Raw genomic sequence first — 57,104 nt, 5'->3', positions numbered from 1 at the left:
GTTACGTAATGGCGGTGATCAGCATGCGCCAGTTGGTCGCCGAGGGCTTGCCAAAAGCGGAGCGGGACAACCTGGTGATGCAGATCGTCGACACCTCCGACCTGCAAAAGCGCGTGCTCTTCGAGTCCGGCAATGCCGTGGCCAACAGTGACCTTGCTGGCGCGCGTCGCCTGACCCTGGGCGATCATGTGTACGCCCTGAGCCTGCGCCCGAGCAAGGTGTTCGAGCAGGCCAACTATTCCTCGCTGTCCACGATCCTGACCATGGGTAGCCTACTCAGCCTGCTGCTCAGCGCCTTGCTCTATGTGCTGGTGAGCCAGCGCCAGCGTGCGTTGAAACTGGTGGAGCAACGCACTGTGCAGTTGCGCTTGCGTGAGCAGGAGCTACGTGGTGCCCATGGCCAGTTGCGCAGCGTACTCAACGCCGCTACCCAAGTGGCGATCATTGCCACTGACCTGCGCGGTGTGATCAACACCTTCAACGCCGGTGCCGAGCAGATGCTGGGGTACGAGGCCGACCAGGTGGTGGGCAAGCTGACCCTGGAAAGCCTGCACTTGGCGTTGGAGCTGGAGGCACGTTCCGCGAGCCTGAGCGTGACCTTGGGCAAGCGTATCCCGGCGAGCCAGGCGATGCTGGTGGAAAGCCCCGACAACCTGCACGAAGCCCGGGAGTGGACCTTGGTCCGCCAGGATGGCAGTCAGTTGATTGTGAACATGTTGGCCACCGTATTGCTGGATGACCATGGTCTGTGGATCGGTCACCTCGCGATTTACCTGGACGTCACCGAGCAGAAACGCGCTTACGAGGCCCTGGCGGCGCGGGACCGCCTGCTCAAGAAACTCAGTGCCCACGTACCCGGGGGGATCTTCCAATTCACCCTGGAACCCCAGGATAACTGGCGCTTTATCTACGCCAGCGACGGCATGCGCGATATCTATGAAATCGAGGTCAGCGCGTTGCAGCGGGACGCGACGAAGGTCTTCGAGCGAATCCACCCGCTGGACGCGGAACGGGTGCGGGCCTCGATTCGCCTGTCGGCATTGCAGTTGAGCCACTGGCGCGAAGAGTACCGGGTGCAGTTGCCGCAACGGGGGTTGCGCTGGATTCGCGGCGAGGCCACCCCGGAAGAGTTACCGGGGGGCGGTACGCTGTGGCATGGCTATGTGTCGGACATTTCGGACTTGAAGCGGGTTGAAGAGGAGCTGCGCGCGCTGTCCATCACAGATTCCCTGACCGGGATTCACAACCGTCGCTATTTCCAGGACCGCCTCAGGACCGAGATGGCGAGACTCAACCGGACCAGTGGGGCGCTGTCGGTGATCATGCTCGATATCGATCATTTCAAGCGTATCAACGACCAGCACGGGCATGCGGTTGGCGACGGGGTGTTGCAGGAGTTATGCAGGCGCATCAGTCAGCGTCTGCGCCGCACCGACGTGTTCTGCCGCCTGGGGGGCGAGGAATTCATGGTGCTGTGCCCCAATACCGATGGCGAGCAGGCTTATGGCCTGGCCATGGAGTTGTGGCAATCCCTGCGTAACCTGCCGATGGAGCCTGTGGGCATCGTCACCGCCAGCTTTGGTGTGGCCAGCTGGCGGGTGGATGAAGGCATTGATGGCCTGTTGTTGCGTGCCGACTCGGCGGTGTACGTGGCCAAGCAGGCGGGCAGGGACCGGGTGGAGGCCGAGAGGGCGCGGGCCTGATGCTCGCTCCTATAGGACGGGAGCCGCCGCCGCCAGTTTTGGCTGGCGGTACAGATCCAGCAGCACCTGGTCCAGCACCGACGACGCGCCCCACGGCTTCGGATCGTTGAGGATCGCCACCACCGCCCAGGTGTTGCCGTTGTTGTCGCGGCTGAACCCGGCAATGGCGCGCACGGTATTCAAGGTACCGGTCTTGACGTGGGCTTCGCCGCGCATGGCGGTGGTCTTCAGGCGTTTGCGCATGGTGCCGTCGGTGCCGGCGATCGGCATCGAGCTGATGTATTCCGCAGCGTAGGGGCTTTTCCAGGCGGCTTGCAGCATGGCGGCCATTTCGCGGGCGCTGACCCGTTCGGCACGGGACAGGCCCGAACCGTTCTCCATCACCAGGTGTGGCGCGGTGATGCCTTTCTTCGCCAGCCACTGGCGCACCACACGTTGCGCGGCCTTGGCATCGTCGCCGTCGGCATCGTTGCGGAACTGCGCGCCCAGGCTCAGGAACAATTGCTGGGCCATGGTGTTGTTACTGTATTTATTGATGTCGCGGATGATTTCCGCCAGGTCCGGCGAAAAGGCGCGGGCCAGTACCTTGGCATCCTTGGGCACCGGTGCCTGGATATCGCGGCCCTGGATGCTGCCGCCCAGTTCCTGCCAGATCGCCCGTACCGCGCCAGCGGTGTAGGTGGCGTGGTCCAGCAACGACAGATAAGTCTGCGAGCTGCAGCCATCGGCCAATTGGCCGCTGACGGTGACCGTCATACTGCCATCGGCGCCTGTGACCGGGTTGTAGCGTACGTCGCCGGTGCACTGCTTGGCGTTGGAGGCCTTGACCTGGTTGTCGATGCGGATGCTGGCAATCGGCGGCTCGACCGAGACGAGCACGCGCCCCGAATCGTTACGGGTCACAAAGCGCAGGGCCTTGAGGTTGACCAGCAGGGCGTCGGGCTTGACCAGGAACGGTTTGTTCTCGTCGTTGCCGTCATCATTGAATTCCGGCAACTGCGGTTGGTTGAAGAAACTGCGGTCCAGCACCAGGTCACCGGTGACTTGCTGCACGCCATTGGCCCGCAGGTCGCGCATCAGCAGCCAGAGTTTTTCCATGTTCAGCTTGGGGTCGCCGCCGCCCTTGAGGTACAGGTTGCCGTGCAACACGCCACCGCTGAGGGTGCCGTCGGTGTAGAACTCGGTTTTCCACTGGTGGTTGGGGCCGAGCATTTCCAGGGCCGCATAGGTGGTGACCAGTTTCATGGTGGAAGCCGGGTTTACCGAGACGTCGGCGTTGAATACCGTGGGGGTGCCGGGGCCGTTCAGCGGGATCATCACCAGGGACAGCGCAGTGTTTTGCAGCTTGGCTTTGGCGAGTGCCTGCTGGACGTTCGGGGGCAGGGTGTTATTGATCGGGGCTGCGGAGGTGGAAAAGGCCAGTGGCAGGAGAAAACTGGCGAGTAGCAATGGACGCAAAGATTTGATCATAAGAAGTAAAACCCTACTGCTGAGGAGGGTGAAAAAGGCGAGGGGTAGATAGGAAAATTCCCTCAATGGTCATGAAAGTGTCGGCATTATGCCCCAAGGTGAAGGCACTTGTAGCTGAACGATAGCTGGTAATTGGCGTTTTTTTAACAGCAAACGGCCGCCTGTCCCAGAGAGTCGGGCAATCGTCGTCTTAAACTGCTAAAGTGCCGCCCGTTATTACTTATGAGGATTGTTCCAATGGCGACTAACCGTTCCCAGCGTCTGCGCAAAAAACTGTGCGTTGATGAATTTCAAGAGCTGGGTTTCGAACTGAACCTGGACTTCAAAGAAGGCCTGAGTGAAGAAGCTATCGACGCTTTCCTCGAAGCATTCATCAAAGAAGCCATGGAAGCCAACGGCCTGGGCTATGTCGGCGGCGATGACTACGGTCTGGTTTGCCTGCAGAAGCGTGGCTCGGTCTCCGAAGAGCAGCGCGCTGCCGTCGAAGCCTGGCTGAAAACCCGTTCCGAGCTGACCAAGGCTGAAGTCAGCCCGCTGCTGGACGTGTGGTATCCGGAAAAGCCGATCAACGCGGCTAAGTGATACTGAAAAAAACGGCGACCTGAGGGTCGCCGTTTTTTTATGCCTTGCGCCAGTTCAGAATCAGCAGCGTCAACACCCCCGCCACAATCCCCCAGAACGCCGAGCCGATGGAAAACAACGTCAAGCCTGACGCGGTGACCATAAAGGTGATCAGCGCCGCTTCCCGTTCCTTCGGCTCATTCATGGCGATACTCAAGCCATTGATGATCGAGCCAAACAAGGCCAAGGCCGCAATCGACAGCACCAGTTCCTTGGGCAAGGCTGCGAACAGTGCCGCCAGTGTTGCGCCGAACACCCCGGCTATCCCGTAGAACACCCCGCACCATACGGCGGCGGTGTAGCGTTTATTACGGTCTTCATGGGCATGGGGGCCGGTGCAGATCGCTGCGCTGATCGCCGCCAGGTTGATGCCGTGGGAGCCAAAGGGCGCCAGCACCAGCGAGGCCAGGCCGGTGGCGGTGATCAGCGGCGAGGCCGGCACGTTATAGCCATCGGCCCGCAGTACGGCGACGCCGGGCATGTTCTGCGAGGTCATCGCCACCACGAACAACGGAATCCCGATGCTGATGGTTGCCGCCAACGAGAAGTGCGGTGTCGTCCACACCGGCGTCGCCACTTCCAGGTGGAAACCGCTGAAGTCCAGCAAGCCCATCAGCCCCGACAGCAGGGTACCGATCATCAGGGCGGCCAGTACCGCGTAGCGTGGCGACAGACGCTTGATGATCAGGTAGGTGAAAAACATCCCCAGTACCAGGCCGGTGCGATGCTGCGCGGCGACGAAAATTTCGCTGCCGATCTTGAACAGGATCCCCGCCAGCAACGCGGCCGCCAACGATGCCGGGATGCGCTTGACCAGTTTTTCAAAGCTGCCGGTGAGCCCGCAGAGCGTCACCAGCACCGCGCAGGTGATGTAGGCGCCGATGGCCTCGCCGTAACTCACACCGCCCAGGCTGGTGATCAACAGCGCCGCGCCGGGGGTGGACCAGGCAATGGTGATCGGCGTGCGATAGCGCAGGGACAGGCCGATGCTGCAGACCGCCATGCCGATGGAAATCGCCCAGATCCACGAAGAAATCTGCGCCGTGGTCAAGCCGGCCGCCTGGCCGGCCTGGAACATCAGCACCAGGGAGCTGGTATAGCCGGTCATCATGGCGATAAAGCCGGCGACGACGGCGGAGGCAGAAGTGTCGGCCAGCGGGCGCAAGGGCGCTTGGGTGGCGTCGGTCATGGAGAGGTGTTCCTTTTACCTGGGTGTTTGCCGGTGACGGCGCAGATTCAAGCCTAAACTCAAACGTAACGACTCATTGCAATACAGACGGCACCGCAAACAGCCGTACAGTGTGTTGGCGCAGTGGGTTGTGTACAATGTGCGCTGTTTTTAGGTGATACTTGCCAGCGACCCCGTGTTGCCGTATTACCTTAAAGTTGCCGTATTACCGTTAATTCGCCGCCGTTCTCCCTACCCGAGTGCCCATGAACGAACAGTTGCAACCTCTCAAGAAACAACCGCGAGCCGGCAAGGTCGGTCGCAGCGGAACCCAGGACGATATCGTCTACGCGCATATCTTCGAGGCGATCCTCGAGCAGCGCCTGGCACCCGGTACCAAATTGAGCGAAGAGGCACTGGGCGAAATCTTCGGCGTCAGCCGCACCATTATTCGCCGCGCGCTGTCGCGCCTGGCCCATGAAGGCGTGGTGTTGCTGCGGCCCAATCGTGGCGCGGTGGTGGCGAGCCCAAGCGTGGAAGAAGCACGCCAGGTGTTCCTGGCCCGGCGCCTGGTAGAGCGAGCGATCACCGAGCTGGCGGTGCAGCACGCCACCGCCGAGCAACTGGCCGAACTGCGCCAGATGGTCAACGACGAGCGCGACAGCTTCTCCCGCGGCGATCGCGGGGCGGGCATCCGCCTCTCCGGCGAGTTCCACCTCAAGCTGGCCGAAGCCGCGAAAAACGCGCCGCTGATCAGCTTCCAGCGCAGCCTGGTGTCCCAGACCTCGTTGATCATCGCCCAGTACGAAAGCGGCAACCGCTCGCACTGCTCCTACGATGAGCACACGCAACTGATCGACGCTATCGAAGCGAGGGACGCGGCGCTGGCGGTGAATTTGATGATGCATCACATGGATCACATCGACAGCAAGCTCAACCTCGACGAGGAAAGTGCGTCGGATGATTTGCATGCGGTGTTCTCGCATCTGTTGCAGACCAAGAAGCCGGGGCGTTCTTCGGTCAAGCTGTAAACCCGATTAAAAAATGTGGGAGGGGGCTTGCTCCCGATGGCAGAGTGTCAGTCACTGAATTAAGTGCCTGATCCACCGCTATCGGGAGCAAGCCCCCTCCCACATTTGTTTTGTGTCGTGGCGCAGATCAGCGTTGGTGCACGAGTTGGCCGGCCGCATACGTCTGCAACACCGTCCGATCATCCCCCAGGGTCATCAACACGAACAACGTCTCGGCAATGTTATTGGCTTGCTTCAAGCGATAGCTCAGCAGCGGCGTGGCGTTGTAGTCCAGCACCAGGAAGTCGGCATCGGTGCCCGGCTGCAGCGTGCCGATCTTGTCTTCCAGGCGCAGCGCCCGCGCACCACCCAGGGTAGCCAGGTACAGTGACTTGAAGGGGCTCAACCGCGCGCCCTGCAGTTGCATGACCTTGTAGGCTTCGTTCAAGGTTTGCAGCAGCGAGAAACTGGTGCCGCCACCCACATCGGTGCCCAGGCCGACATTCAGCTTGTGTTTCTCGGCCATCGGCAGGTTGAACAGGCCGCTGCCGAGGAAGAGGTTCGAGGTCGGACAGAACGCCACCGCCGACCCCGTCTCAGCCAACCGTGCGCACTCGTCATCACACAGGTGCACGCCGTGGGCAAACACCGAGCGCTCGCCCAGCAGCTGGTAGTGGTCGTACACATCCAGATAGCCGCTGCGCTCCGGAAACAGCGCCTTCACCCACTCGACTTCCTGCTTGTTCTCACTGATGTGCGTCTGCATGTACAGGTCCGGGTACTCGCCCAGCAGTTGCCCGGCGAGCGCCAATTGTTCCGGCGTGCTGGTCGGCGCAAAACGCGGGGTGACCGCGTAGTGCAGGCGGCCCTTGCCGTGCCAGCGTTCGATCAGCGCCTTGCTTTGCTGGTAGCCGGATTCGGCGGTGTCGGTAAGGTAGTCCGGAGCGTTGCGGTCCATCAGCACCTTGCCGGCGATCATGCGCAGGTCGAGTTTTTCCGCCGCCTCAAAGAATGCGTTCACCGACTGCGGATGCACACTGCCGAACACCAGTGCGGTGGTGGTGCCGTTGCGCAGCAGTTCCTTGATAAAAATGCCTGCGACTTCTTCGGCGTGGGCCTTGTCGGCGAACTGGCTTTCGCACGGGAAGGTGTAGGTGTTGAGCCAGTCCAGCAACTGCTCGCCATACGCGCCGACCATGCCGGTTTGCGGCAGGTGGATATGGGTGTCGATCAGGCCGGGGATGATTAGCGCATCCTGGTAATGGGTGATGTCGATGTCGGCAGGCAAGCTCGGCAGCAGGTCGGCGGCATGGCCCACGGCGCTGATCCGGCCGTTTTCGATCACCAGCAGGCCGTCTTCGAAATACTCGTAGGAGGCTTCGATCCCAACTTCAGCGGGGTCGGCGATGCTGTGCAGGAGGGCGGCACGGTAGGCTTTGCGAGTCAAAGGCATGGTCGTCTCAATTGATAGCTTGGCTTCGGCGCGAGGCCGGCAGCAATTTGGCAATGGGTTCGGCGCTCGCGGTGTGCTGGCCGAAACTGGCGTTATAGGTGGCGATGATTTCGCCGGCGATGGAGATGGCGATCTCCACCGGCAACTTGCCCTTCACCTCGCTGAGGCCCATGGGGCAACGCATGCGTTGCATCTGCGCGGCGTCGAAGCCGCGATCGCGCAGGCGGTGTTCGAACTTGACGCGTTTGGTCTTCGAGCCGATCAGGCCGAAGTAGGCAAAGTCATTGCGTTTGAGCAGGGCGGCGGTGAGTTCCAGGTCCAGCGCGTGATTGTGGGTCATGACGATGCAGTAACTGCCCACCGGCAGGTCGGCAATTTCGTCCACCGGCTCTTCGCTGACGATTTTACGCACGCCCTGGGGGATATGTTCCGGAAACTCCTGCTCGCGGGAATCGATCCATCGTACCCGGCACGGCAGGCTCGCCAGCAACGGCACCAGCGCGCGGCCGACATGGCCGGCGCCGAACACCGCGATCTGCGCCTGTACCTGGCCCATGGGTTCGAACAGCAGCACGGTGATGCCACCGCAGCACTGGCCCAGGCTGGCGCCGAGGCTGAAGCGCTCCAGATGGGTGTTCTGCTGGCCACGCACAAGCATGTCGCGGGCGATCTGCATGGCCTTGTATTCCAGGTGCCCGCCGCCGATGGTGTCGAAGGTTTGCGCGGCACTGATCACCATCTTCGAACCGGCATTGCGCGGCGTGGAGCCGAGCTCTTCGATGATGGTCACCAGTACGCAGGGTTCACTCTGGTTTTGCAGGTCGGCGAGGGCGCTGATCCAGTTGTTCATGTTTACCTCAACATTACTGTTGTCAGTTCGGGCAGCGCCTCGGTCTAGAGCGAAGCCATTTCAGTTTCAGTCTCGACAGCTGTCGCCGTCTGCAACTTGCGCATCTGCTCACACCCCCACAACACCCGCTCCGGTGTCGCCGGCGCATCGATCTTCGGCTGATGGCGATAATCAGCCAGGCTCGCCACCGCATCCTTGATCGCGCACCACGAGGCAATCCCGAGCATGAACGGTGGCTCGCCCACGGCCTTGGAATGGAACACCGTGTCTTCCGGGTTCTTGCGGTTTTCCACCAGCTTCACACGCAAATCCAAAGGCATGTCGGCCACCGCCGGGATCTTGTAGCTGGCCGGGCCGCAGGTCTCTAGCTTGCCCTTGTTGTTCCACACCAGCTCTTCCATGGTCAGCCAGCCCATGCCCTGGATAAAGCCTCCTTCTACCTGGCCGATGTCGATGGCCGGGTTCAGTGAGGCGCCCACATCGTGGAGGATGTCGGTGCGCAGCATCTTGTATTCGCCGGTCAGGGTGTCGACGATCACTTCGCAGCACGCCGCGCCGAAGGCGAAGTAGTAGAACGGGCGACCGCGGGCCTGGCTGCGGTCGTAGAAGATTTTCGGGGTCTTGTAGAAGCCGGTGCTCGACAGCGAGACCTGGGCGAAATACGCCTGCTGGATCAGCGCTTCAAAGCTCAGGATCTGCTCGCGCACGCGCACATGGCCGTTATGAAATTCCACATCCGCTTCGCTCACGTCGTACTTGCGCGCGGCGAATTCCACCAGGCGTTGCTTGATGGTTTCGGCGGCGTTCTGGGCGGCCTTGCCGTTCAGGTCCGCACCGCTGGAGGCAGCAGTCGGCGAGGTGTTGGGCACTTTGTCGGTGTTGGTGGCGGTGATCTGCACGCGGTCGATGTCCACCTGGAACACTTCGGCCACCACTTGCGCGACTTTGGTGTTCAAGCCCTGGCCCATCTCGGTGCCGCCGTGGTTCAGGTGGATGCTGCCGTCGGTGTAGATATGGATCAGCGCGCCCGCCTGGTTCAGGAAGCTCGCCGTGAACGAGATCCCGAATTTCACCGGCGTCAGCGCCAGGCCTTTTTTCAGGATCGGGCTGTGGGCGTTGTACAGGCGGACCGCTTCGCGGCGCTCGGCGTATTGGCTGCTGGCTTCAAGTTCGGCGGTCATCTCTTCGAGCATGTTGTGCTCGACGGTCTGGTAGTAGTGGGTGACGTTGCGCTCGGTCTTGCCGTAGTAATTGGCCTTGCGCACCGCCAACGGGTCCAGCCCCAGATGGCGCGCGATGGCGTCCATCACTTCCTCGATGGCGACCATGCCTTGCGGGCCACCGAAGCCGCGATAGGCGGTGTTGGACGCGGTGTTGGTCTTGCAGCGATGGCCGTTCACCGTGGCATCGCCCAGGTAATACGCGTTGTCGGCGTGGAACATGGCGCGGTCGACGATCGAGTTGGACAGGTCCGGCGAGCAGCCGCAGTTACCGGCCAGCTCCAGGTTGATCCCGTGCAGGCGACCGCTGTCGTCGAAGCCCACGTCGTATTCGATATAGAAGGGGTGGCGCTTGCCGGTCATCAGCATGTCTTCGACGCGCGGCAGGCGCATCTTGGTCGGCTGGCCGGTGAGGCGCGCCACCACCGCGCACAGGCACGCCGGGCTGGCGGCCTGGGTTTCCTTGCCGCCGAAACCGCCGCCCATGCGGCGCATATCGACGACGATCTTGTTCATCGACACATCCAGCACTTCGGCCACCAGCTTCTGCACTTCGGTGGGGTTCTGCGTGGAGCAATAGACGATCATGCCGCCGTCTTCGGTGGGCATTACCGAGGAAATCTGGGTTTCCAGGTAGAAGTGTTCCTGGCCGCCGATATGCAGGGTGCCCTGGAGGCGGTGCTTGGCGGTCGCCAGCGCGCCGGTCGAATCACCCCGTTGGTGGGTGTGGCTGTCGAGCACGAAGTGCTTGTTGCGAAAGGCCTCGACCACATCCAGCACGGGCTCCAGGTCTTCATATTCGATCACGGCCGCCATCGCGGCCTTGCGTGCGGTGTCCAGGTCGCGGGCGGCCACGGCCAAAACCACCTGGCCGACGAACTGCACCGTGTCTATGGCCAGCAAGGGGTCGCCGGGCAGCAGCGGGCCGATGTCTTTCAGGCCCGGCACGTCTTCGTGGGTGATGACGATACGCACACCGTCGAAGGCGTAGCAGGGCGTGGTGTCGATGCGGATGATCCGGGCGTGGGCGCGGTCGGACATGCGTGCATACAGGTGCAGTTGGTTGGGGAATTCCAGGCGGTCATCGATGTACTGCGCTTCACCGGACACGTGCTTGGCGGCGCTGTCATGCTTGACGCTGCGGCCGACCCCGGAGGTCAGGTCCTGGGCAAACAGCGCGGCCAGTTCGGCCTGGGTTTTTTCCACGGCGTGATGGTTAGACATAAGCGGTCACCCGAGTCTCGATGTGCGGCGTTTGCAGTTCGATGAAGTATTTGCGCAGCAGGTTCCGGGCGCTGAGCAGGCGGTATTCCTTGCTGGCGCGGAAGTCCGACAGCGGGGTGAAATCCTCGGCCAGGGCAGCGCAGGCTTTCTCGACGGTGGCGGCGTTCCAGGTGGCACCGACTAACACGGCTTCGCAGTTTTTCGCGCGTTTTGGCGTGGCGGCCATGCCGCCGAACGCGACGCGGGCATCACTGATCACACCGTTGTCGATCTTCAGGTTGAATGCAGCGCAGACGGCGGAAATATCATCGTCCAGGCGCTTGGAAACCTTGTAGGCACGGAACAGCGCGTGGCCCTTGGGTACGATGATTTTCTCGATGAACTCGCTGTCCTGGCGCGCCGTCACACGGTAGTCGATGAAGTAGTCTTCCAGGGCCAACGTACGGCGCGTGTTGCCTTTGCACAGCACGATCTGCGCGCCGAGAGCGATCAACAGCGGCGGCGAATCGCCAATGGGCGAAGCGTTGCCGATATTGCCGCCCAGGGTGCCCTGGTTACGAATTTGCAGGGAAGCGAAGCGGTGCAGCAGGTCGCCGAAATCCGGGTATTCGTGGTGCAGCACGGTGTAGCAGTCGGAGAGGGCAGTGGCGGCGCCGATTTCCAGGCGGTCGTCGAAGTCCTCGATGCGCTTCATCTCTTCAATATTGCCGACATAGATCATCACCGGCAGGGTGCGGTGGAACTGGGTGACTTCCAGCGCCAGGTCGGTACCGCCGGCAAGCAGGCGGGCTTGCGGGTAGGCGTCGTAGAGGTCGGCCAGGTCGGCAACGGTGAGGGGCACCAGGCAGCGTTTGTCGCCGCTGTTGAGTTCACCGGTTTGGGTCGGCGCGATGGCTTTGAGGCGGGCGATGGTCTCGGCCTGGCGGCTGTCGAACTGGTCCGCCGGTTTGTTGCAGCAGGCCTGTTCGGCGGCGGCCAGGATCGGCCGATAGCCGGTGCAGCGGCACAGGTTGCCGGCCAGGGCTTCGTGGGCCTTCTGGCTGTCGGGGGCGTCGCTGTTCTTTTGCAGGGCGAACAACGACATCACAAACCCGGGGGTGCAAAAGCCGCATTGCGAACCGTGGCACTCCACCATGGCCCGTTGCACGCTGTGCAGTTGGCCCTGGTGCTTGAGGTCTTCGACGCTGATCAATTGCTTGCCGTGCAGCGACGATACAAATGTCAGGCAGGAATTGAGGCTGCGATAACGGATCTGCTCAACGCCCTGAGGGTCGGTGTGCAACTCGCCGACCACCACCGTGCACGCACCGCAGTCGCCGCTGGCGCAGCCTTCCTTGGTACCGGGTTTGCCCACATGCTCGCGCAGATAGTTGAGCACGGTCAGGTTGGGGTCCAGGGCGTGCTCGCTACGGAGTTCCTGGTTAAGTAAAAACTGGATCACGGAAGGCCTCGCAGACTCATTATTGTTGTTAACCGCTTTGCGCCGAATCTAGTCATGTCTGACTTTTCGGTCAATGATTTTCTGACTGGGAGGTCAGGAAATTGCGATCGCAACACTTTCAATTATGGTTCAGTCTTCTGAAACCGGCGTTTTTGGGGGCGTGTGGGTGTTCAGCTTTGCTTATTTCATGCCAAATTCGCCACGGTGGGCGTAGCGCCATCAGCGGGCCAATGCGCTACACTGCCGCGCTTGTACCGATAGACGATTTTGAAGGGAAAACATGACGTTCAAGGCGCCGGACAGTCTCGCCGAGCAAATCGCTCACCACCTCGCCGAACGTATCATTCGCGGCGATCTCAAGCCTGGGGAGCGGATCCAGGAACAGAAAGTCACGCTGGCGCTGAATGTCAGCCGTGGCTCCGTGCGTGAAGCTTTACTGATCCTCGAACGCCGCCACCTGATCGCGATCCTGCCGCGCCGTGGCGCCCACGTGACCGAGCTCACGGCGCACAAGGTGCAGAGCCTGTGCACGCTGATGAGCGAGTTGTATATCCTGCTTGGCAATGCGGTCGCCCAGGGCTGGCAGACCCAGGCCGACATGGCGCCGTTCGTCCAGATCCAGCAGCGCCTGGTGAGCAATTTCGAGCGCCAGGACATCCGCGCCTTTGTCGAAGAATGCTTCAATGTGATGCGCGCCGCGTACCCCTTTGCCAACAACCCGTATTTGCAGGAAACCGTCGAAAACCTGCAGCCGGCGATGAACCGTGCCTATTACCTGGCCCTGGATCAGCGCAAGGCGTCCATGAGCGAGTACCTGGCGCTGTTCGAGCAACTGCTCGCCGCCGTACTCGCCCGTGACCTGGAGCAGATCCGCCAGGTGCTGTCGGCCTACTGCCAGCGCAGTAGCTCGCTGGTCATCGCTGCGTTGGCGGACGCCTAAACGTGCGGCTCAAGTGCATCAAACTGGCGGGGTTCAAATCCTTCGTCGACCCGACCACGGTGAACTTCCCCAGTAACATGGCGGCAGTGGTCGGGCCCAATGGCTGCGGCAAGTCGAACATCATCGACGCCGTACGCTGGGTGATGGGCGAGAGCTCGGCAAAAAACCTGCGTGGCGAGTCGATGACCGACGTCATCTTCAACGGCTCCACCAGCCGCAAGCCGGTGAGCCAGGCCAGCATCGAACTGGTGTTCGACAACTCCGACGGCACCCTGGTCGGCGAATACGCGGCCTATGCGGAAATCTCCATCCGCCGCAAGGTCACGCGCGACAGCCAGAACAGTTACTTCCTCAACGGCACCAAGTGCCGACGCCGGGACATTACCGACATCTTCCTCGGTACCGGCCTGGGCCCGCGCAGCTATTCGATCATCGAACAGGGCATGATCTCCAAGCTGATCGAAGCCAAGCCCGAAGACCTGCGCAACTTTATCGAGGAGGCGGCCGGCATCTCCAAGTACAAGGAGCGCCGCCGCGAGACTGAAAACCGTATCCGCCGCACCCATGAAAACCTCGCCCGCCTCACCGACCTGCGCGAAGAGCTGGAGCGCCAGTTGGAGCGCCTGCACCGCCAGGCCCAGGCGGCCGAGAAGTATCAGGAATACAAGGGCGAAGAGCGCCAGCTCAAGGCGCAACTGTCGGCCCTGCGCTGGCAGGCGTTGAACGATCAGGTGGGCCAGCGCGAAGCGATCATCGGCACCCAGGAAATCAGCTTTGAAGCGCTGGTGGCCGAACAGCGCAATGCCGACGCCGCCATCGAGCGCCTGCGCGACGGGCACCATGACCTGTCCGAGCGCTTCAATCTGGTGCAGGGCCGTTTCTATTCGGTGGGCGGTGATATTGCCCGGGTCGAGCAAAGCATCCAGCACGGCCAGCAGCGCCTGCGTCAGTTGCAGGATGATCTGAAGGAAGCCGAACGCGCGCGCCTGGAGACCGAATCGCACCTGGGCCACGACCGCACCTTGCTGCTGACGTTGGGCGAAGAGCTGGACATGCTCACCCCCGAGCAGGAAATCACCAACGCCGCCGCCGAAGAGGCCGCCGCTGCGCTGGAAGAATCCGAAACCACCATGCACGGCTGGCAGGAGCAGTGGGACGCCTTCAACCTGCAATCCGCCGAACCGCGGCGCCAGGCCGAGGTGCAGCAGTCGCGCATCCAGCAACTGGAAACCAGCATGGAGCGCCTGGCCGAGCGCCAGCGTCGCCTGCAGGAAGAGCGCGTGCTGCTTGCCGCTGACCCGGAAGACGCGGCGATCATGGAGCTCAGCGAGCAACTGGCCGAAAGCGAAATGACGCTGGAGGAGCTGGAAGCCAGCGAAGAACAACAAGTGGAGCGCCTGGAGCAATTGCGTCAGCAACTGCAACAGGCGACCCAGGCCCAGCAGCAGGCCCAGGGCGATTTGCAGCGGCTCAATGGCCGGCTGGCGTCCCTTGAAGCCTTGCAGCAAGCGGCGTTGGACCCAGGCACCGGCACCGCCGAATGGCTGCGTGATCAGCACCTGGCCGAGCGTCCGCGCTTGGCCGAAGGCTTGAAAGTTGAAGCCGGTTGGGAGCTGGCCGTAGAGACCGTTTTAGGCGCCGACCTGCAAGCCGTGCTGGTGGATGATTTCGGCGGCTTCGACCTGGCCGGTTTTGCCCAGGGTGATCTGCGTCTGCTCAGCCCCGCCGCTGATGGCACGCGAGTGCCGGGCAGCCTGCTGGATAAGGTCGAGGCGGCGATTGACCTGTCGCCGTGGCTGGGCCAGGTCAGGCCGGTGGATTCCCTGGAGCAGGCCCTGGCCCGGCGTGGTCAACTGGCTGGCGGCGAAAGCCTGATCAGCCGCGACGGTTACTGGGTCGGCCGCCACTTCCTGCGGGTGCGCCGTGCCAGTGAAGCGGAAAGCGGCGTTCTGGCCCGTGGCCAGGAAATCGTCAACTTGATCGCCGAGCGTGAAGAGCGCGAAGCTACCTTGGAAAGCCTCGAAACCGAACTGCAAACCCTGCGCGCCACCCAGCGCCAGCAAGAGACCGGCCGCGAACACCTGCGCCGCCTGTTGCAGGACGAAGCGCGCCAGCAAGGCGAATTGAAAGCGCAGCTCTCCGCGAGCAAAGCCAAGGCCGAGCAACTGACCCTGCGCCGTACCCGTCTCGATGAGGAAGTGGCCGAGATGGGCGAGCAGCGCGCCCTGGAACACGAGCAGATCGGCGAAGCGCGCCTGCAATTGCAGGAAGCCCTCGACAGCATGGCCCTGGACACCGAGCAGCGCGAATTGCTGCTGGCCCAGCGTGACAGCCTGCGCGAGCGCCTTGATCGTGTGCGCCAGGAAGCCCGCCAGCACAAGGACCACGCCCATCAGTTGGCCGTGCGCCTGGGTTCGCTCAAGGCCCAGCACAATTCCACAGCCCAGGCCCTTGAGCGCCTGGAGATGCAGTCCGAACGCCTGACCGAAAAACGCGAGCAACTGAGCCTCAACCTGGAGGAGGGCGAAGCGCCGCTGGAAGAGCTGCGCCTCAAGCTTGAAGAGTTGCTCGACAAGCGCATGACCGTCGACGAAGAACTCAAGACCGCACAGATCGCCCTGGAAGACGCCGACCGCGAATTGCGCGACGCAGAAAAACGCCGGACCCAGGCCGAGCAGCAATCCCAGCTGATTCGCGGCCAGCTCGAGCAACAGCGCATGGAATGGCAAGCCCTGACCGTGCGCCGCAAGGCCCTGCAAGACCAATTGCTCGAAGACGGCTACGACTTGCACGGTGTGCTCAATACCTTGACCGCCCAGGCCAGCGAGAAAGAAGCCGAGGAAGAACTTGAACGGATTGCCGCACGTATCCAGCGACTGGGCGCGATCAACCTCGCGGCCATCGATGAATACCAGCAGCAGTCCGAGCGCAAACGTTATCTGGATGCCCAGGACGCCGACCTGGTGGAAGCCCTGGACACCCTGGAAAACGTAATCCGCAAGATCGACAAGGAAACCCGTAATCGCTTCAAAGATACCTTTGATCAGATTAATGGCGGTTTACAGGCGTTATTCCCGAAAGTTTTCGGTGGTGGCAGCGCTTACTTGGAACTGACGGGCGAAGATCTACTCGATACAGGGGTAACGATCATGGCGCGGCCTCCGGGCAAGAAGAACAGCACCATCCATTTGTTGTCCGGCGGCGAAAAAGCCCTGACCGCATTGGCCCTGGTGTTTGCCATCTTCAAGTTGAACCCGGCGCCGTTCTGCATGCTCGATGAAGTTGATGCACCATTGGATGACGCTAACGTTGGACGCTATGCGCGACTGGTCAAGGAGATGTCCCAGACGGTGCAGTTCATCTATATCACCCACAACAAGATCGCCATGGAAATGGCTGATCAGTTGATGGGGGTGACAATGCATGAACCGGGTTGTTCACGTTTGGTCGCGGTGGATGTCGAAGAAGCGATGGCGATGGTGGAATCCTGAGCTGCGCCATGAGAGAAAGTTTTCCGCGCGATGTCAGGTGATTTACCGGCCGAGTGAAAGTGGCAAATGGACATATTTGTTCAAGGCATTTTGACAGACGGTGTAAAGTTATCTTTGGTCGTGCTAGTTTAATGTCAATTTTTCGTATGCGTGGGCAAAACGTCAGTCAGAACATAGAGTTGGCGCCACGTTTTAAAGCGGTTTGCACGGTGCTAAACCCCTTATTTTTCAGCATTTTTTATTAGAGGCACGGGATTACATGGAAATCGGTCTGCGCGAGTGGCTGATCGTCATCGGCATCATTGTCATTGCCGGTATTCTTTTTGATGGCTGGCGCCGCATGCGCGGTGGCAAGGGCAAGCTCAAATTCCGTCTGGACCGCAACCTGTCCAACTTGCCCGACGACGACGGCAGCGCCGAGCTGCTGGGGCCGCCCCGTGTGCTGGATACCCATAAGGAACCGCAACTGGACGAGCATGACCTGCCGTCGATGAGTGCGCCGCTGCGTGAAGCCCGCGAGCCGTCCTCCAAGCGTGGCAAACGCGCCAGTGCAGCCGCTGCCGAACCGCATCAGGGTGACCTGAACCTCGATGTCGATGAAGGCCCGAGCTTCAGCAGCCGTGATGACGATTTCCCGGATGAAAACGCCGGCAAGAATGCGCCGCGCCAATCGGTCAACGATCAGCCTGCCGCTGAAGAAGTGCTGGTGATCAGCGTGATCTGCCGCGACGCCGCCGGCTTCAAGGGCCCGGCCCTGTTGCAGAACATCCTCGAAAGCGGCCTGCGCTTTGGCGAGATGGATATTTTCCACCGCCACGAAAGCATGGCCGGCAACGGCGAAGTGCTGTTCTCCATGGCCAACGCGGTCAAGCCAGGCACTTTCGACCTGGACGACATCGACCTGTTCAGCACCCCTGCGGTGAGCTTCTTCCTCGGTCTCCCGGGCCCGCGTCACCCGAAGCAAGCGTTCGACGTGATGGTGGCCGCTGCCCGCAAGCTGTCCCAGGAACTCAACGGCGAGCTCAAGGATGACCAACGCAGCGTCCTGACCGCCCAGACCATCGAACACTACCGTCAGCGCATCGTCGAGTTCGAGCGTCGCGCCCTGACACAGAAACGCTGAGGATTGGTTTCCAGCGTTGTCATTAGAATAAGCGCACCAACATTTGAGCAGCTTCGGCTGCTCTTTTGCTTTATGAGAGAACACCCATGACCGCCGCCCACACCCGCATCCTCGAACTGCGCGCTGAACTGGATCAGCACAACTACCGTTACCACGTGCTCGATGAGCCGAGCATTCCGGACGCCGAGTACGACCGGCTGTTCCACGAGCTCAAGGCCCTGGAGGCCGAGCATCCGGACCTGGTGACGCGGGATTCGCCGACGCAGCGGGTCGGCAGTGCGGCGTTGTCAGCCTTTACCCAGGTACGCCATGAGATCCCGATGCTCAGCCTGGGCAACGCGTTTGATGAAACCACCATGCTCGAGTTCGATCGCCGGGTCACCGAGGGTCTTGACCTGCCGGTGGGCGACCTGTTTAGCGGTGGCACAGCGGTGGAATACAGTTGCGAGCCGAAGCTGGATGGCCTCGCGGTCAGCCTGCTTTATCAGGATGGCGAGTTGGTACGCGGCGCCACCCGAGGTGACGGCACCACTGGCGAGGACATCAGCGTCAACGTGCGTACCGTGCGCAATATCCCCTTGAAACTGCATGGCAGCGGCTGGCCGGCGACCCTGGAAGTGCGCGGCGAAGTGTTCATGTCCAAGGCCGGTTTCGAGCGGCTCAACGCCTCGCAACTGGAACTCGGCGGCAAGACCTTCGCCAACCCGCGTAATGCGGCGGCGGGCAGCTTGCGTCAGCTGGATTCGAAGATCACCGCCAGTCGTCCGCTGGAGTTCTGCTGCTACGGCATCGGCCAGGTGACCGGGGATATCAGCGACACCCATATCGGTAACTTGAAGCAACTGCAGAAGTGGGGCATGCCCATCAGCCATGAGCTGAAACTGGCCAAGGGCATCCAGGAGTGCTTGGACTATTACCGCGATATCGGCGAGCGACGTAACAGCCTGCCCTATGAAATCGACGGCGTGGTGTTCAAGGTCAACAGCATCGCCTCCCAGCGTGAACTGGGCTTTCGCGCCCGCGAACCGCGCTGGGCCATCGCGCACAAATTCCCGGCCATGGAAGAACTCACCGAGTTGCTCGACGTGGAGTTCCAGGTCGGCCGCACCGGCGCCGTGACGCCGGTGGCGCGCTTGAAACCGGTCAAGGTCGCGGGCGTCACCGTGTCCAACGCCACCCTGCACAACATGGATGAAGTCGCGCGCCTGGGCTTGATGATCGGCGATACCGTGATTATCCGCCGTGCCGGGGATGTGATCCCGCAGGTTGTCTCCGTGGTCACCGAGCGCCGCCCGGAACACGCCCGTGCGGTGCAGATTCCCGAAAGCTGCCCGGTGTGCGGTTCCCATGTGGAGCGCACGCAACTGGTCAAGCGCAGCAAGGGCAAGGAAACCGTCAGCGAAGGCGCGGTGTACCGCTGCGTCGGGCGCCTGGCCTGTGGTGCCCAGCTCAAGCAGGCGATTATCCATTTCGTCTCGCGCCGGGCCATGGACATCGACGGGCTCGGTGACAAAACCATCGAGCAACTGGTGGATGAAAAACTCATCGGTTCGCCGGCCGACCTCTACAAACTCAAGTACGAGCAGATCATCGACCTGGAAGGCTTTGCCGATATCTCCAGCAAGAAACTGATCACTGCCATCGAAAACAGCAAGACCCCGACCCTGGCGCGCTTTATCTACGCCCTGGGCATTCCCGACGTGGGCGAAGAGACGGCCAAGGTGCTGGCGCGCTCCCTGGCGTCCCTTGAGCGTGTGCAGAAGGCCTTGCCGGAAGTGTTGACGTACCTGCCGGATGTGGGCCTGGAAGTGGCCCATGAGATCCACAGCTTCTTCGAAGACAGCCACAACCAGGAAGTGATCGGCGCGTTGCTGTCGCCTGATGAATGCGGCCTGCAATTGCAGGATCAGGGTGAGCTGAGCGCCGAGTTCGCCGCCAGTACCACCTTGGGCGGCTTCCTCGACAAGCTGCACGTACCCTCCGTCGGCCCCGGCGCCGCGCAGAAACTTGCGGACAAGTTCGGCAGCCTGGAAGGTGTGATCAAGGCGGACTGGCTCGACATGCGCCAGGCGCTGCCGGAGAAGCAGGCCAAGGCTGTGCGCGACTTCTTTGATAACCCGGACAACGCCAGCCGCGCCGTGGCGATTGAGCAGCAGCTCAAGGACTTCGGCATGCATTGGCAGAGCGAGAAGAAGGTGGTCGAAGGCCTGCCCGAGGCAGGGCATACCTGGGTGCTCACCGGCTCCCTGGAGTTGATGAGCCGCGACGTGGCCAAGGACAAGCTCGAAAGCCTCGGCGCCAAGGTGGCCGGCTCCGTGTCGGCCAAGACCCATTGCGTGGTGGCCGGGCCGGGTGCCGGCTCCAAGTTGGCCAAGGCCAGCGAACTGGGGTTGAAGGTGCTGGACGAAGAGGCCTTTGTCGCCTTCCTTGCCAAACACAACATTTCGGTCTGACGCGGCGCCTGTGGTGAGCGGGCTTGTCGAATCGTCGCACCGCCCGCGCCGGGCTGCGAAGCCGCCCTTGAAGAAAGTGGAACGATCCTGAGTCCCAAATGATCTAGTCTCAGTCACCCAGGGAGAGATCGCCATGTTCCGCTACTTCGAGCAACTCAGCTCGCGCATCGCCGCACCGTTCATGGCCGAAACCTCGCGTAACAGCAAGGTGTGGCAGTGCCGGTGCGGGCAAGCGCTGTTCTTTCGCAACAGCCAATGCCTGGCTTGCCAGGCGCTGCTGGGTTATCAGCCGCAGCAAAGCCGCTTGTCCTCCCTGCAGCCGGGGCCTGTGGAGGGCACTTGGCTACAGGACGACAACCTCGATGCCGGCGCCTTCCGCCGCTGTGCCAATCTCGACACCGCGGCGGCCTGCAACTGGCTGATTCCCGCCCACAGCACCGCACCGTTGTGTGTGGCGTGCAGCCTCAACCGCACCATCCCCGACCTGTCGATCCCGGAGAACCCCGAGCGCTGGCGCAAGGTGGAGACCGCCAAGCGTCGGCTGGTGGCACAGTTGATCAGCCTGGGCCTGCAAGTGGTGCCCAAGAGCGTCGACGAGGACAGCGGCCTGGCTTTCGACTTCGTCGGCATCGACCTGGAAGGCAACGCGCCCATGACCGGGCATGCCAACGGCCTGATCACCCTCGACATCAAGGAAGCCGACGACGCCCACCGCGAAAAAATCCGCGTGCAGATGCGCGAACCCTACCGCACCTTGCTGGGCCATTTTCGCCATGAGGTCGGCCACTATTACTGGGATCGCCTGATCGCCAACAGCCACTGGCTGGAGCCTTTTCGCAGCCTGTTCGGCGACGAACGCGCCAGTTATGCCGACGCGCTCGATCAGCACTACCAGAACGGCCCACGCCCCGACTGGCAGCAGACCTGCGTCAGTGCCTACGCCACCATGCACCCCTGGGAAGACTGGGCCGAAACCTGGGCCCACTACCTGCACATGATGGACGCTGTCGACACCGCCCTGGGCTTTGGCATGAGCGCCCGTGAGATGGACCTGGATTACCAGCCATTCCCCCTCACCACCCTCTATGACCCCGAACATCCCGGCGGCGTGGCATTCCTGTCCTTCGTCAACGCCTGGATCGAACTGGCCGGCATGCTCAATGAGCTGTCCCGCGCCATGGGCCAGCCGGACTTCTACCCGTTCGTGCTGCCACCGGCGGTGATTGCCAAGCTGCACTTCATCCACCTGGTGATCCAGGAAGAGGGTGGCCGGGCGGACGAGGTGTTGCAGGCACAATGATGAACCCCTGTGGGAGGGGATGCTGACGGCCGTGGCAAGTGCTTGAACCCCTTCATATTTTTAATCCGTCGCCAACGGTTGTAACTTCCGATGAGATCGGTACAATGGCCCCGCTTGCCGAGAGGCCAGCGTCGTTATGGTGACCCCATCGGTCCCCCCGCAACGATTACCCGTGAACCTGGTCAGAGCCGGAAGGCAGCAGCCACAGCGGGAACATTGTGTGCCGGGGTGTGGCTGGTGGGGTTGCCTCCATAACGCTCTTCCTTGCAGTCCTCCTTCGATTCAAATTCAAATGACCTGTTTTCAGTCAACTGCCGATGTTTTATTGCGCGGTCGATGATGGTTGTTTCACAACTTTCCAACACCCCTCTGGACAACCCCAAACCGCCTTGTTAGTTTCCGCCGGCCACTTGTTACAGAGTATGACGAGGGCGCCGACTTGATATTGAAGTGCTATCACTTCTTTAACTAACAAGGATGTCTGTGATGAAAAGCCTGCAAGGGTTACCCCGTCTTATCAGTGCCTCGGTAGGTGCGCCGGGTAAAGCCCGCAACTTGCCCGCCGATGTGCAGTGCATCCAGTATTTATTCAATCTGATCATTCCCAAGATGGGTTTCCCGCTGGCCGAAAACGGCAAGTGCGATGGCCAGTTGGTACAGTGCATCAGCCAATACCAGTTTCGCCACCTCAAGTATGCCCATCCCGATGGCGTGGTCGACCCCACCGGTCGCACGTTCAATAGCCTGATCGAAGAAGCGGTGAAGGTACCGGTGAAGGCCTTCCCGACGATGCGCATCCCGAGTTTTCTCAATGCATTCGGCAACAATCAGGGCGATGCGGTGCAGGCCACGGTCAATGTGTACCTGGACCGCATGCGCGCGATGATCGAGGCCGAGCGACGTAACCGGCAGTTGATGCTCCAGGCCACGTGCGACGGGGGTATGACCCTCAGCGAAACGGACTTTCAGAATGCCGCCACGCAGTTGGGCAGCGGTATTTCGGTGAATATCATCAAGGCCTTCGCCACCGTGGAATCAGGTGGGCGTTCCGGGTTCGGGCCGGCCAAGTTGCCGGTGATCGCGTTTGAAGGGCACTTGTTTCGCAAGTACACCAAGCACATCTACGACCAGGCGCACCCGCTGCTGTCCTACCCCTACAAGAAAAAGGCCGGGCCGCAGTGGCAGGCCAATAACAAGGACCAGATCAAGGCTTGGGAAACCATGGCCACCGCGTTTGCCCTGGATCAGGAAGCGGCACTCATGTCGGCGTCGTGGGGCATGTTCCAGATCATGGGCTTCAACTATGCGTCGTGCGGTTACAAGACGGTGTTTGAGTTCGCCGCAGCATTAAAGGTAAATGCCGGCAACCAACTAAAAGCCTTCCTCGGTTTTTGCAGCAAGAGCCCGGCATTGATGAAGGCCATGAAAGCCAAGGATTTTACCGGCATGGCACGTAACTATAACGGCGAGGACTACGGCAACTACGACGTCCTTATGCAAAAAGCCTACGAAAAACTTGAAGGGAAAAAATAGGATGATCCGTTTTCTAGCGATAGGTGTGTTGTCGTTGTGCGCCGTGGGCCCTGCCTTGGCCGGTCCGGCCGCGTTGCATTCGGGCAAGTACGAAGGGCTGATGCTGGCGGTGACGCCGGAGCATCAGGTCGAAGGGTTCTATTCGGAAGCCATGGGCGAGGGCGTCACCCGCAGTTGCGCGTTTTATCTGCAAGGCAAGCCTGAGGCGCTCACCACTTGGCTCGATGCGGCTCATCCCGGCAGCCTGGCGCCTTCGTCCGATGGCGTGACCCTGACGGTGGAAGAGGGCCGCCAGCACCCCGGTTGCCTGAATGTACTGATGCCGGAGATTGCCACCGGCCTGGACCTGACCCAGACCGCCAGCAAAAAATGGATCGGCCTGGTGACGGTTTCCGCCGACAAGGCTTACCTGCTGAAAACCCCAGGCGCCAAGGCCGCCAAACGTCCGTATATCGTCAAGCGCGATGTGGTCGGTGTGCTGGCCTTCAAGGACGGCTGGGCCCAGGTCGAGTTCATCAATGCCGACGACCGTTCGTTCAGCGGCTGGATCAGCCAGGATCAATACAGTCGACTGGTCGCGCCCAACTGAGTCATCCCAATCGCCGCAGTGTGCCGGGCACGCTGCGGCGTTTTTGTGCCTGGGGTTCAGGCCTTGTTGCGGTTGAACAGCTTGCGAATCACTGCGAGCAGCGCCACTACGCCGATCACCAGGAACTTCTTCGCAGCCAGCAGGAAGATACCGATCTTGGCAAATAGCCCGGCCTTGGCGGCGATCCCACCGGCAACCAACGCGGCGAGGCCGTAAGTGGCAAGCTTGTCGGTTTTCGGGTTGAAGTCGGTATAGAGGTTGCCGTCGGTGAAGTTGGTAAAGGCCAGCACCTTGGGCAATTCCTGCTGGATGGTGGGCAGGTCGGCCATGGCGGCGACGGCGTTGAGTTCGAGTACGCCTTCACGGCCGAGCACGCGGATGCTGTAGTTGAGGGTGTTCTGGTCGGCGTCGTCGGCCTTCAGTTCGCGGGCCCAGTACATCTTGTGGGTGGTGTCGTCGTAGCGCGGCGGCTCGGCCCAGCCCAGCAGGTGCAGGCCGGCGTAGCCTTGTTTCTGGCGTTCCTTGTTCTCGGCTTCGTCTTCTTCCTGCATTTGCTTGAGCAGGTCGGCGTAGTCGATTTTCGCGGCATCTTCGTCGGAGATGTGCCCGTCGGCCTTGTAGCTGACGATCACGCCCCAGCCGCGTTCCGACAGCGGGCTGACGGCTTTGGGCACGATCATGCCCAGGGTCTTGAAGCCCGGCGGGTTGCCCCAGCCATCGGTCAGCAAGCGCTCGGTATCGGCGGGGTCGAGGTAGTAGAACTCGTCGGTGAGCTTGAGGGTGGCGATGCCGCTGGGCAGGGTGACCGTGCCGGTCTTTTGGTTGAGTGACGCCAGAAAGTGCTCGGCTGTTTCGGCGGGGGCACTGGGTTCAACGGGGGCAGGCGAGGCAGCAGCAACGGCAGGTGCGACAGGCAGGCTCAGAGCAGCCGCCGCCAACAACAGGCGGAAGTAATTCATGGTAGTCCCTTACATTTTGAATTAATTTCGCTGGAGGATAACCGAAACAACATGTTGCGAGTTAGCCAAAAGTCTCCCGCAACAGCTCGGCAAACGCATCCCTGGCCAGATGCCGCTCGGTGTCCTTGTGCCAGAACAACAGGTTATCCACGGCCGCCAGCTCTTCAAATCGATAGGACGCCAGCTGGTTGGCCTGCTCATAGCGGGCCAGGATGCCCTCTGGCGCCAACGCTACGCCAATCCCCGCGCTGACGCAGCCGATGATCGTGCCCCAGCTGGCATAACTGGCGATGGTCGGCTTGAAGTCATGGGGCTTGACCCAGTTTTCCAGGGCGGCGCGATACGGGCAACCGGGTGGCCATACCAGCAGGGTGCGGCCGGCGAGGTCCTCGGCGCCACTGATGGGGGCGCTGGACGCGCTGGCGATCAGCACCAGGCGCTCGCTGTAGACCAAGCTGTGTTCGAGCTTGGTGCGTTTGTTGCCGGCGGCCACCAGCGCCACATCCAGGCGGTGGTGTTGCAGGTCGTCGAGCAACGGGCCCCAGGCGCCGGTCACCAGTTCCAGGCTGACATCGGGGTAGCGCCGGTGATACTCCGCCAGCAGGGGCGGCAAACGCCCGCTGGCGCTGGACTCCACCGCGCCGATACGCAAGGTGCCACGGGGAATGGCATTGGCGTCCACGGCGCGTTTGGACTCATCCACCAGCGCCAGGATGCGCTCGCAGTAATCCAGGAAAATCTCACCGGCGGCACTGATGGCCAGTCCACGCCCGGCCCGGATGAATAGCGGTGTGCCCAACTCGCCTTCCAGCTGCTTGATGCGCGTGGTGATGTTGGACGGCACGCAATGCAGCAGCACGGCCGCCTGGGCCACGCTGCCGGTTTGTGCCACGGCTCGCACCATTTTCAGTTGGGCCAGTTCCATTGCTCAGTTCCAGTGATTGCAGAAGTCAGAAACGGTTAATTGTCGTGCGCCTTGCCCGGGCCAAGACTGACGGCACTCCTTCCCGGTTTCTGGACGCCGTCGATGAATACCCCTTCACCTGTAAAGCTTACGCTAGTCATCGCCAGCGTCATCCTGTGTTGGGCCTATTCGCCGATTGGCGTGCACATCGGGCTGCACAGCTACAGCCCCGGCCAGCTGGCGTTGTTAAGGTTTTTGATTGCGTCGGTGTTCATGGGCGGTGTGGCACTGGTGATGGGCATCGGCCGGCCGCGCCTGCGGGATTTTCCGTGGCTGCTGGTGCTGGGGTTCTTCGGCGTGTTCCTGCACCACACTGCGATCAATTACGGACAGCAATGGGTAACAGCAGCGGCGTCCAGCGTACTGGCGCAGTCAGCGCCGCTGTTCAGTGTGCTGATCGCGTTTTTGTGCCTGAAGGAGCGAGTCAGTGCCTGGCGCTGGGGCTGCGTCTTGCTGGGGCTGCTCGGCGTGCTGGTGGTGATCTGGGGGGATCAGGGGCTGGGTGAGATCGACCCGCGTGGCTTGTTGATCCTGCTGGCGGCGGTGTCGTGGAGCGTGTACTTCGCCCTGCAGAAGCACTATGCCCACCGCTACAGTCCGCTGACCATGGCGTGCTACATGGTGTGGGCGGGCACCCTGATGCTGTGTGTGAACCTGCCGGGCCTGCCGGCTGCAGTGGTGCAGGCGCCGTTGGCGGAGAATGTGGCGGTGCTGGTGCTCGGCATTTTCCCCAGCGCCTTGGCGTATCTGGCCTGGGGGTATGTGTTGAAGCATGTGGAGGTCAGCCGCGCGTCGGTGGCGATGTACCTGATCCCGCCGGTGGCAATGGTGATGGCCGCGACGTTGCTGGGCGAACACATTGCCGTGCAGGTGATGCTGGGCGCTGTGATCGTGCTGGCCAGTGTGGCGGCCATCAGCCTGGAGGGGCGCTGTCGGTCAGTCGTTCAGGCAAAACGCGCGCAAGCGGTGGCCGTCGAGGTCCTGGGCGACAAAGGTGTAGCCGAAATCCAGGGCCGTCGGTGATTGGACAATGAGGGCGCCGCGTTCGACCCACTGGTCGTGCAGCGCGTCCACGGCGGCCGTGTCGGACAGCGAGAAGCCGACTTCACCGCCACCGCCTGTGAGCTGGGCTGCCGGCTCGACGGTATGGCGCGACCACAGTCCGAGCTTTACGCCGTTGTCGAGAATGAACAGGGCAAAGGTCGGGTTCAATTCCACCGGTGGCTTGTCCAGCAGGCGGCTATAGAAATTGGCACTGGTGGCCGGGCTGTCGACGTACAGCAGGAAGTAATGGGCGAGGGTGTTCATGTGGGCTCCTTGAGAACAGGCGTGGTGTGGCGCCGAGTCTATAAGGAGTGCCTGTCAGTTTTTGTCAGGAGCGTGCAGGGGGACCGGGTCTTCGCCAGTGTATAGCTTGATGATGTCGTCGATTTCGCCGGACATTTTCATCCGCAGCAAGGTGCGCAGGATCTTTTGGGCCGGTACGTCGGGATCGTTGCGCACGATGCAGCCGAGGTTTTGCTCCTCAATCAGCGCAACTTTGTGCAAGCGCTGGCTGATCGGCATTTTCTGGTTGAAACGGTCGACGATCCATTCATTGCTCACCGCGTAGTTGAATCGCCCCGCCACCAGCTTGTGCAGCACCTGTTCTTCGCTGCGGGCGTCGTCGCGGGTGAGTTGGCCGCTGGCAAACAGTGGGTCGAGGGCGCCATAGCGATAGTTGAGCACCGTGCCGATCGGCTGGGGTGTCAGCTTGAGCACCTGCACCGGCTGGTTGCGCACACTGACCAGCACATTGCGCTGCACCATTAAAGGCAAGCTCCAGATGTAGTCGCCGGACAGGTTGTCGACCCACGCGTGGGTGACATAACAGCGCACATCAATATCCCCGTGGCCCATGGCTGTGGCGATACGGGCGCGGGCCAGCACGTGGAATTCCGCCGGCTGGCCGACCTGGGTGGCCAGGCTCAGCATCAAATCATACAAAATCCCCTGTGTAGGCCGGCCGTTCTCGACCTGCACCATGGGCATCGCCCAACTGTCGGAAACCGAGAAACGCAGCGGTGCAGGCGCCGCCAGGCAAGCCGTGGTCATCATCCATAAAGCGCCCAGGACTACGCGCATACACTCTCCGGGTTCAGGCCTTTTCGGGGCCAGTCAGCAGAGCTTAGTCAGATTAGGCGAGCGTGCCGGATGCAATTTCCCCCTTGCTCCGCTAGCATTACCCGCTTCCGCTTCCCAGTTGCGACGGTTTTCGATGAGTTATCAGGTTCTTGCACGTAAATGGCGTCCGCGCTCGTTCCGCGAAATGGTCGGCCAGACCCATGTGCTCAAGGCTCTGATCAATGCCTTGGACAGCCAGCGGCTGCACCACGCCTACCTGTTCACCGGTACCCGGGGAGTGGGCAAGACCACCATTGCGCGCATCATCGCCAAATGCCTGAACTGTGAAACCGGTATCACCTCGACGCCCTGCGGCACCTGCTCGGTGTGCCGCGAGATCGACGAAGGGCGTTTCGTCGACCTGATCGAGATCGACGCCGCGAGCCGCACCAAGGTCGAAGACACCCGCGAGCTGCTCGACAATGTGCAGTACGCGCCCAGCCGTGGCCGCTTCAAGGTCTACCTGATCGACGAAGTGCACATGCTTTCCAGCCATTCCTTCAACGCCTTGTTGAAAACCCTGGAAGAGCCGCCGCCCTACGTCAAATTCATCCTGGCCACCACCGACCCGCAGAAACTGCCTGCAACGATCTTGTCGCGGTGCCTGCAGTTCTCCCTGAAGAACATGACCCCCGAGCGCGTGGTGGAGCATTTGACCCACGTGCTGGGCGTCGAGAACGTACCGTTCGAAGACGACGCACTGTGGCTGCTGGGCCGCGCCGCCGATGGCTCGATGCGCGATGCCATGAGCCTCACCGACCAGGCCATTGCCTTTGGTGAAGGCAAGGTCATGGCTGCCGATGTGCGCGCCATGCTCGGCACCCTGGACCACGGCCAGGTGTTCGACGTGCTGCATGCGCTGATCGAGGGCGATGCCAAGGCGTTGCTCGAAGCCGTGCGCCACCTGTCGGAGCAAGGCCCGGACTGGAACGGCGTGCTCTCGGAAATCCTCAATGTGCTGCACCGCGTCGCCATCGCCCAGGCGTTGCCGGAAGGTGTCGACAACGGCCATGGCGACCGTGACCGCGTGTTGGCCCTGGCCCAGGCGTTGCCGGCCGAAGACGTGCAGTTCTACTACCAGATGGGCCTGATCGGTCGTCGCGACTTGCCTTTGGCGCCCGACCCACGCGGAGGCTTCGAGATGGTCCTGCTGCGGATGCTGGCCTTCCGGCCGGCGGATTCGGCGGACGCACCGAGACAGCCGCTAAAGCCAGTGGGGATCAGCCAGGCCACAGTTGATTCCGCCAAACCAGTGGCTGGCGCGGCGGTGGTCGCGCCAGTGGTTGCTGCCCCTGTTGCACCGGCGCCTGAGCCGGCAGCGGTGGTGGCGGCAGCGGTGGTTGAGCCGGAACCGGTTGTCGAGCCCGAGCCTGTCGTCGACCTGCCCTGGAATGACCCGGTAGACGCTGAGGTCGAGGTTGAACAGCAGCCCTATGTCGAGCCCGTCCTGGAAACCGTCGGTGAGCAGCCTGAGCTGACGCCGATGCCTGCGCCGACGCCGGACAGCGTGGTACCGGCCGCCCCCGAGTGGGTGACGGCCCCGGTTCCCGAGCCGACTGTGGCCCAGGTCGAAGCCGCAACCCCGGGCATCGACCTCGACGACGAACCGCCGCTGGACGAAGACTACATCGAGCCGGACATGGATTCGGCCTACAGCTACCTGGACGACCTGGCCAGCGAGCACACCGCCGAGCCTGCCCCGGAACCCGAGGTGGAGCCCGCTGCGGCACCAGCCACCGGCCTGGCCCTGCAATGGCTGGAGCTGTTCCCGAAACTGCCGATTTCCGGCATGACCGGCAGCATCGCCGCCAACTGCACCCTGATCGCCATCGATGGCGACCACTGGCTGTTGCACCTGGACCCGGCCCACAGTGCGCTGTTCAACGCGACCCAGCAGCGGCGCCTCAACGACGCCCTGAACCAGTACCATGGGCGCACGCTGACCATCGCTATCGAGTTGATCAAGCCCGAGCAGGAAACCCCGGCCCAGGCTGCCACCCGCCGGCGTATCAACCGCCAGCGGGAGGCTGAGGACTCGATCCACGGCGATCCGCTCATCCAGCAAATGATGCAGCAGTTCGGGGCGGTCGTTCGCCAAGATACAATTGAACCTGTCGAAGCCCCGGTGCCCCAGGCGTCCTGACACCGGGCTATTCATTGATCCACGTACTTTTGAGGTGATTCCCATGATGAAAGGTGGCATGGCCGGCCTGATGAAGCAGGCGCAGCAGATGCAGGAAAAGATGGCCAAGATGCAGGAAGAGCTGGCCAACGCCGAAGTCACCGGTAAAGCCGGTGGCGATATGGTCAGTGTGGTGATGACCGGTCGTCACGACATCAAGCGCGTGAGCATCGACCCAAGCGTATTGCCAGGCGTGGGCGAAGATGACCTGGAAATGCTGGAGGCGCTGTTCGCCGCGGCCGTCAACGACGCCGTGCGCAAGATCGAAGCCAACAGCCAGGACAAAATGTCCGGCGTGACCGCCGGCATGCAACTGCCACCGGGCATGAAGCTGCCGTTCTGATCGCCAGGCTTTAGCTAGACTCCAATGCCAGGCCTCGTGCCTGGCATTTTTGTTTGTGCCAATCCAATCGAACCCTGGCGCGGCACCCATGGTCTGCACCCTATACCGATAGATTCGATCAAGGAGCCCTTCATGCCTCACGAACCGACTTTGAACCAGCGCATTGTCCTGGTCTCACGCCCTCAAGGCGCACCCACGCCGGAAAACTTCCGCCTGGAACGGGTGACCTTGCCGGAATTGGCAGACGGCCAGGTCCTGCTGAAGACGCTCTACCTCTCCCTCGACCCTTATATGCGCGGGCGCATGAGCGACGCACCGTCCTACGCCGCGCCGGTGGAAATCGACGAGGTGATGACCGGCGGGGCTGTCAGCCGTGTCGAGCAATCGCGTAATCCGAAATTCGAGGTGGGTGATCTGGTCGTCGGCGCCACCGGTTGGCAGAGCCACAGCATTTCCGACGGCCGCAACCTGATCCCGGTGCCCAATGGCCTGGCCAGCCCGTCCATGGCCCTGGGGGTACTGGGCATGCCGGGCATGACCGCCTACATGGGCCTGATGGACATCGGCCAGCCGAAAGCCGGAGAAACCCTGGTGGTGGCGGCTGCCTCCGGCGCGGTGGGTTCGGTGGTCGGCCAGGTGGCCAAGCTCAAGGGCCTGCGTGTGGTCGGGATTGCGGGCGGTGCCGAGAAGTGCCGCTACGTGGTGGACGAATTGGGTTTTGATGCCTGCATCGACCACAAAAGCGCAACGTTTGCCGACGACTTGGCCCAGGCCTGCTTCAAGGGCGTGGACATTTATTTCGAAAACGTCGGTGGCAAGGTGTTCGACGCCGTGCTGCCGTTGCTCAACCCCAAGGCGCGCATCCCCCTGTGCGGGCTGATCGCCGGCTATAACGCCCATGAAGCGCCCAGCGGGCCTGACCGCTTGCCGGCGCTGCAACGCACGTTGTTGACCAAGCGTGTACGGATCCAGGGCTTTATCGTGTTTGACGACTACGGTGACCGCCAGCCGGAGTTCCTCAGCGCCATGGCGCCGTGGGTACGCGACGGCAAGATCAAGTTCCGCGAAGACGTGGTCGAGGGCCTGGAGCAGGCGCCCGAAGCCTTTATCGGTTTGCTGGAAGGGCGCAACTTCGGCAAGTTGGTGGTACGGGTCGCGCAGGATTGAGCATTTGACGCTAATCCGAGGCGCGGGTATAAACCGCGTCTCGTTGTTTTGTCGGACCACTCGCCCATGAGCTTCAGCCCCCTGATTCGCCAACTGATCGACGCCCTGCGCACGTTGCCGGGTGTCGGCCAGAAAACCGCCCAACGCATGGCGCTGCAACTGCTGGAGCGTGATCGCAGCGGCGGTACCCGGCTGGCCCAGGCCTTGAGCCAGGCCATGATCGGGGTGGGTCACTGCCGCCAGTGTCGGACCCTCACCGAAGAAGAACTCTGCCCGCAATGCGCCGACCCGCGCCGCGACGACACGCTGCTGTGCGTGGTGGAAGGGCCGATGGATGTGTACGCGGTGGAGCAGACTGGTTATCGCGGGCGCTACTTCGTGCTCAAGGGCCACCTCTCGCCGCTCGATGGGCTGGGGCCGGAGGCCATCGGCATTCCGCAGTTGGTGGCGCGTATCGAGGAGCAGGGCACCTTTACCGAGGTGATCCTGGCTACCAACCCGACCGTGGAAGGTGAAGCCACCGCGCATTACATCGCCCAACTGCTGAGCAACAAAGGCCTGGTCACTTCGCGAATCGCCCATGGCGTGCCGCTGGGGGGCGAGTTGGAGTTGGTGGACGGCGGCACGTTGGCGCATTCGTTCGCCGGTCGTAAACCGATCGCGCTCTAACGATCAGCGCAGGATCAAATGTGGGAGGGGCAGTGCGGCGAATCCACTTGCCCCTGATAGCGTCAGTCCGCGCAACCGTTACCGCTCGGTGAGGGCAAAGCGGGTCAGGCAAAACGTCGGGATGCCCATGTCTTCCAGGCGTTGCGAGCCGCCGAGTTCCGGCAGGTCAATGATCGCCGCCGCTTCAAAGATCTTCGCCCCCATGCGTCGCACCAGGTTGGCCGCCGCGATCAAGGTACCGCCCGTGGCGATCAGGTCATCGAACATCAGCACCGAATCACCTTCGCACAGGCTGTCGGCATGCACTTCGAGGAAGGCCTCGCCGTATTCGGTCTGGTAACCCTCGGACAGCACGTCAGCCGGCAGCTTGCCCTGCTTGCGGAACAGGATCAGCGGCTTGTTCAGTTGGTAGGCGATGATCGAGCCGATCAGGAAGCCGCGCGCATCCATCGCGCCGATATGGCTGAAATCGGCCTCGACATAGCGATGGGCAAAGGTGTCTGCCACCAGGCGCAGGGCCTTGGGCGATTGGAACAGCGGTGTGATGTCACGAAAGATCACCCCAGGCTTGGGGAAGTCGATGACGGGGCGGATCAGGGATTTGATGTCGAACGAATCGAAAGTCATCGTCGAAGAGTCCTGGGCGGAAAACGGACTCGAAGTATACCTGCGGCCTCACCGATTGGCGCGGCCGCAAGCGTCTGCATCAGCCTTCCAAGGAACCACCGGCGAGTGCGCACAGCTGGATCGGGTCGAGGATGTGCACTTCCTTGCCTTCGGCGGCCAGCAGTTCGCTCTGCTGGAAGCGGGTAAACACACGGGATACGGTTTCCACTGCCAGGCCCAGGTAATTGCCGATTTCGTTGCGCGACATGCTCAGGCGGAACTGGTTGGCCGAGAAACCACGGGCACGGAACCGCGCCGACAGGTTGACCAGGAAGGTGGCGATGCGCTCGTCGGCGGTTTTCTTCGACAACAGCAGCATCATCTGCTGGTCGTCACGAATCTCGCGGCTCATCACGCGCATCAACTGACGGCGCAGTTGTGGCAATTGCAGGGCCAGTTCGTCCAGGCGCTCGAAGGGGATTTCGCACACCGACGTGGTTTCCAGGGCCTGGGCCGACACCGGGTGAATCTCGGTGTCCATGCCCGATAACCCGACCAGCTCGCTGGGCAGGTGGAAACCGGTGATCTGCTCTTCGCCGCTGTCGCTCAGGCTGAAGGTCTTCAGCGCGCCCGAACGTACTGCATAGACGGAATCGAACTTGTCACCCTGGCGAAACAGAAACTCGCCTTTCTTCAGCGGGCGACCGCGTTTAACGATTTCGTCCAACGCTTCCATGTCTTCCAGATTCAGCGAAAGTGGCAGGCAGAGGGGAGCCAGGCTGCAATCCTTGCAGTGAGCCTGGCTGTGAGCGCGCAGTTTGACTGGCTCGGACATTTCTTAAATCCTTGTGGGAAAACACACATAATACGTAAGGGTACCGCACTGGTGGGCAGTGAAGCCAGCCTGTACAAAAAACAGGCAACGGTATAAAGCTTTTTGTACCGATGCCGATACAGTTGCACATCTACCCTTCGGAGCTCGGATCATGTCTGTTATCGCGGCTTACAACCCTGCCATCCGTGTACCCAGCGTGCAGGACTTGAAGCCCGCTGCCGAGGCCGAGGAAAAGCTGCCCGTGACCGCGCCGGCGCCTGAAACCAAGGTGATTGAAGGGGTGACGGTGACTATTTCCGCCGCAGCGTTCAAGGCGGCCGGGGCGCCCAAAAGCGCGAATGCCGATATCGACGACAGCGGCCTGGACGATAACGTCAAGCAGGTGCTGAAAATGATCCGCAAGCTGAAACAGCAGATCGCCGAGAAAATGGCTGAGCTTCAGGCGATCGCGGCAGACAAAAGCTTGACCCCGGAGCAGGCCCGGGCCAAGACCGCCAATGTGCAAGGCGCGATCAGTTCGTTGCAGGCAGGTTTGATGACGGCCCAGACCTCTCTGGCCAAAGCGATGAAGACCATGAGCGCCGATGACGCGCTCAAAGCCGCGTCGTTGTCGATGTAACTAGATCACCCGCGAAAACCGCTGCCGGTTCTGGTGCTCCAGGTACGCATCGAACACCATGCAGACCGAACGCACCAGCAGCCGTCCGGCGGGCAGCACGCGAATGCCTTGGGCATCCAGTTCGATCAGGGCGTCTTGCGCCATCGCCTCAAGTTGCGGCCAGACCTCGTCGAAATACCCGCGAAAATCGATGTTGAACGCCTGTTCGATCTGCTCGAAGGCCAGGCTGAACGTGCAGATCAACTGCTGGATCACTTCCCGACGTAAGCGGTCGTCGGTGGTGCAGATCAAACCACGGCTGGTGGCCAGTTGGGCGTTGGCCAGGGCGTTCTGATAGCCGTTCAGGTCACTGCTGTTCTGGCAGTACAGGTCGCCGATCTGGCTGATGGCTGACACGCCGAGGCCGATCAGGTCGCAATGGCCGTGGGTGGTGTAGCCCTGGAAGTTACGTTGCAGCGTGCCTTCTTCCTGGGCAATGGCGAGTTCGTCGTCCGGCAGGGCGAAGTGGTCCATGCCGATATAGCGGTAGCCGGCCTGGGTCAATTGCTCGATGGTGGTCTGCAGCATCAGCAGCTTGGATTCCGGCGACGGCAGTTCCTCGCTGTTGATCCGTCGTTGGGGCATGAAGCGTTCCGGCAGATGCGCGTAGTTGAACACCGACAGGCGGTCCGGCTGCAGCTTGATCACTTCCTCCACGGTGCGCGCGAAGTTGATCGGCGTCTGCTTGGGCAGGCCGTAGATCAGGTCGATATTGATCGAGCGAAACTGCAGGGTGCGCGCGGCGTCGATCACCGCGCGGGTTTCTTCCAGGCTTTGCAGGCGGTTGACCGCGCGCTGCACGTCCGGGTCGAGGTCTTGCAGGCCGATGCTCACACGGTTGAAGCCCAGTTCACGCAGCAGGCCCATGGTCGCCCAGTCGGCTTCGCGCGGGTCGATCTCGATGCTGTAGTCGCCGGAGTCGTCGTCGAGCAGATTGAAGTGCTGGCGCAGGCTGCCCATGACCTGGCGCAGTTCGTCGTGGCTGAGAAAGGTCGGGGTGCCGCCGCCGAAGTGCAGTTGTTCAACCGACTGTTTCGGGTCGAGGTGGCAGGCCACCAACTGAATCTCCTGCTCCAGGCGTTGCAGGTAGGCCTGGGCGCGGCCGCGGTCCTTGGTGATCACCTTGTTGCACGCGCAGTAGTAGCAAATGTTCGCGCAGAACGGCACATGCACATACAGCGACAACGGTCGCGTGGCCTTGCGGCTTTCGCGCAGGGCGTGGAGCAGGTCGAAGGTGCCGACCTGGCTGTCGAATTGTACGGCGGTGGGGTAGGACGTGTAGCGCGGTCCCGCCAGGTCGTAGCGGTGAATCAGATGTGAGTCCCAACGAATGGCGTCGAGCATGCGGGCATTCCCCGGATAGGCTAGTGAGCCGAGTCTAGGGGCGTGGCCGGTAGGGCATCTTGATTTGCATCAACGGGGAGCGGCGCTATGCCACATAGCCTTTTAATGGCCCATCAGCCAGTGCTGGTGCGGACCTGGCAGGGTCCAGATACCGAAAACAATCACCAGCAGGCCACCGGCCATCCGCACGCTGCGCTTGCGCAATAACGCGGTCACGCGTTCGGCCGCCAACCCGGTCGCCAGCAGTACCGGCCATGTGCCTAAGCCAAAAGCCAGCATCAGCAGCGCACTGTCCAGCGCATTACCCTGGCTGGCGGCCCACAGCAGGGTGCTGTAGACCAGCCCGCACGGCAACCAGCCCCACAGCGCGCCCAGCAGCAGCGCGCGGGGCAGGCTGGATACCGGCAGCAAACGGTTGGCGACGGGCTGTATGCAGCGCCACAGGCCGCGCCCGAGGCTTTCGATACGGGTGAGGCCGCTCCACCAACCGGCCAGGTACAGCCCCATGCAGATCAACAGCAACCCGGCGAGCACACGCATGAACAGGGCCGCCGGGCTGTTGGCCACCGCCCAGCCGGCCAGGCCGATCAATAACCCCGCGGTGGCATAGCTGAGGATGCGCCCCAGGTTGTACGCCAGCAGCAGGCGGAACCGGCGGCTGCGCTGTTCCTTGGGAATCGCCAGGGTCAGCGCGCCCATCAGCCCGCCGCACATGCCCAGGCAATGGCCGCCGCCCAGCAGGCCGAGGATCAGCGCAGAGACCAGCAGCGGCGCCAGCTCAAGCATGGGGTGGGGCTTTGGGCACGGGCGGTTGCTCGGGGCCGTTGGCTTCGTCGACGGCCGCCAGGTGGTTCGGGTCCTGGTCGTCGAACAGCACGCTGTGGGCCGGGCCGTCGAGGTCGTCGTACTGGCCGCTGTCCACCGCCCAGAAGAAGATGTAGATGGCCACGCCCACTAACAGCAGCGCCGCCGGAATCATCACGTATAGAGCTGGCATCTGCACTCCATGCCCGCGCGGCTCAAGCCGGCAGCGGACGGGTTACCAAAGGGGCGCTTCTGGCCTGCGCACTCGGCAGGCGAGTCAGGCGCAGGGCATTGAGCACCACGGTCAACGAACTGAGGGACATGCCGATCGCCGCCCAGATCGGAGTGATCCAACCGAGGGCGGCAAACGGCAGCATAAGGCCATTGTACAGTCCAGCCCACAGCAGGTTTTCAATGATCACCCGGCGGGTGCGCCGCGCCAGGGTGAAGGCTTGCACCAGGGCATCCAGGCGGTTGGACAGCAGCACCGCATCGGCGCTGGTCTTGGCCAGGTCGGTGGCCGAGCCCATGGCCACGCTGATGTCGGCGGCGGCCAGCACCGGCACATCGTTGACGCCATCGCCGAGCATCAGCACCTTGCGGCCTTCCTTGTGCAGTTGTTGCAGCACGTGGAGCTTGTCGTCTGGGCGCAGGCCGCCGTGGGCTTCATCGATACCCAGTTCAGCGGCGACGCTGGCGACCATCGGCGAACTGTCCCCCGACAGCAGCAGCGTGCGCCAACCACGCGCCTTGCAGGCGGCCAGCAGGGCAGGGGCATCGCTGCGCAGGCGGTCGTCGAGGACGAACCAGGCCAGGGCACCGTCGCCGTCGCCCAGCAGCAGCCATTGGCCGTCATCCTCCGGAGCGGCGGGAATCGGGCAACCACTGAGTGCACAAACAAACCCCGGCTGGCCGATGCGCAACTGGCGTGTGCCGACACGGCCTTCCAGGCCAAGGCCCGGGGAACTGAGCACCTCGTCGGCGGCCAGCGGCGCACGCCCGAAGGCGCGGGCAATCGGGTGTTCGGAGCGGTTTTCCAGGGCGGCGGCGAGGCCCAGGCACTGGTCGCTGTTCAAGGCGGCCAGCGGCCGGATCGCTTTCAACGCCAGGCGGCCTTCGGTGAGGGTGCCGGTCTTGTCGAAGATCACCGTGTCGATCTGGTTCAGGCCTTCGAGCACATGGCCACGGGTCAGCAATAGCCCGAGCTTGTGCAGGGTGCCGGTGGCGGCGGTGAGGGCGGTCGGCGTGGCCAGGGACAACGCGCAGGGGCAGGTGGCCACCAGCATTGCCAGCACGATCCAGAACGCCCGCGATGAATCCAGCTCCCACCACAACAGGCCGATCACCGCCGCGGCAATCAGCGAACACAACAGGAACCACTGCGCGGCGCGGTCGGCGATCTGCGCCAGGCGCGGCTTCTCGGCCTGGGCCCGCTCCAGCAGGCGTACGATGGCGGACAGGCGGGTCTCGTGGCCCAGGGCGCGGACTTCGACGGTCAACGCGCCTTCGACGTTCAGCGTGCCGGCGGTGACGGCATCACCGGTTTGGCGCGGCAGCGGCAGGTACTCACCGGTGAGCAGCGATTCATCGATGCTGGAGCGGCCGTCGAGGATCACCCCATCTGCCGGCAGAACCGCGCCCGGATGCACCAGCACGCGGTCGCCCAGCGCCAGTTCGCTCAAGAGAATGCGTTCGCTCTGGCCGTCACCTTTGAGGCGCAGGCATGAGGCGGGCAGCAGGTTGACCAACTGCGCGGTGGCGGCGGCCGTGCGCTCCCGGGCACGGCGCTCCAGGTAGCGACCGGCCAGCAGGAACAGCGCAAACATGCCCACCGCATCGAAATACAACTCGCCCACGCCGGTGATTGCGGTCCAGATCCCGGCCAGGTAAGCCCCGCCAATGGCCAGGGACACCGACACGTCCATGGTCAGGTGACGCGTACGCACGTCGCGCATGGCGCCCTTGAAGAACGGCGCACAGCTGTAGAACACGATGGGGGTGGTCAGAAACATTGCCACCCAGCGCAGGATCACATGCAGCTCGGGGCTCAGGTCGATATTGAATTCCGGCCAGGTGGCCATGGTCGCCATCATCGCCTGGAACCACAGCAGTCCGGCGACCCCCAGCTGGCGCAGGGCCAGGCGGTTTTCGCTGGCCAGTTGCTCGGCCGCACGGTCTGCTTGATACGGGTGGGCGGCATAGCCGATATGGCGCAGTTCACTGAGCACCTGGCTCAACGGCAATTGCCCGTCGGCCCAGCGCACCTGCAGGCGATGGTTGGACAGGTTCAGCCGCGCCTCGGCCACGGCGGGCAGGCTGCGCAGGTGTTTTTCGATCAACCAGCCACAGGCGGCGCAACTGATGCCTTCCATCAGCAGGGTGGTTTCGGCGAGGTCGCCTTCGTGGTGCACGAAGGGTTTTTGCACGTCGGCGCGGTCATACAGCGCCAGTTCATCCACCAGTTGCACCGGCAGCGTCTCGGGGTTGGCCGAGGCTTCGCTGCGGTGCTGGTAATAGCTTTCCAGCCCACCGGCCACAATCGCTTCGGCCACGGCCTGGCAGCCGGGGCAGCACAGCTCGCGGCGCTCGCCGAGGATCACGGCGGTGAACCGACTGCCGGACGGGACGGGCAGGGCGCAGTGGTAGCAGGGGGTTGGGCTGGTCATGGGCGCAGCTATTTTTTCAGGTCTTCAGCACCCTGCAACGGTTCATCACCCAGCAGCAAGTCCTTGTCGTGGCTGACTTCTTCTTCCTCGAACAGGCGCCAGGTCCTGTCGCCTTCCACGCCCAGCAATTCCACGAAGCGGCGGCCTTCGACCTTGTCGGTGACCTGGCCGATGTAGCGGCCCGGTTCGCTGTCGCTGCGGGTCAGGTTGATCTTGCGATCCTTCTCCGGCTGGGTCGGGGAGATCAGGTTCAGTTCCAGGGTGTTCGGGTTGCTGTAGCCGGTAAGTTGCAGCTCGACTTCGCCGGTCAGCTCATCCAGGTGCAGCTTGGCGCGCAGTTGCAGGGTCTGGGCCAACCGTTCGCGGTCCAGGGAGCGGTTGATGCCTTTGCCGGCCTCGTAGTAGTTGTCGTTGACCAGGTTGTCCGGGTTGTTCACCGCGATGGTCACCATGGACAAGGTCAAGGTCACCGAGCAGGCCAGGATCCCAATGATGATCCAGGGCCAGAGGTGCTTGTACCAGGGGCTTGCGGCAGTGGCTACGGGCATTGTTCAGTTCTCTCGTTATCGAACTTGTGGGCCGATGAATCGGCTCTTGGCTTCAACGTGGACGCTGGCGTCATCGGCATCGGTGAGGATGAATTTCACCTCGTTGGTACTTGACGGCAGTTGCTCCGGTGCACTCGACAGCTCCACCGGCATGCTGACGATATCGCCCGCCGCCACTCTGATTTCACGTCGGCCTTGCAGCTTGAGGTCCGGCAGGCCGGCGGCGTCGAGCACGTAGGTGTGATCGCGCTGGTCCTTGTTCATGATCTTCAGGCTGTAGACGTTTTCGATGCGGCCTTCGGCGTTTTCGCGGTACAGCACGCGGTCCTTGCTCACGTCGAAGCCCACCAGCGAACGCATGAAGAACGCCCCGGCCAATAGGCTGATCATCGCCAGCAACACCAGGGCATAACCGATCAGGCGTGGGCGCAACTTGTGGGTTTTCTGCCCCGACAGGTTGTGCTCGGTGGTGTAGCTGATCAGGCCGCGCGGGTATTCCATCTTGTCCATGATGGTGTCGCAGGCGTCGATACAGGCGGCGCAACCGATGCACTCGATTTGCAGGCCGTCGCGGATGTCGATACCGGTGGGGCATACCTGGACGCACATCGTACAGTCGATGCAGTCACCCAGGCCCTGGGCCTTGTAGTCGGTGCCTTTTTTACGCGGGCCACGCACTTCGCCACGGCGTGGATCGTAGGAAACGATCAGGGTGTCCTTGTCGAACATCACGCTCTGGAAGCGTGCATACGGGCACATGTAGATGCACACCTGCTCGCGCAGCCAGCCGGCGTTGCCATAGGTGGCGAGGGTGAAGAAGCCGACCCAGAAATACGACCAGCCGTCGGCCTGGCCGGTGAAGAAGTCGAACACCAGCTCGCGGATCGGCGAGAAGTAGCCGACAAAGGTCATGCCGGTGACAAAGCCGATCAACAACCACAGGGTATGCTTGCTGAATTTGCGCAGGAACTTGTTGGCCCCCATGGGCGCCTTGTCCAGCTTGATGCGCTGGTTGCGGTCGCCTTCGGTGACCTTTTCGCACCACATGAAGATCCATGTCCACACGCTTTGCGGGCAGGTATACCCGCACCACACGCGGCCGGCGTACACCGTGATGAAGAACAGGCCAAACGCCGCGACGATCAGGATGCCCGACAGCAGGATGAAGTCCTGGGGCCAGAAGGTCGCGCCGAAAATAAAGAACTTACGTTCCGGCAGGTTCCACCACACCGCCTGGTGGCCACCCCAATTCAGCCACACCGTGCCGAAGTAGAGCAGGAACAGGCCGGCACCGCCGAGCATGCGCAGGTTGCGGAACAGGCCAGTGAAGGCGCGGGTGTAGATTTTTTCGCGCGAGGCGTACAGGTCGACAGTCTTGGTGTCAGCACTGCTGGCGTTTTTGGCAGGCGGGGTAACGTCATGTACCGGTATCTGGTTGCTCATCATTGCATCCCACGGCGGTGGAGATTTGCCTCGGCCAGTACGTGCCAACCGGGGTCAAATTAAGTGTCTTGCAGTGGCGTAATGATACGCCCCCGATGGTGCTCAAAGGGTGCGACCTTTGGTCGCGTTGGGGGAAATCAATTGATGGTGTACGTGACCTGGATCAATTGACTTGGGAAGTATGGACGGTTTTCGTGGCGGAGGCGGTCATTCGTCCCAAGGATTGATCAGTGGAACGCCACTGGATTTGAAGTCGCTGACGTTGCGCGTGACAACCGTGAGCCCATGCACCAGCGCGGTCGCGGCAATTAATGCGTCACTTTCATTGGCGCGGTCCGGCACATGCAAGTGTGCGCAACGCAACGCGACTGCCGCATCGACGGGCAGGATTCTGGCATCAAAGGCCGGCATCACATGACGCTTGAGCCAGGTTCGCAACACTTTCCCCTGAGCCGGGTCGCGCCGCTCAATGCGCAAGACCCCGGTTTCCAATTCTTTCAGGGTGATTGCCGAAATAAACATACGCGGTGCGCTGACACTTTTGGCCCAGGCGACCACGTTTGCATCAGCCTGGGGTTTACGCAGTTCAGAGATTACGTTGGTGTCGAGTAGATACATCAAGAGAGGTCCACGGGTCGATGAGTGACCACGGCACGTTCGGTTTCAAAGTCGATATCGGCCGCTTCCGGCATCACCAGCAGGTCAACGATGTTGGCATTGAGACCTGTCAGCTTCTGGTAGTCCTCAATGCTTAGCAGTACATGGGCAGGCTTGCCGCGATCGGTGATAAAAACCGGGCCTTGGCGAGCGGCTTTTTTGGCACCGCTTGTGTCTTGATTGAATTCGCGACTGGAAATGGTGGTGAAAGTCATGGTGCGCCTCCCCTGGAGCGGGTTGAATGTAGTTACGTTACTACTTGGCCTTGGCGAGCCACAAGCTTAAAGCTACAAGCGGTCAACGTGCTTTTCCCATGGGGGTGTCGATGCGATCTATAAAAAAGCCCCGCCTGATCACTCAGGCGGGGCTTTTGTGTGTCGGTGAGCTTTACTGCTCGTCAGCCTTCTTATCCCCATGGGACAAGCTGTAGACATACGCCGCGAGCAAGTGCACCTTGTCGTTGCCTTGCAGTTGCTCCTGCGCAGGCATCTGGCCCTGGCGGCCCCAACGGATGGTCTGCTGCAGTTGGGCGAAGCTCGAACCGTAGATGAATGCACCCGGGTGGGTCAGGTCCGGCGCGCCCATGGCGGGGGTGCCCTTGCCGGCCGGGCCGTGGCAGGCCACGCAGTTGGCGGCGAAGAGTTTCTCGCCGTTGGCCACATCGGCTTTCACGCCTTCCGGCAGCTTGCGGCCGTCGAGGTTGGTGACGACGAACGCGGCAACGTCGCTGACGCCTTGCTCCTTGAGGATGTCCAGCCAGGCCGGCATGACGGCATGACGGCCCTTCATGATGGTTTCCTTGATGGTGGCCGGTTCGCCACCCCAGCGCCAATCGGCGTCGGTCAGGTTGGGGAAGCCATAGGCGCCCTTGGCGTCGGAGCCGTGGCATACCGAGCAGTTGGAGGCGAACAGGCGACCGCCCATCTTCAAGGCTTGCGGGTCCTTGGCGACATCTTCAATCGGCATCGACGCGAATTTGGCGAAGATCGGCCCGAACTTGGCGTCCGACCTGGCCATTTCCTTTTCCCATTCGTGCACGCCGGTCCAGCCGGTCTGGCCGTTGGCGAACGGGGTTTGCTTGTCGTTGTCGAGGTAGTTGTAGCCCGGCAGCAGGCCTTTCCAATTGCCCAGGCCGGGGTAGAGCACCAGGTAGCCAAGGGCGAAGATGATGGTGCCGACGAACAGCATGAACCACCACTTGGGCAGCGGGTTGTCATACTCCTCGATGCCGTCGAACGAGTGGCCGACGGTCTCGTCGGTCTGCTCGGCGCGCTGGCCCTTGCGGGTCGACAGCAACAGCCAGGTCAAGGCGAAGATGGTACCCAGGCTGAGGACTGTGACGTACAGACTCCAGAACGTAGTCATTCTTTGTTACTCCTAGAAGCTTGCTCGACGTGCTTGATGGCTTCGGGATCATCCGCAAAGGGCAACATGGTCGCGTCGTCAAACTCCGACTTGCGCCGGGGACTGAACACCCACAGCGCCAGGCCGATAAAGGCCACCATCACCACAACGGTGCCCAGGCCTCGAATCATCCCGATATCCATGAAGAATCACCGTTTGCTTTTGATGATGGTGCCCAGGCCTTGCAGGTAGGCCACCAATGCGTCCATTTCGGTCTTGCCCTTCACGGCTGCGGCTGCACCGGCGATGTCTTCGTCGGTGTAGGGCACGCCCAGGGTGCGCAGGACTTCCATCTTCTTCGCGGTGTCCTTGCCGTCGAGCTTGTTTTCCACGAGGAACGGATACGCCGGCATTTTCGACTCAGGCACCACGTTGCGCGGGTTGTACAAGTGCGCACGTTGCCAGTCATCGGAGTAACGCCCGCCGACACGGGCCAGGTCCGGGCCGGTGCGCTTGGAACCCCACAGGAACGGGTGGTCCCACACGCTTTCACCGGCCACCGAGTAGTGGCCGTAGCGTTCGGTTTCGGCGCGGAACGGGCGAATCATCTGCGAGTGGCAGCCGACACAGCCGTTGGCGATGTAGACGTCGCGGCCTTCCAGTTCAAGGGCGGTGCGCGGCTTCATGCCTTCGACCGGCTTGTTGGTCACGTCCTGGAAAAACAGCGGAACGATCTGGGTCAGGCCACCGATGCTCACGGCGATGACCATGAAGAAGGCCAGCAGGCCGATATTCTTCTCGACGACTTCATGCTTCATCAGTGGGCTCCCACAACGGCGATCTTGGCGGCGGCTTCGGCTTCTGCCGGGTCCGAGGCACGCACGGTGCGCCAGACGTTGTAGGCCATTAACAGCATGCCGCTGGCAAAGAACGCACCCCCGAGGGCGCGGACGATGAAACCAGGGTGGCTGGCTTGCAGCGCTTCGACGAAGGAGTAGGTGAGGGTGCCGTCATCGTTGATCGCACGCCACATCAGGCCCTGAGTGATGCCGTTGACCCACATCGAGGCGATGTAGAGCACGGTGCCGATGGTGGCCAGCCAGAAGTGCGCGTTGATCAGCCCGACACTGTGCATCTGCACACGGCCGAACAGCTTGGGGATCATGTGGTACAGGGCGCCGATGGAGATCATCGCTACCCAGCCGAGGGCACCGGCGTGTACGTGGCCGATGGTCCAGTCGGTGTAGTGGGACAGCGAGTTGACGGTCTTGATCGCCATCATCGGCCCTTCGAAAGTCGACATGCCGTAGAACGCCAGGGACACCACCAAAAAGCGCAGGATCGGGTCGGTGCGCAGCTTATGCCAGGCGCCCGACAGGGTCATCATGCCGTTGATCATGCCGCCCCAGCTCGGGGCCAGCAGGATGATCGACATCGCCATGCCCAGGGACTGGGCCCAGTCCGGCAATGCGGTGTAGTGCAGGTGGTGCGGGCCGGCCCAGATGTACAGGGTGATCAGCGCCCAGAAGTGCACGATGGACAGGCGATACGAGTAAATAGGCCGTTCGGCCTGTTTGGGCACGAAGTAGTACATCATCCCCAGGAAACCGGTGGTGAGGAAGAAACCTACGGCGTTGTGGCCGTACCACCACTGGATCATCGCATCCGTCGCCCCGGCGTAGGCCGAGTAGGACTTGAACAGGCTGACCGGCAACGAGGCGTGGTTGACGATATGCAGCATCGCCGTCACCAGGATGAAGGCCCCGTAGAACCAGTTGCCCACATAGATGTGCTTGGTCTTGCGCTTGACGATGGTGCCGAAGAACACCACTGCGTAGGTCACCCAGACGATGGCCAGCAGAATCGCGATCGGCCATTCCAGCTCGGCGTATTCCTTGGTGGTGGTGTAGCCCAGCGGCAAGGTGACGATGGCGCCGACGATGACCGCTTGCCAACCCCAGAAAGTGAAGGCCGCGAGGCTGTCGGAGATGAGTCGCGTCTGGCAGGTTCGCTGCACGACATAGTAGGAGGTGGCAAACAATGCACATCCGCCGAAGGCGAAGATCACCAGGTTGGTGTGCAGCGGGCGCAGGCGGCCGAAGGTTGTCCATGGCAGACCGAAATTCAATTCCGGCCACACCAGTTGCGAGGCGATGAACACCCCGAGCCCCATGCCAAGGATCCCCCAGACCACCGTCATGATGGCGAACTGGCGGACTACCTTATAGTTATAAGCAGTCGGACTGATTGCTGTGCTCATTCTAAGGTTCCACGGTTTAGGTTTTTTTATAGGTAAAATTCGGCCGCAAGTATGTAGAAAGCAAGGGGCCATTGCAACGCAAGGCTGACCTGTGTCAATGCGTTCCACGCCAGATTCTGCGCCCTTTCCATGTTTGGCGTAAGGATAAAATCCGAAATCGAAAGCTGATCGAGTGGACAGGAAATTTCGGGGGTCGCAACGACTGTCGTCGCGTACGCCAGGATCGGTCCGCTGTGCAAGCAAGCGTAGACCCGAATGGCAGGAGGGGAAAGGTGTGCTTTGGAAGGGTGCGACACTTGGTCGCGTAGCGCGGTAGAGCTGCCGCCCCAGATTGGGGCGGCAGTCAGGTGTTACTGGGCTTGGCTTTCTGGCGTTACGCCATCAGCGTTATGGGACAGGCTGTAAACGTAGGCGGCGAGCAGGTGCACTTTGTCATTGCCCTGCAGCACTTCCTGCGCTGGCATCTGGCCTTGGCGGCCGTGGCGAATCGTCTGCTGCAACTGCGCAAGGCTGGTGCCGTAGATGTAACCGGCGGGCAGGGTCAGGTTCGGCGCGCCCATGGCTTCCATGCCGTGGCCTTGCGGACCGTGGCAGGCCACGCAGGTGGTGTTGAACGCGGCCTGGCCAGCGGCCAGGTCGGCGGTGCTGTCCGCCGGCAATGGCAGCTTGGCCAGGTCGTGGCGCACATAGGCGGCGACGTTTTTTACGCCGTCGTCGCCGAGCATGTCACCCCAGGCCGGCATCGCCGCGTGGCGACCGTTCATGATGGTGGTCTTGATCGCTTCGGCCGAACCGCCCCAACGCCAGATGTTGTCAGCCAGGTTGGGAAAGCCGAATGCGCCCTTGGCATCCGAGCCGTGGCACACCGCGCAGTTGGAGGCGAACAGGCGACCGCCCATTTTCAGCGCCTGCGGGTCTTTGGCGACTTGTTCCACGGGCATGGCCGAGAATTTGGCGAAGATCGGTCCGAACTTGGTGTCGGCCTTGGCCATCTCCTTGTCCCACTCCTTGGCCGAGGTCCAACCGTCTTCATAGCCCGGCAACACGCCTTTCCAGTTGCCCAGGCCCGGGTAGAGAATCAGGTAGCCGACCGCAAACACCAGGGTGCCGGCGAACAGCATGAACCACCACTGGGGCAGGGGGTTGTCGTATTCCTCGATGCCGTCGAAGGCATGGCCCATGGTCTGGTCGACGCTGCCCTTGGTCTCGCCCTTGCGGGTGGCGAACAACAGCCAGGTCAGGCCGATCAGGCTGCCAATGGTCAGTACGCAGATCCATGTACTCCAGAAGGTAGTCATGGCCGGTTGCTCCTTGTTGCAGGCTCTTGGTGAGCGTCGGATGGCGAAGGTTCATCGGCGAAGGGCAGCAGGCGCGCTTCCTCGAATTCCGAATTGCGCCGGTTGTTGAATACCCACAGCGACAGGCCGATAAAGGCGATGGCGACCACCAGCGTGCCGAGGCCGCGGATGGTGCCCGCATCGAATTCAAATCCCATGGCTCACCTCTTGCTCTTGATGGCAGTGCCGAGTACTTGCAGGTACGAAACCAGCGCGTCCATTTCGGTCTTGCCCTTGAGGCTGGCCACGGCGCCACTGATGTCGTCGTCGGTGTACGGCACGCCGAGGGTGCGCATTACTTTCAACTTGGTCTCGGTGTGGCTGCTGTCGACCGCAGCCGTGACCAACCACGGGTAGGCCGGCATCTTCGACTCAGGCACGACGTTGCGAGGGTTGTACAAGTGCGCGCGGTGCCAGTCGTCCGAGTAGCGTGCGCCGACGCGGGCCAGGTCTGGCCCGGTACGCTTGGAGCCCCACAGGAACGGGTGGTCCCACACGCTTTCACCGGCCACCGAGTAGTGGCCGTAGCGCTCGGTCTCGGCGCGGAACGGGCGGATCATCTGCGAGTGGCACTGTACGCAGCCTTCGCGGATGTAGATGTCGCGGCCTTCCAGTTGCAGCGCGGTGTAGGGCTTCATGCCTTCCACCGGCTTGTTGGTCACGTCCTGGAAGAACAGCGGGACGATCTGGGTCAGGCCGCCGATGCTCACGGCGAGCACCATGAGCAGCATCAGCAGGCCGACGTTCTTTTCAATCGTTTCGTGTTTCATCACTGACTCCTCAGGCCATCTGCGCGGCAGGGGCGGCTTCGACAGGTTGTGCCGAGCGCACGGTGCGCCATGTGTTGTAAGCCATCAGGAACATGCCGCTGAGGAATACCGCACCGCCCACCAGCCGCACGATGAAGCCTGGGTGGCTGGCCACCAGGGTTTCGACGAAGGAGTAGGTCAAGGTGCCGTCTTCGTTGATCGCACGCCACATCAGGCCCTGGGCGATGCCGTTGACCCACATCGAGGCGATGTAGAGCACGGTGCCGATGGTGGCCAGCCAGAAGTGCGCGTTGATCAGGCCGAGGCTGTACATCTGCTCGCGACCGAAGACTTTCGGGATCATGTGGTACAGGGCGCCGATGGAGATCATCGCTACCCAGCCGAGGGCGCCGGCGTGTACGTGGCCGATGGTCCAGTCGGTGTAGTGGGACAGCGAGTTGACGGTCTTGATCGCCATCATCGGCCCTTCGAAGGTCGACATGCCGTAGAACGCCAGGGACACCACCAAAAAGCGCAGGATCGGGTCGCTGCGCAACTTATGCCAGGCGCCCGACAGGGTCATCATACCGTTGATCATGCCGCCCCAGCTCGGCGCCAGCAGTACCAGCGACATCACCATGCCCAGGGACTGTGCCCAGTCCGGCAGCGCGGTGTAGTGCAGGTGGTGAGGACCGGCCCAGATGTACAGGGTGATCAGCGCCCAGAAGTGCACGATGGACAGGCGATAGGAATACACCGGGCGCTCGGCCTGTTTCGGCACGAAGTAGTACATCATCCCGAGGAAACCGGCGGTGAGGAAAAAGCCTACCGCGTTATGCCCGTACCACCACTGCACCATGGCATCCGTCGCACCGCCATACAGCGAGTAGGACTTGGTCAGGCTGACCGGGATTTCCAGGTTGTTGACGATATGCAGGATCGCCACGGTGATGATGAACGCGCCGAAGAACCAGTTACCGACGTAGATATGCTTGGTGTTGCGCTTCATCACCGTGCCGAAGAACACGATGGCGTAGGCCACCCAGACAATGGTGATCAGGATGTCGATCGGCCATTCCAGTTCGGCGTATTCCTTGGAGCTGGTGTAGCCCAGCGGCAAGCTGATCGCGGCCAGGAGGATGACAAGTTGCCAGCCCCAGAAGCAGAACGCGGCGATTTTCGGCGCGAACAGCTGGGTTTGGCAGGTACGCTGCACCGAGTAGAAGGAGCTGGCGAACAGCGCACAGCCACCGAACGCGAAGATCACCGCATTGGTGTGCAGGGGGCGCAGGCGGCCGAAGCTGGTCCAGGGCAAGTCGAAGTTGAGCGCGGGCCAAACCAATTGGGCGGCGAGAAAAACCCCGAGCCCCATGCCGACGATGCCCCACACCACCGTCATAATGGCGAATTGGCGGACCACCTTGTAGTTATAGGCGGTACTTAAAGTAGTGTTCATGGTTCCCCATCCACGGTTCAACCCAAGCAGATGCGGCACTTGGGCTGGAGTTATAGGCAGACTGAATAGCGAGGCAAGCATGGGCAAAGAGCACAAGGCCAGTATTGACGGGGATCAATGGGCGCAGTGTGTGCGGGAACACGGTTGGCTTTGGGATGTCGCGTCGGGCGTAGCTTCCGGTGATTGCGTGACGTTGATCCTGGCCCATGGCGCCGGCGCACCGATGGACTCATCCTTCATGAACGACATGGCTGCACGCCTTGCCGGACATGGCGTCAACGTGTTGCGCTTCGAGTTTCCCTACATGGCCCAGCGCCGACTGGACGGCGGCAAACGCCCGCCCAACCCGGCGCCAAGACTGCTGGAAGCCTGGCGCGGGGTGTATGCCGAGGTGCGACGTCATGTCGCTGGGAAACTGGTCATTGGCGGCAAGTCGATGGGCGGGCGGATGGCAAGTCTTTTGGCCGATGAATTGGGCGTCGATGGGCTGGTGTGCCTGGGTTATCCGTTTTATGCGGTGGGCAAGCCGGAGAAACCACGTGTAGCGCATTTGGCCGGATTGAAGACGCCGACGTTGATTGTGCAGGGCGAGCGCGATGCACTGGGCAATCGGGCGGCGGTGGAAGGGTATGACTTGTCGCCGAGCATCGAAGTGATGTGGCTGGTGGCGGGGGATCATGATTTGAAGCCGTTGAAGGCTTCGGGGTTTGCGCATGAGCAGCATTTGGAGGCTGCGGCCGTGCAGGTGGCTGAGTTTCTCAGCGCCTGTTAGGGCCAATCGGGAGCAAGCCCCCTCCCACATTCGACCGCATTCCAAGGGATGTACGCGGTTAACTGTGGGAGGGGGCTTGCTCCCGATATCGGTCTACCGGTTGAAACGCTCGACCAACGAATACTGGGTATTCGCCGTATGCGTCAGCTCTTCACTCAACTGCGCCGAGTTCAACGCCTGCTCCGAGGTCTGATCTGCCAACAGCGCAATGGTGCTGATATTGCGGCTGATCTCTTCGGCCACCGAGCTTTGCTCTTCGGTGGCGGCCGCGATCTGGGTGGTCATGTCGGTGATATGCGCCACCGCTTCACTGATGCCCACCAATGCCTGGTCCGCCTCCATTACCCGCGCCACGCCCTCTTCGGCCTGGCGATGCCCGGTGTCCATGGTTTGCACGGCAGCGGCAGCAGTTTGCTGCAGCTTGGCGATCAGAGCATGGATCTGCCCGGTCGACTCAGCCGTGCGCTGCGCCAGTTGGCGCACTTCATCGGCGACCACCGCAAACCCACGGCCCATCTCACCGGCTCGCGCCGCTTCAATGGCGGCGTTGAGCGCCAGCAGGTTGGTCTGGTCGGCAATGCCTTTGATCACGTCGACTACGCCGCCGATCTCGTCGCTGTCCTTGGCCAGTTGGGTGACGGTCACGCCGGTCTCGCCCACGGCCACCGACAGACGCTGAATCGCCTCGCGGGTTTCCCCGGCAATATCGCGACCGCGACCGGTCAGGCGATTGGCTTCCTGGGTCGCATCGGCCGTGCGCTGCACATGGCTGGCCACTTCCTGGGTGGTCGCCGCCATCTGGTTGACCGCCGTGGCCACCTGCTCGGTTTCCACGCGCTGGCGTTCCAGGCCGCTGGAGCTGTTATGCGCCAGGGTATTGGACTGCGCCGCCTGGTCGTTGAGGTGCTCGGCAGTGTCCTGCAAGCGCGTCAGGCAGGTCTTCAGGCGTGCCTCCTGGCTGAGAATGGACATCTCCAGGCGCGCCTGGGCACCACGGCTGTCGGTGTACATCTGCGCGATCAACGGGTCGGAGGTGGTCTGCTCGGCCAGGCGCAGCAGGCGCTTGAGGCCGCGCTGTTGCCAGCTCAGGCCCAGCAGCCCCAATGGCACCGACAAACCCGCCGCCAGGGCAAAGCCCCAGTGGGAGTTGAGCGACGCACCGATCATGAAGCTCAACTGGCTGATCAGGATAAACGGCAGCCAGTCCTGCAACACCGGCAGCCACTTGTCCCGCTGTGGGACGGCCGACTTGCCCTGGTTGATGCGCTGGTAGAGCGCTTCGGCACGGCGGATCTGCTCGGCGGTGGGCTTGATGCGCACCGATTCGTAGCCGACCACCTGGTTGCCTTCGAAGACCGGCGTCACATAGGCGTTGACCCAGTAGTGATCGCCCGTCCTGCAGCGGTTCTTAACGATGCCCATCCATGGCAAGCCTTGTTTGAGCGTGGTCCACATATGCCCGAACACGGCCGCTGGCACGTCCGGGTGACGCACCAGGTTGTGCGGGGCACGCACCAGTTCGTCGCGAGAGAACCCACTGATTTCGACAAACGCGTCGTTGCAGTAGGTGATCACGCCTTTGGCATCTGTGGTGGAGATCAACCGTTGCTGAGCGGGGAAGGTACGTTCGCGCTGGGTAACGGGCTGGTTATTACGCATGATTGTTCAATCCGCAAGGCTTTCATTGGGTATCGGCGGTAACGGGGGTTTATTTAACTTATTTTTGCAACAATCGGCTTGGCAGTTTCCAGGGTCACGGTTCTTCGGGTGTTGTGATATCGAGAATGTCCAGAGCCATGCGTTGCTGGATCCTGCTGCGGGAATACTCCCGTAGAAATGCCGCTCGGTCGGTGCTACCCAGATCAAGACGGGCGAGTGCGGCAACGGCTGCGTCCGGGTTTGCGGGGGCAAACACGCAAGCATTGGGAATATGGTTAAGAGTGAACGCTTTTGAATAGCCTTCCAGCCCCGCCAGGATTGGCTTTCCAGTGGCTGCATATTCAAACAGCTTGGAAGGAATAACCTTCAAGAATGCGTTAAAGCTATTAAGGTGCAAAAAAAGCACATCCGCTTGCTGATAGTAGTGAATCAGTCTATGGCGAGGCATGGGAGGAATAAGCTCGACATTCCTTACGTTTCTTTTGATCAGCGCCTCGCTCAGTTTTTTCATCGTGCTGCCATCGCCAATGACGTAGAAACAGGCCCTGTCTGCCAGCCGTTCGGCCAGGGGGGGCAGGATTTTTTCCAGGCCTTGGCCGGCGCCGACATTGCCAGCGTAGACGATCTTCAGCGGGCGTGTCGGTTCGTCAGGCGGTTCGGTATGGAAGGGGGTTTCAAGAAACAGATCATCCACACCGTTGGTGTAGGTTGAGAAGGTCTTGTGTGGATAACGGGGCGCGAAGTAACTCAGGAAACCGGGGGATACCAGGTTGACCCGCGTCGCATACCCAAGGGTGATTTTTTCCAGGCGGGAAAACACCCGTGCCAGGAGCTTGCCGACAATACCGGGGAAAAGCTCGGGCAGGACGTCGACAAAGATATCGCGAATATCCAGATAGAGAGGCGCGTGTTTTTTGCGCGCGATGGCGGCGCCCAGTGCGGCCGTCATCAGCCGCGAAGAGGTGGCCACGATCACGTCATACGGCTTACCCTTCACGGCCTGAAGGACGCCGCAGGCATAGTGGGCAAACCCCCAGGCCTGGCCCCATGCGCTGAATCTGTGCGTGGGGAGGCCGATGCGGGTGACGGACAGCTTCGGCTGATGCGCGGTGTGGGCAGGGGCAGCCTCATAGGACGGGTAGCGGTTTGGCTGGGTGGTCAGCACGTCGATCTCTATCTCACCGTTACCGTGGGTGAGCAAGGCCTTGACCAACGCCTCGACGCGAAATGCCGACAGATCGGGCGGAAAGTAATAGCTCAATATGAGAATGCGCTTGGTCATGCGCGCACCTCGGTTTTACGCCGCAGTACACGCTCGTACAGCGCCACCAGCGTGCTTTCCTGCCGCTCCCAATTTAAATGCAAGGCGGCATTTTTCGCGTTTTGTGCCAGTGCCTGACGCAATAACGGCTCATCGATCAGGCGCTGCAGTGCGGTGCGCAGTGATTGCTCCGAGCCTGCCGGTACCAAAAGTCCTACGGAGTAGGCCCGGACAATCTTGCGAATCTCCGGAAAGTCCGTGGCCACCACGGGCAGCCCGGCGATGACATATTCAAATAATTTGTTCGAGTCGGTGGTGAAGTGGTTCAGGCAGGTATTTTCGATCGGCTGCACACCGATATCGGCTGATGCGGTGTAGCTGGGCAAATCCGCCAGTGCAACGGTCGGGATAAAGTGCACTCGGTCTGTCAGGCCAAGTTCCGTGCGCAATGCCATCAAGGCAGGGGTAAGCCTGCCGCTCCCGATCAATACAAGGTAAGCGCCTTGCAACGACGCCGCCACGCGTAGCAAGCGTTCCAGCCCGCGCCCCTGTTGAAGGCCGCCCTGATAGACAACGATGGGCCAGGGGTGTTGCAAGCCCAACTCAAGACGAATCCTCTGGCCGGGCGAGGAGGCACTCAGACAGGGGCGGTTTTGCAGTACCAGCGGGCGGGCGATTCCATAGGCCCTGGCAAAAAACCTGGCCCGGCTTTGCGTGGTGGTAATGATGCCTTCGGCCCTGGGCATCAAGGTTTTTTCGATACAACCTACCCAGCTGCGAAAGCGCGCATACCCCTCGCGGCTGGTGCTGATTTCGTGGGCGTCATACACCAGCCTGGCGCCGCTGAGCCGGGCCGCCAGCCAGGCGGTGGGCAGGGTATTGACGTCGTGGGCATGCACCACCGCAGCGCGATGCAGGGCGATGCGTAGCAGCAGCCCTGCATGTACCCAAAGCCGCGAAAGAATGCGTCGCAGGGGCATCGATTGTTCGGCTGCGAACGGGCCTGGCGATGGGTGCGATCCGGCGTTGGCCACACGCCAGCGCACGCTGCGCGCTACGCGTACCACACGGATGCCTTCGGCCAGCACCTCCTTGCGATGCGTCACGCCGGGCGCATGCAGGGCGAACACGGTGACTTGATAACCGGCTGCCTGGAGTGTCCGGGCTTGCTTCAATACGCGGGCGTCGTTGCGAAACTCATTCCAGACGATCATGGCGATGCGGGGCACGGGAGATTCCTGTTGATTGGACGGGGTTCAGCGAGTCGGGTGGAGGGCGAGAAACATCCGATTGATGCTCGGGGCGTGGGTGTTCAGGTAAAGAATGTCCTGGGTCAGGACCTTCAGTCTGCTGAGGCTTTGACGTATCAGGATCAGCGCTATCAGCGCGATGTACAGGTGGGGAGGCGTCAGGCAGAGAAAGTCGACAATGATGAAGGCGAATGCCGCCAGAAAGCCCATTGAGTAAAACGCATCGGCCACCGTGAGTGGGTGACGGGAGAGTACCGCGTGCACACGTTGGCTACGGTTGTTCAAGCCAATCAGCACAGCTGCAGCGAGCACGGAATAAGTCAGGCCGATCGCCAGGAGGGACGGGTAGAGGTAGAGCAACACGCAGAAGACGATCAGGGTAAACATGGCGTCCGATAAACCCCGCGCAAACCTGGAAAATGTCCTGGCTGCCAGGGCCAATTGGGTTTTTAGCCGCGCAGGTTCGGCACCGCCGTCTATCAGGGCGCGTGCCCCCGCCCTTGAGTAACGGGAGGCCATGAACCCGGCGCCCAGGTAAAAAGCGTAAAGGATCACCGTCAACAGACCGAGCCCGATGATCAGGGCGGTTTGATCGAGGCCTTTCAACGGGGGTGGCAAATAGGCGGGGACCGTCTCTGAACCGAGCAGGATGACAATCTTGATCGGCAGGAAGTACGTCGTTATCAACAACACTTGTGCGCAGAAATGTGCGGCATGGGCCATCAACACCGCACGTGGAGCGATGCTCATGAGGTTCTGGCCCAGGCGTACGCACCAGAGAAGTGCCGACAGGATACGGTATTGCAATGCCTTAACGTCTCGGCTCACCGTGGGGTTCCCGTATCAGGCTTAGTTCGGACGCGGAGATCAAATGCATAGCGCTTTGCGCAAGCACGCGTTGCCTGGCGTTGAATGATTTCGCCCTGAATATTTCCGGGTTGAAAAACAGTGTTTCTATTCCTTCGGCGAGCCCGGTGAAACTCTCGGGGGCCGATAGAAAACCGCAGTCGTCGTCAACAAACTCAGGGATGGCCCCGACCCGATTAGTCAAAGGGACCAGGCCCGAAGCCATGGCTTCGTCACGCGATACCCCTTGTGTGTCCATGCGGCTGGGGCACAGAAACACGCCATAGTGTTTGTGCAGGTCGGCGATCTCGGATTGTTTCAAATAGCGTTTTTCGAGGGTGACGTTCGGGTACTGACGCAGCGGTGCGAGGGTTTCTTCAAACAAAGGTCCGTCACCGACCATCAGGAACTCAAGTTCGTTGAACCATGGCTTGGTCGCCAGCATTTGAATGGTTTTGACGCTCAGGTCGTTGGCGTAGGTGCGTGACACATAGGGGCGGATCGAGAGGATTTTCTTGCGCTGCTCAGGCGGTTTTTCCTGATAGGCAAACAGCCGCGTATTGATGGGGTTGTGGATCACTCGGTATTGACCCCTCGGCAACCTGAACCCCAGGTCTTCCATGACGTCTTCGGCAAACTGTCGGGAGACGAATACCAGTTGCAGATTGGGCGGCATGGGTTGCAAAAGGCTGAGCCAGAACCCCATGCGTCGTTCACTGTCGAGCTTGGCCAGTTGCAACAGTGTTTCGTCGCCATAGTTGTAAGCCCGGCGCCACCAGGGTTGGATCTCCGCGCCGTGTACCCAGGCAATCACCCGGAGGCGGGGCAAGTAGGGGCGCACTATTTCCCACATCTGCGGATCCAGGAAGTGCACCAGCAGTGTCGTGTACTGTCCGCTGTCCAGCATGCTTGCCAGGGCGCTGCCCGGGCCGGTCACCACGTCGACATTTTCAAATTCGTGATAACTGATCGACTCGTCGGGGCGCAGACGAAAGACATCTACCGGCAGGCCCTGTTCCTGATAGGCCATGACACGGGTATGAATAAAGCCATTACGGTACAGGTCGTCATAGGCCGGGTAGTGGTTGGTCAGCAGCAGGTGCGCGGCCTTGGCGAGGAGGTGGGAGGGTTGGATTTCCCGGTGTCCTTGAACCAGTGCCTTGATCGTCGTGCTGCCGCTGCCGTGGGCCCGCAGGCCCAGGCGCAGGTACGCTGTCTCGGGCGGTATATCCCAGGCCTGATTGCGATTGGCCTGCTGCATGACATGGCTGATCCGTTGTTTCTGCGCATCCAGATACAGCACGACCAGTTGCAGGTTCAGGCCCGGCGTGGCATCGAGCAGCAATCTCAAGGTGTCGTCGGCCTGTTTCAGCTGGGCAACGTTCAACTCGTGCCTGGCGTAGTGATATTCATGTTTTCCGTCCGCGAGGGAGGAGTCGATATGCCAGGTGCCGCCTTCGACCTGCGCGCGCAGATACTTGCTGCGCAGCGGGCCGAACAGTTCTGACAGGTCCCGGCCGTTGCTCAGCGGGCCAGTAGTATCTGCACTCAATGGCGGGATCGTTTCACTGCTGCGCTGGAGATGCTGGAGGCTGATTCCGCTGTTCAGCTCGAGGTCATCCACCACCGCAACGACGTGCTGTCGATCAGTGCCCGCGGCGTTTTCGCAGTAGTTGAACGCATCGATCGCGAGGGATCGAGGGTGGGTGTAGGTGAGCGCCGGGAGGCTTTCCAGCCAGGCTCGGGCGGGCTGTTGTGCCAGCACTTCTGTCTTGATCAAGGCCCGACGTGCCGCTATCCCGGTGGCACAGCGGTATTCCTGGCCTGGGTTGATCAGGCGTATATCCCGTTCGTCCGCGGCATGGTGCGCCATCTTGCCGATCACCCGGGCCTTGCTGTAACGCGTGGCCAAGGCCAGGTCGAGCAAGTAGTGAGGGCCGTAGTAGTCCACGGCAAGCATGGCGCCGAACCAGTCGGCGCCGCCTGCCAGCTCGCCGAGGGTGAGCTTGTTCAGCTGTTTGCGCTCAATCAGTTGCAAGCGCGGGTCAACGGTGGCGGGCTGCCTTGCCGGCGCGTCGCTTACCGCGACATACAGCTTGACGCGGGGGTAGCGCTGACGCCGCAGATGCTCAATGAGGGCCTGCAATTGAGCCTCGTCGGCCGCGTCAGCGACCAGGCAAATCGTCGGCAGTGGCAGGTCATGCACGCGATGGGTCACCTTGTTCATCACATACATCAAACGGTGGGCATAGGTGTGTTCCAGCATCACCTTTCGCAGCCCTGCCAACCGCAGCCTGGCGTGTCCAGCGGGCGTGCCGAGGCGACGCAAGACCTCCTGGCCGTTGTCGCTGCAGATGACCAGGTCGCCCATCAGCACACGCAGGCCGCGAGAAAAATTGCTGACGGTCAGGGTGTTGGAACCCAGCAGTTCAAAGGCACGACGGGCGAACATGGATTGCGACTGTTTGACCGAATTGAGATTGATCGCATACCGGTAGCCCTTGTAAGCCAGGTCTATCTGCGTCGCGTCAAGCGTACCGGCAATGTAGCCCCGATATCGGGCCGGAAACTGA

50 protein-coding genes and 1 other RNA gene (2 of these 51 only partly in view) are annotated in these 57,104 nt (G+C 61.6%); 18 read left to right on the top strand and 33 right to left on the bottom strand.

The window, feature by feature from the left end; genetic code table 11:
* A protein-coding gene (locus BLW22_RS21790) for a sensor domain-containing diguanylate cyclase (protein WP_074847459.1) crosses the window boundary here: on the top strand, nt 1-1,703 show its 3' portion. It extends 697 nt beyond the left edge of the window; 1,703 of the gene's 2,400 nt are visible here — the last part of the coding sequence; the start codon falls outside the window, past its left edge; it ends in the stop codon at nt 1,701-1,703.
* A gap of 9 nt (nt 1,704-1,712) precedes the next feature.
* Here BLW22_RS21790 and dacB read toward each other — a convergent pair whose 3' ends face one another.
* Nucleotides 1,713-3,173 (bottom strand): D-alanyl-D-alanine carboxypeptidase/D-alanyl-D-alanine endopeptidase, encoded by a 1,461-nt coding sequence (dacB, locus tag BLW22_RS21785; protein WP_065924767.1) that lies wholly within the window; start codon nt 3,171-3,173, stop codon nt 1,713-1,715.
* A 237-nt stretch (nt 3,174-3,410) separates the two neighbouring features.
* On the opposite strand from dacB, the gene BLW22_RS21780 reads away from it, so the two are divergent.
* Nucleotides 3,411-3,755: a YggL family protein gene (locus BLW22_RS21780; protein ID WP_010208515.1), complete on the top strand. Its 345-nt coding sequence runs from the start codon at nt 3,411-3,413 to the stop codon at nt 3,753-3,755.
* Nucleotides 3,756-3,792: 37 nt separating this feature from the next.
* On the opposite strand, the gene BLW22_RS21775 is transcribed toward BLW22_RS21780, so the two are convergent.
* Nucleotides 3,793-4,983 (bottom strand): benzoate/H(+) symporter BenE family transporter, encoded by a 1,191-nt coding sequence (locus BLW22_RS21775; protein ID WP_065924766.1) that lies wholly within the window; start codon nt 4,981-4,983, stop codon nt 3,793-3,795.
* Nucleotides 4,984-5,228: 245 nt separating this feature from the next.
* On the opposite strand from BLW22_RS21775, the gene BLW22_RS21770 reads away from it, so the two are divergent.
* Nucleotides 5,229-5,993 carry a GntR family transcriptional regulator gene (locus tag BLW22_RS21770; RefSeq protein ID WP_065924765.1) on the top strand — a complete coding sequence of 255 codons (765 nt, stop codon included), beginning with the start codon at nt 5,229-5,231 and terminating at the stop codon, nt 5,991-5,993.
* A 127-nt stretch (nt 5,994-6,120) separates the two neighbouring features.
* On the opposite strand, the gene guaD is transcribed toward BLW22_RS21770, so the two are convergent.
* From guaD to xdhA, 4 genes are read right to left on the bottom strand one after another with little or no spacing between them, the layout of a single operon-like run.
* The gene (guaD, locus tag BLW22_RS21765; RefSeq protein WP_074847458.1) at nt 6,121-7,425 is read right to left on the bottom strand and encodes a guanine deaminase; all 1,305 of its coding nucleotides are present in this window, start codon (nt 7,423-7,425) and stop codon (nt 6,121-6,123) included.
* A gap of 7 nt (nt 7,426-7,432) precedes the next feature.
* Nucleotides 7,433-8,275, bottom strand: a complete 843-nt coding sequence (xdhC, locus tag BLW22_RS21760; RefSeq protein ID WP_065946886.1) for a xanthine dehydrogenase accessory protein XdhC — start codon at nt 8,273-8,275, stop codon at nt 7,433-7,435.
* A gap of 44 nt (nt 8,276-8,319) precedes the next feature.
* A complete protein-coding gene (gene xdhB / locus BLW22_RS21755; RefSeq protein WP_065946885.1) occupies nt 8,320-10,719 on the bottom strand; it encodes a xanthine dehydrogenase molybdopterin binding subunit in 2,400 nt (799 codons plus the stop codon).
* On the bottom strand, nt 10,712-12,160 hold the full coding sequence (gene xdhA, locus BLW22_RS21750; RefSeq protein WP_065946884.1) for a xanthine dehydrogenase small subunit: 1,449 nt from the start codon (nt 12,158-12,160) through the stop codon (nt 10,712-10,714). The genes xdhB and xdhA overlap by 8 nt, the downstream gene beginning before the upstream one ends.
* 280 nt (nt 12,161-12,440) lie before the next feature.
* On the opposite strand from xdhA, the gene BLW22_RS21745 reads away from it, so the two are divergent.
* From BLW22_RS21745 to BLW22_RS21710, 8 genes are all read left to right on the top strand, one after another.
* Entirely contained in the window at nt 12,441-13,100 is a 660-nt protein-coding gene (locus BLW22_RS21745; RefSeq protein WP_027603706.1) for a GntR family transcriptional regulator, read from the top strand.
* 2 nt (nt 13,101-13,102) lie between these two features.
* Nucleotides 13,103-16,591, top strand: a complete 3,489-nt coding sequence (gene smc, locus BLW22_RS21740; RefSeq protein WP_065924760.1) for a chromosome segregation protein SMC — start codon at nt 13,103-13,105, stop codon at nt 16,589-16,591.
* 259 nt (nt 16,592-16,850) lie between these two features.
* Nucleotides 16,851-17,714, top strand: a complete 864-nt coding sequence (zipA, locus tag BLW22_RS21735; protein WP_065924759.1) for a cell division protein ZipA — start codon at nt 16,851-16,853, stop codon at nt 17,712-17,714.
* A gap of 86 nt (nt 17,715-17,800) precedes the next feature.
* Entirely contained in the window at nt 17,801-20,167 is a 2,367-nt protein-coding gene (gene ligA, locus BLW22_RS21730) for an NAD-dependent DNA ligase LigA (RefSeq protein ID WP_074847457.1), read from the top strand.
* A gap of 133 nt (nt 20,168-20,300) precedes the next feature.
* Entirely contained in the window at nt 20,301-21,467 is a 1,167-nt protein-coding gene (locus BLW22_RS21725; protein WP_074847456.1) for a zinc-binding metallopeptidase family protein, read from the top strand.
* Between the two features lie 146 nt (nt 21,468-21,613).
* Nucleotides 21,614-21,710, top strand: an RNA gene (ffs, locus tag BLW22_RS21720) — signal recognition particle sRNA small type.
* 243 nt (nt 21,711-21,953) lie between these two features.
* Nucleotides 21,954-23,000 carry an N-acetylmuramidase family protein gene (locus BLW22_RS21715; RefSeq protein ID WP_065940659.1) on the top strand — a complete coding sequence of 349 codons (1,047 nt, stop codon included), beginning with the start codon at nt 21,954-21,956 and terminating at the stop codon, nt 22,998-23,000.
* Between the two features lies 1 nt (nt 23,001).
* Entirely contained in the window at nt 23,002-23,589 is a 588-nt protein-coding gene (locus tag BLW22_RS21710) for a hypothetical protein (RefSeq protein WP_074847455.1), read from the top strand.
* Between the two features lie 56 nt (nt 23,590-23,645).
* On the opposite strand, the gene BLW22_RS21705 is transcribed toward BLW22_RS21710, so the two are convergent.
* Nucleotides 23,646-24,548 (bottom strand): DUF2167 domain-containing protein, encoded by a 903-nt coding sequence (locus BLW22_RS21705; RefSeq protein ID WP_074847454.1) that lies wholly within the window; start codon nt 24,546-24,548, stop codon nt 23,646-23,648.
* Nucleotides 24,549-24,609: 61 nt separating this feature from the next.
* The gene (locus BLW22_RS21700; protein ID WP_074847453.1) at nt 24,610-25,473 is read right to left on the bottom strand and encodes a LysR family transcriptional regulator; all 864 of its coding nucleotides are present in this window, start codon (nt 25,471-25,473) and stop codon (nt 24,610-24,612) included.
* 102 nt (nt 25,474-25,575) lie between these two features.
* Here BLW22_RS21700 and BLW22_RS21695 point away from each other — a divergent pair, with 102 nt between their 5' ends.
* Nucleotides 25,576-26,535, top strand: a complete 960-nt coding sequence (locus tag BLW22_RS21695; RefSeq protein WP_074847452.1) for a DMT family transporter — start codon at nt 25,576-25,578, stop codon at nt 26,533-26,535.
* On the opposite strand, the gene BLW22_RS21690 is transcribed toward BLW22_RS21695, so the two are convergent.
* Nucleotides 26,449-26,820, bottom strand: coding sequence for a VOC family protein (locus BLW22_RS21690; protein ID WP_074847451.1), 372 nt, complete (start codon nt 26,818-26,820; stop codon nt 26,449-26,451). The two genes, BLW22_RS21695 and BLW22_RS21690, sit on opposite strands and share 87 nt — an antisense overlap.
* A 54-nt stretch (nt 26,821-26,874) precedes the next feature.
* Nucleotides 26,875-27,636: a substrate-binding periplasmic protein gene (locus tag BLW22_RS21685; protein ID WP_065924750.1), complete on the bottom strand. Its 762-nt coding sequence runs from the start codon at nt 27,634-27,636 to the stop codon at nt 26,875-26,877.
* Between the two features lie 133 nt (nt 27,637-27,769).
* Between BLW22_RS21685 and dnaX the strand changes: the two genes are divergently transcribed.
* From dnaX to recR, 4 genes are all read left to right on the top strand, one after another.
* Nucleotides 27,770-29,818, top strand: coding sequence for a DNA polymerase III subunit gamma/tau (gene dnaX / locus BLW22_RS21680; protein WP_065924749.1), 2,049 nt, complete (start codon nt 27,770-27,772; stop codon nt 29,816-29,818).
* Between the two features lie 43 nt (nt 29,819-29,861).
* Nucleotides 29,862-30,200, top strand: coding sequence for a YbaB/EbfC family nucleoid-associated protein (locus BLW22_RS21675; protein WP_003193199.1), 339 nt, complete (start codon nt 29,862-29,864; stop codon nt 30,198-30,200).
* A gap of 132 nt (nt 30,201-30,332) precedes the next feature.
* The gene (locus BLW22_RS21670) at nt 30,333-31,367 is read left to right on the top strand and encodes an NADP-dependent oxidoreductase (RefSeq protein WP_065924748.1); all 1,035 of its coding nucleotides are present in this window, start codon (nt 30,333-30,335) and stop codon (nt 31,365-31,367) included.
* 66 nt (nt 31,368-31,433) lie between these two features.
* A complete protein-coding gene (gene recR / locus BLW22_RS21665; protein ID WP_065946878.1) occupies nt 31,434-32,036 on the top strand; it encodes a recombination mediator RecR in 603 nt (200 codons plus the stop codon).
* 78 nt (nt 32,037-32,114) lie between these two features.
* On the opposite strand, the gene BLW22_RS21660 is transcribed toward recR, so the two are convergent.
* Nucleotides 32,115-32,663 carry an adenine phosphoribosyltransferase gene (locus tag BLW22_RS21660; protein ID WP_027603721.1) on the bottom strand — a complete coding sequence of 183 codons (549 nt, stop codon included), beginning with the start codon at nt 32,661-32,663 and terminating at the stop codon, nt 32,115-32,117.
* Nucleotides 32,664-32,742: 79 nt separating this feature from the next.
* Entirely contained in the window at nt 32,743-33,477 is a 735-nt protein-coding gene (gene fnr, locus BLW22_RS21655; protein WP_065924746.1) for a fumarate/nitrate reduction transcriptional regulator Fnr, read from the bottom strand.
* A gap of 151 nt (nt 33,478-33,628) precedes the next feature.
* Between fnr and BLW22_RS21650 the strand changes: the two genes are divergently transcribed.
* Nucleotides 33,629-34,096: a hypothetical protein gene (locus tag BLW22_RS21650; RefSeq protein WP_083221141.1), complete on the top strand. Its 468-nt coding sequence runs from the start codon at nt 33,629-33,631 to the stop codon at nt 34,094-34,096.
* Here BLW22_RS21650 and hemN read toward each other — a convergent pair whose 3' ends face one another.
* The 16 genes from hemN to ccoN (BLW22_RS21570) form a co-directional block, all read right to left on the bottom strand.
* Complete coding sequence (gene hemN / locus BLW22_RS21645) at nt 34,097-35,479, bottom strand: oxygen-independent coproporphyrinogen III oxidase (RefSeq protein WP_074847450.1); 1,383 nt, start codon at nt 35,477-35,479, stop codon at nt 34,097-34,099.
* 102 nt (nt 35,480-35,581) lie between these two features.
* Entirely contained in the window at nt 35,582-36,265 is a 684-nt protein-coding gene (locus tag BLW22_RS21640; protein ID WP_065924744.1) for a sulfite exporter TauE/SafE family protein, read from the bottom strand.
* A complete protein-coding gene (gene ccoS, locus BLW22_RS21635) occupies nt 36,258-36,476 on the bottom strand; it encodes a cbb3-type cytochrome oxidase assembly protein CcoS (RefSeq protein WP_065924743.1) in 219 nt (72 codons plus the stop codon). The genes BLW22_RS21640 and ccoS overlap by 8 nt, the downstream gene beginning before the upstream one ends.
* 22 nt (nt 36,477-36,498) lie before the next feature.
* Entirely contained in the window at nt 36,499-38,949 is a 2,451-nt protein-coding gene (locus BLW22_RS21630) for a heavy metal translocating P-type ATPase (RefSeq protein ID WP_074847449.1), read from the bottom strand.
* 8 nt (nt 38,950-38,957) lie between these two features.
* Nucleotides 38,958-39,497 (bottom strand): FixH family protein, encoded by a 540-nt coding sequence (locus BLW22_RS21625; protein ID WP_065924741.1) that lies wholly within the window; start codon nt 39,495-39,497, stop codon nt 38,958-38,960.
* A 15-nt stretch (nt 39,498-39,512) separates the two neighbouring features.
* Nucleotides 39,513-40,940, bottom strand: a complete 1,428-nt coding sequence (gene ccoG / locus BLW22_RS21620) for a cytochrome c oxidase accessory protein CcoG (protein WP_027603729.1) — start codon at nt 40,938-40,940, stop codon at nt 39,513-39,515.
* Nucleotides 40,941-41,147: 207 nt separating this feature from the next.
* The gene (locus tag BLW22_RS21615; protein WP_065924739.1) at nt 41,148-41,558 is read right to left on the bottom strand and encodes a type II toxin-antitoxin system VapC family toxin; all 411 of its coding nucleotides are present in this window, start codon (nt 41,556-41,558) and stop codon (nt 41,148-41,150) included.
* Nucleotides 41,558-41,812 (bottom strand): type II toxin-antitoxin system Phd/YefM family antitoxin, encoded by a 255-nt coding sequence (locus tag BLW22_RS21610; protein ID WP_065924738.1) that lies wholly within the window; start codon nt 41,810-41,812, stop codon nt 41,558-41,560. Before BLW22_RS21610 ends, BLW22_RS21615 begins: the two co-directional genes overlap by 1 nt.
* 172 nt (nt 41,813-41,984) lie before the next feature.
* A complete protein-coding gene (ccoP, locus tag BLW22_RS21605; RefSeq protein WP_065946875.1) occupies nt 41,985-42,962 on the bottom strand; it encodes a cytochrome-c oxidase, cbb3-type subunit III in 978 nt (325 codons plus the stop codon).
* On the bottom strand, nt 42,959-43,144 hold the full coding sequence (locus BLW22_RS21600; RefSeq protein ID WP_003193169.1) for a CcoQ/FixQ family Cbb3-type cytochrome c oxidase assembly chaperone: 186 nt from the start codon (nt 43,142-43,144) through the stop codon (nt 42,959-42,961). The genes ccoP (BLW22_RS21605) and BLW22_RS21600 overlap by 4 nt, the downstream gene beginning before the upstream one ends.
* A 6-nt stretch (nt 43,145-43,150) precedes the next feature.
* Nucleotides 43,151-43,759, bottom strand: a complete 609-nt coding sequence (ccoO, locus tag BLW22_RS21595) for a cytochrome-c oxidase, cbb3-type subunit II (protein WP_003193167.1) — start codon at nt 43,757-43,759, stop codon at nt 43,151-43,153.
* Nucleotides 43,759-45,201 (bottom strand): cytochrome-c oxidase, cbb3-type subunit I, encoded by a 1,443-nt coding sequence (gene ccoN / locus BLW22_RS21590; protein ID WP_027603733.1) that lies wholly within the window; start codon nt 45,199-45,201, stop codon nt 43,759-43,761. Before ccoN (BLW22_RS21590) ends, ccoO (BLW22_RS21595) begins: the two co-directional genes overlap by 1 nt.
* A 350-nt stretch (nt 45,202-45,551) precedes the next feature.
* Nucleotides 45,552-46,499 (bottom strand): cytochrome-c oxidase, cbb3-type subunit III, encoded by a 948-nt coding sequence (ccoP, locus tag BLW22_RS21585; protein WP_074847448.1) that lies wholly within the window; start codon nt 46,497-46,499, stop codon nt 45,552-45,554.
* Complete coding sequence (locus BLW22_RS21580; protein ID WP_065924735.1) at nt 46,496-46,696, bottom strand: cbb3-type cytochrome oxidase subunit 3; 201 nt, start codon at nt 46,694-46,696, stop codon at nt 46,496-46,498. The genes ccoP (BLW22_RS21585) and BLW22_RS21580 overlap by 4 nt, the downstream gene beginning before the upstream one ends.
* 3 nt (nt 46,697-46,699) lie before the next feature.
* Complete coding sequence (gene ccoO, locus BLW22_RS21575; protein WP_017735321.1) at nt 46,700-47,308, bottom strand: cytochrome-c oxidase, cbb3-type subunit II; 609 nt, start codon at nt 47,306-47,308, stop codon at nt 46,700-46,702.
* Between the two features lie 10 nt (nt 47,309-47,318).
* The gene (ccoN, locus tag BLW22_RS21570) at nt 47,319-48,743 is read right to left on the bottom strand and encodes a cytochrome-c oxidase, cbb3-type subunit I (protein WP_065924734.1); all 1,425 of its coding nucleotides are present in this window, start codon (nt 48,741-48,743) and stop codon (nt 47,319-47,321) included.
* A 79-nt stretch (nt 48,744-48,822) separates the two neighbouring features.
* On the opposite strand from ccoN (BLW22_RS21570), the gene BLW22_RS21565 reads away from it, so the two are divergent.
* Nucleotides 48,823-49,515, top strand: coding sequence for an alpha/beta family hydrolase (locus tag BLW22_RS21565; protein ID WP_074847447.1), 693 nt, complete (start codon nt 48,823-48,825; stop codon nt 49,513-49,515).
* 93 nt (nt 49,516-49,608) lie between these two features.
* Here BLW22_RS21565 and BLW22_RS21560 read toward each other — a convergent pair whose 3' ends face one another.
* From BLW22_RS21560 to BLW22_RS21540, 5 genes are all read right to left on the bottom strand, one after another.
* Entirely contained in the window at nt 49,609-51,174 is a 1,566-nt protein-coding gene (locus BLW22_RS21560; RefSeq protein WP_065924732.1) for a methyl-accepting chemotaxis protein, read from the bottom strand.
* A 94-nt stretch (nt 51,175-51,268) separates the two neighbouring features.
* Nucleotides 51,269-52,456 (bottom strand): glycosyltransferase family 4 protein, encoded by a 1,188-nt coding sequence (locus BLW22_RS21555; protein ID WP_074847446.1) that lies wholly within the window; start codon nt 52,454-52,456, stop codon nt 51,269-51,271.
* A complete protein-coding gene (locus BLW22_RS21550) occupies nt 52,453-53,664 on the bottom strand; it encodes a glycosyltransferase (protein ID WP_074847445.1) in 1,212 nt (403 codons plus the stop codon). Before BLW22_RS21550 ends, BLW22_RS21555 begins: the two co-directional genes overlap by 4 nt.
* A 27-nt stretch (nt 53,665-53,691) precedes the next feature.
* The gene (locus BLW22_RS21545) at nt 53,692-54,513 is read right to left on the bottom strand and encodes a hypothetical protein (RefSeq protein WP_065924729.1); all 822 of its coding nucleotides are present in this window, start codon (nt 54,511-54,513) and stop codon (nt 53,692-53,694) included.
* Nucleotides 54,497-57,104: the 3' portion of a methyltransferase domain-containing protein gene (locus tag BLW22_RS21540; RefSeq protein WP_074847444.1), read on the bottom strand. It continues 1,721 nt past the right edge of the window; only the last 2,608 of its 4,329 coding nucleotides appear in the window; its start codon lies off the right edge, out of view; its stop codon occupies nt 54,497-54,499. Before BLW22_RS21540 ends, BLW22_RS21545 begins: the two co-directional genes overlap by 17 nt.

This window comes from Pseudomonas marginalis (assembly GCF_900105325.1).
In the GTDB taxonomy this organism is placed as follows: domain Bacteria; phylum Pseudomonadota; class Gammaproteobacteria; order Pseudomonadales; family Pseudomonadaceae; genus Aquipseudomonas; species Aquipseudomonas marginalis.
Note: the sequence above shows the minus strand (reverse complement) of the source record. Positions and strands in the feature narration are given on the sequence as shown.

What these genes read in the sequence shown, in the direction of transcription:
- BLW22_RS21710 (WP_074847455.1), top strand. Translation starts at nt 23,002, where the DNA reads ATGATCCGTTTTCTAGCGATAGGTGTGTTGTCGTTGTGCGCCGTGGGC.
- BLW22_RS21715 (WP_065940659.1), top strand. Translation starts at nt 21,954, where the DNA reads ATGAAAAGCCTGCAAGGGTTACCCCGTCTTATCAGTGCCTCGGTAGGT.
- dacB (WP_065924767.1), bottom strand. Translation starts at nt 3,173, where the DNA reads ATGATCAAATCTTTGCGTCCATTGCTACTCGCCAGTTTTCTCCTGCCA.
- xdhC (WP_065946886.1), bottom strand. Translation starts at nt 8,275, where the DNA reads ATGAACAACTGGATCAGCGCCCTCGCCGACCTGCAAAACCAGAGTGAA.
- dnaX (WP_065924749.1), top strand. Translation starts at nt 27,770, where the DNA reads ATGAGTTATCAGGTTCTTGCACGTAAATGGCGTCCGCGCTCGTTCCGC.
- BLW22_RS21675 (WP_003193199.1), top strand. Translation starts at nt 29,862, where the DNA reads ATGATGAAAGGTGGCATGGCCGGCCTGATGAAGCAGGCGCAGCAGATG.
- guaD (WP_074847458.1), bottom strand. Translation starts at nt 7,425, where the DNA reads ATGCCTTTGACTCGCAAAGCCTACCGTGCCGCCCTCCTGCACAGCATC.
- BLW22_RS21770 (WP_065924765.1), top strand. Translation starts at nt 5,229, where the DNA reads ATGAACGAACAGTTGCAACCTCTCAAGAAACAACCGCGAGCCGGCAAG.
- BLW22_RS21660 (WP_027603721.1), bottom strand. Translation starts at nt 32,663, where the DNA reads ATGACTTTCGATTCGTTCGACATCAAATCCCTGATCCGCCCCGTCATC.
- BLW22_RS21775 (WP_065924766.1), bottom strand. Translation starts at nt 4,983, where the DNA reads ATGACCGACGCCACCCAAGCGCCCTTGCGCCCGCTGGCCGACACTTCT.
- BLW22_RS21600 (WP_003193169.1), bottom strand. Translation starts at nt 43,144, where the DNA reads ATGGATATCGGGATGATTCGAGGCCTGGGCACCGTTGTGGTGATGGTG.
- BLW22_RS21695 (WP_074847452.1), top strand. Translation starts at nt 25,576, where the DNA reads ATGAATACCCCTTCACCTGTAAAGCTTACGCTAGTCATCGCCAGCGTC.
- BLW22_RS21625 (WP_065924741.1), bottom strand. Translation starts at nt 39,497, where the DNA reads ATGCCCGTAGCCACTGCCGCAAGCCCCTGGTACAAGCACCTCTGGCCC.
- BLW22_RS21650 (WP_083221141.1), top strand. Translation starts at nt 33,629, where the DNA reads ATGTCTGTTATCGCGGCTTACAACCCTGCCATCCGTGTACCCAGCGTG.
- BLW22_RS21685 (WP_065924750.1), bottom strand. Translation starts at nt 27,636, where the DNA reads ATGCGCGTAGTCCTGGGCGCTTTATGGATGATGACCACGGCTTGCCTG.
- BLW22_RS21780 (WP_010208515.1), top strand. Translation starts at nt 3,411, where the DNA reads ATGGCGACTAACCGTTCCCAGCGTCTGCGCAAAAAACTGTGCGTTGAT.
- BLW22_RS21700 (WP_074847453.1), bottom strand. Translation starts at nt 25,473, where the DNA reads ATGGAACTGGCCCAACTGAAAATGGTGCGAGCCGTGGCACAAACCGGC.
- xdhB (WP_065946885.1), bottom strand. Translation starts at nt 10,719, where the DNA reads ATGTCTAACCATCACGCCGTGGAAAAAACCCAGGCCGAACTGGCCGCG.
- fnr (WP_065924746.1), bottom strand. Translation starts at nt 33,477, where the DNA reads ATGTCCGAGCCAGTCAAACTGCGCGCTCACAGCCAGGCTCACTGCAAG.
- BLW22_RS21690 (WP_074847451.1), bottom strand. Translation starts at nt 26,820, where the DNA reads ATGAACACCCTCGCCCATTACTTCCTGCTGTACGTCGACAGCCCGGCC.
- BLW22_RS21610 (WP_065924738.1), bottom strand. Translation starts at nt 41,812, where the DNA reads ATGACTTTCACCACCATTTCCAGTCGCGAATTCAATCAAGACACAAGC.
- BLW22_RS21615 (WP_065924739.1), bottom strand. Translation starts at nt 41,558, where the DNA reads ATGTATCTACTCGACACCAACGTAATCTCTGAACTGCGTAAACCCCAG.
- BLW22_RS21560 (WP_065924732.1), bottom strand. Translation starts at nt 51,174, where the DNA reads ATGCGTAATAACCAGCCCGTTACCCAGCGCGAACGTACCTTCCCCGCT.
- BLW22_RS21555 (WP_074847446.1), bottom strand. Translation starts at nt 52,456, where the DNA reads ATGACCAAGCGCATTCTCATATTGAGCTATTACTTTCCGCCCGATCTG.
- recR (WP_065946878.1), top strand. Translation starts at nt 31,434, where the DNA reads ATGAGCTTCAGCCCCCTGATTCGCCAACTGATCGACGCCCTGCGCACG.
- BLW22_RS21640 (WP_065924744.1), bottom strand. Translation starts at nt 36,265, where the DNA reads ATGCTTGAGCTGGCGCCGCTGCTGGTCTCTGCGCTGATCCTCGGCCTG.
- ccoP (WP_065946875.1), bottom strand. Translation starts at nt 42,962, where the DNA reads ATGACTACGTTCTGGAGTCTGTACGTCACAGTCCTCAGCCTGGGTACC.
- BLW22_RS21745 (WP_027603706.1), top strand. Translation starts at nt 12,441, where the DNA reads ATGACGTTCAAGGCGCCGGACAGTCTCGCCGAGCAAATCGCTCACCAC.
- ccoG (WP_027603729.1), bottom strand. Translation starts at nt 40,940, where the DNA reads ATGAGCAACCAGATACCGGTACATGACGTTACCCCGCCTGCCAAAAAC.
- ccoS (WP_065924743.1), bottom strand. Translation starts at nt 36,476, where the DNA reads ATGCCAGCTCTATACGTGATGATTCCGGCGGCGCTGCTGTTAGTGGGC.
- zipA (WP_065924759.1), top strand. Translation starts at nt 16,851, where the DNA reads ATGGAAATCGGTCTGCGCGAGTGGCTGATCGTCATCGGCATCATTGTC.
- ccoN (WP_065924734.1), bottom strand. Translation starts at nt 48,743, where the DNA reads ATGAACACTACTTTAAGTACCGCCTATAACTACAAGGTGGTCCGCCAA.
- BLW22_RS21705 (WP_074847454.1), bottom strand. Translation starts at nt 24,548, where the DNA reads ATGAATTACTTCCGCCTGTTGTTGGCGGCGGCTGCTCTGAGCCTGCCT.
- ccoP (WP_074847448.1), bottom strand. Translation starts at nt 46,499, where the DNA reads ATGACTACCTTCTGGAGTACATGGATCTGCGTACTGACCATTGGCAGC.
- BLW22_RS21670 (WP_065924748.1), top strand. Translation starts at nt 30,333, where the DNA reads ATGCCTCACGAACCGACTTTGAACCAGCGCATTGTCCTGGTCTCACGC.
- BLW22_RS21630 (WP_074847449.1), bottom strand. Translation starts at nt 38,949, where the DNA reads ATGACCAGCCCAACCCCCTGCTACCACTGCGCCCTGCCCGTCCCGTCC.
- ccoO (WP_003193167.1), bottom strand. Translation starts at nt 43,759, where the DNA reads ATGAAGCATGAAGTCGTCGAGAAGAATATCGGCCTGCTGGCCTTCTTC.
- ligA (WP_074847457.1), top strand. Translation starts at nt 17,801, where the DNA reads ATGACCGCCGCCCACACCCGCATCCTCGAACTGCGCGCTGAACTGGAT.
- BLW22_RS21725 (WP_074847456.1), top strand. Translation starts at nt 20,301, where the DNA reads ATGTTCCGCTACTTCGAGCAACTCAGCTCGCGCATCGCCGCACCGTTC.
- BLW22_RS21580 (WP_065924735.1), bottom strand. Translation starts at nt 46,696, where the DNA reads ATGGGATTTGAATTCGATGCGGGCACCATCCGCGGCCTCGGCACGCTG.
- ccoO (WP_017735321.1), bottom strand. Translation starts at nt 47,308, where the DNA reads ATGAAACACGAAACGATTGAAAAGAACGTCGGCCTGCTGATGCTGCTC.
- BLW22_RS21565 (WP_074847447.1), top strand. Translation starts at nt 48,823, where the DNA reads ATGGGCAAAGAGCACAAGGCCAGTATTGACGGGGATCAATGGGCGCAG.
- hemN (WP_074847450.1), bottom strand. Translation starts at nt 35,479, where the DNA reads ATGCTCGACGCCATTCGTTGGGACTCACATCTGATTCACCGCTACGAC.
- ccoN (WP_027603733.1), bottom strand. Translation starts at nt 45,201, where the DNA reads ATGAGCACAGCAATCAGTCCGACTGCTTATAACTATAAGGTAGTCCGC.